The 57,671-nt window shown below is 66.4% G+C and carries 49 protein-coding genes, 1 tRNA gene and 3 pseudogenes (1 of these 53 running past the window's edge); 28 read left to right on the plus strand and 25 right to left on the minus strand.

Features of this window, described 5'->3' with window-relative positions:
- Positions 1-2,440: the 3' portion of an excinuclease ABC subunit UvrA gene (gene uvrA, locus KZ491_RS05530; RefSeq protein ID WP_222564891.1), read on the plus strand. Its footprint begins 506 nt before the window's first position; only the last 2,440 of its 2,946 coding nucleotides appear in the window; its start codon lies beyond the left edge, outside the window; it ends in the stop codon at positions 2,438-2,440.
- A gap of 401 nt (positions 2,441-2,841) precedes the next feature.
- A complete protein-coding gene (locus KZ491_RS05535) occupies positions 2,842-3,216 on the plus strand; it encodes an acyl-CoA thioesterase (protein WP_043957505.1) in 375 nt (124 codons plus the stop codon).
- Here KZ491_RS05535 and KZ491_RS05540 read toward each other — a convergent pair whose 3' ends face one another.
- From KZ491_RS05540 to KZ491_RS05560, 5 genes are all read right to left on the minus strand, one after another.
- On the minus strand, positions 3,217-4,317 hold the full coding sequence (locus KZ491_RS05540; protein ID WP_222564892.1) for an ABC transporter permease: 1,101 nt from the start codon (positions 4,315-4,317) through the stop codon (positions 3,217-3,219).
- On the minus strand, positions 4,314-5,474 hold the full coding sequence (locus tag KZ491_RS05545; protein ID WP_222564893.1) for an ABC transporter permease: 1,161 nt from the start codon (positions 5,472-5,474) through the stop codon (positions 4,314-4,316). Before KZ491_RS05545 ends, KZ491_RS05540 begins: the two co-directional genes overlap by 4 nt.
- Before the next feature lie 26 nt (positions 5,475-5,500).
- Positions 5,501-6,526 (minus strand): HlyD family secretion protein, encoded by a 1,026-nt coding sequence (locus tag KZ491_RS05550; protein ID WP_222564894.1) that lies wholly within the window; start codon positions 6,524-6,526, stop codon positions 5,501-5,503.
- Positions 6,523-7,914, minus strand: coding sequence for a TolC family protein (locus KZ491_RS05555; protein ID WP_222564895.1), 1,392 nt, complete (start codon positions 7,912-7,914; stop codon positions 6,523-6,525). The genes KZ491_RS05550 and KZ491_RS05555 overlap by 4 nt, the downstream gene beginning before the upstream one ends.
- Before the next feature lie 99 nt (positions 7,915-8,013).
- Positions 8,014-8,463 (minus strand): copper chaperone PCu(A)C, encoded by a 450-nt coding sequence (locus KZ491_RS05560; RefSeq protein WP_222564896.1) that lies wholly within the window; start codon positions 8,461-8,463, stop codon positions 8,014-8,016.
- A gap of 38 nt (positions 8,464-8,501) precedes the next feature.
- On the opposite strand from KZ491_RS05560, the gene KZ491_RS05565 reads away from it, so the two are divergent.
- Positions 8,502-10,067: a DUF4139 domain-containing protein gene (locus tag KZ491_RS05565; RefSeq protein WP_222564897.1), complete on the plus strand. Its 1,566-nt coding sequence runs from the start codon at positions 8,502-8,504 to the stop codon at positions 10,065-10,067.
- On the plus strand, positions 10,064-10,843 hold the full coding sequence (locus tag KZ491_RS05570) for an enoyl-CoA hydratase/isomerase family protein (RefSeq protein ID WP_222564898.1): 780 nt from the start codon (positions 10,064-10,066) through the stop codon (positions 10,841-10,843). The genes KZ491_RS05565 and KZ491_RS05570 overlap by 4 nt, the downstream gene beginning before the upstream one ends.
- Positions 10,844-11,028: 185 nt before the next feature.
- On the opposite strand, the gene KZ491_RS05575 is transcribed toward KZ491_RS05570, so the two are convergent.
- From KZ491_RS05575 to KZ491_RS05585, 3 genes and pseudogenes are all read right to left on the minus strand, one after another.
- On the minus strand, positions 11,029-11,919 hold the full coding sequence (locus tag KZ491_RS05575; protein ID WP_222564899.1) for a sulfurtransferase: 891 nt from the start codon (positions 11,917-11,919) through the stop codon (positions 11,029-11,031).
- Positions 11,916-12,712: pseudogene (locus KZ491_RS05580) on the minus strand (CoA pyrophosphatase). Before KZ491_RS05580 ends, KZ491_RS05575 begins: the two are co-directional and overlap by 4 nt.
- A gap of 128 nt (positions 12,713-12,840) precedes the next feature.
- Positions 12,841-13,530, minus strand: a complete 690-nt coding sequence (locus KZ491_RS05585; protein ID WP_222564900.1) for an FKBP-type peptidyl-prolyl cis-trans isomerase N-terminal domain-containing protein — start codon at positions 13,528-13,530, stop codon at positions 12,841-12,843.
- Between the two features lie 194 nt (positions 13,531-13,724).
- Between KZ491_RS05585 and KZ491_RS05590 the strand changes: the two genes are divergently transcribed.
- The 12 genes from KZ491_RS05590 to rnt all read left to right on the plus strand — a co-directional run bounded on the left by KZ491_RS05590 (position 13,725) and on the right by rnt (position 25,206).
- Positions 13,725-14,519, plus strand: a complete 795-nt coding sequence (locus tag KZ491_RS05590) for an enoyl-CoA hydratase/isomerase family protein (RefSeq protein WP_222564901.1) — start codon at positions 13,725-13,727, stop codon at positions 14,517-14,519.
- A gap of 17 nt (positions 14,520-14,536) precedes the next feature.
- Positions 14,537-15,052: a hypothetical protein gene (locus tag KZ491_RS05595; protein ID WP_425493095.1), complete on the plus strand. Its 516-nt coding sequence runs from the start codon at positions 14,537-14,539 to the stop codon at positions 15,050-15,052.
- Positions 15,049-15,774 carry an endonuclease III gene (nth, locus tag KZ491_RS05600; RefSeq protein ID WP_246606585.1) on the plus strand — a complete coding sequence of 242 codons (726 nt, stop codon included), beginning with the start codon at positions 15,049-15,051 and terminating at the stop codon, positions 15,772-15,774. Before KZ491_RS05595 ends, nth begins: the two co-directional genes overlap by 4 nt.
- 116 nt (positions 15,775-15,890) lie before the next feature.
- Positions 15,891-17,042: an OprO/OprP family phosphate-selective porin gene (locus KZ491_RS05605; protein WP_222564902.1), complete on the plus strand. Its 1,152-nt coding sequence runs from the start codon at positions 15,891-15,893 to the stop codon at positions 17,040-17,042.
- A gap of 66 nt (positions 17,043-17,108) precedes the next feature.
- On the plus strand, positions 17,109-18,134 hold the full coding sequence (pstS, locus tag KZ491_RS05610; RefSeq protein WP_343225563.1) for a phosphate ABC transporter substrate-binding protein PstS: 1,026 nt from the start codon (positions 17,109-17,111) through the stop codon (positions 18,132-18,134).
- A 176-nt stretch (positions 18,135-18,310) separates the two neighbouring features.
- Positions 18,311-19,636 (plus strand): Yip1 family protein, encoded by a 1,326-nt coding sequence (locus KZ491_RS05615; RefSeq protein ID WP_222564903.1) that lies wholly within the window; start codon positions 18,311-18,313, stop codon positions 19,634-19,636.
- A 194-nt stretch (positions 19,637-19,830) separates the two neighbouring features.
- Positions 19,831-20,913, plus strand: coding sequence for a phosphate ABC transporter substrate-binding protein PstS (gene pstS / locus KZ491_RS05620; RefSeq protein WP_222564904.1), 1,083 nt, complete (start codon positions 19,831-19,833; stop codon positions 20,911-20,913).
- A 13-nt stretch (positions 20,914-20,926) separates the two neighbouring features.
- Positions 20,927-21,895 carry a phosphate ABC transporter permease subunit PstC gene (gene pstC, locus KZ491_RS05625; protein ID WP_222564905.1) on the plus strand — a complete coding sequence of 323 codons (969 nt, stop codon included), beginning with the start codon at positions 20,927-20,929 and terminating at the stop codon, positions 21,893-21,895.
- Positions 21,895-22,773: a phosphate ABC transporter permease PstA gene (gene pstA, locus KZ491_RS05630; RefSeq protein WP_425493096.1), complete on the plus strand. Its 879-nt coding sequence runs from the start codon at positions 21,895-21,897 to the stop codon at positions 22,771-22,773. The genes pstC and pstA overlap by 1 nt, the downstream gene beginning before the upstream one ends.
- A 133-nt stretch (positions 22,774-22,906) precedes the next feature.
- Positions 22,907-23,689, plus strand: coding sequence for a phosphate ABC transporter ATP-binding protein PstB (gene pstB, locus KZ491_RS05635; protein ID WP_222565488.1), 783 nt, complete (start codon positions 22,907-22,909; stop codon positions 23,687-23,689).
- Positions 23,690-23,694: 5 nt separating this feature from the next.
- A complete protein-coding gene (gene phoU / locus KZ491_RS05640) occupies positions 23,695-24,429 on the plus strand; it encodes a phosphate signaling complex protein PhoU (protein ID WP_246606586.1) in 735 nt (244 codons plus the stop codon).
- An 84-nt stretch (positions 24,430-24,513) separates the two neighbouring features.
- Positions 24,514-25,206, plus strand: a complete 693-nt coding sequence (rnt, locus tag KZ491_RS05645; protein WP_222564906.1) for a ribonuclease T — start codon at positions 24,514-24,516, stop codon at positions 25,204-25,206.
- A gap of 33 nt (positions 25,207-25,239) precedes the next feature.
- Here rnt and sugE read toward each other — a convergent pair whose 3' ends face one another.
- A complete protein-coding gene (gene sugE / locus KZ491_RS05650; protein ID WP_222564907.1) occupies positions 25,240-25,557 on the minus strand; it encodes a quaternary ammonium compound efflux SMR transporter SugE in 318 nt (105 codons plus the stop codon).
- Here sugE and KZ491_RS05655 point away from each other — a divergent pair.
- Positions 25,544-25,762: a hypothetical protein gene (locus KZ491_RS05655; RefSeq protein ID WP_222564908.1), complete on the plus strand. Its 219-nt coding sequence runs from the start codon at positions 25,544-25,546 to the stop codon at positions 25,760-25,762. The two genes, sugE and KZ491_RS05655, sit on opposite strands and share 14 nt — an antisense overlap.
- Here KZ491_RS05655 and rlmB read toward each other — a convergent pair.
- Entirely contained in the window at positions 25,752-26,513 is a 762-nt protein-coding gene (gene rlmB / locus KZ491_RS05660) for a 23S rRNA (guanosine(2251)-2'-O)-methyltransferase RlmB (protein ID WP_222564909.1), read from the minus strand. The genes KZ491_RS05655 and rlmB overlap by 11 nt on opposite strands.
- Positions 26,514-26,596: 83 nt before the next feature.
- Here rlmB and KZ491_RS05665 point away from each other — a divergent pair, with 83 nt between their 5' ends.
- Positions 26,597-27,334: a DNA-formamidopyrimidine glycosylase family protein gene (locus KZ491_RS05665; protein WP_222564910.1), complete on the plus strand. Its 738-nt coding sequence runs from the start codon at positions 26,597-26,599 to the stop codon at positions 27,332-27,334.
- 31 nt (positions 27,335-27,365) lie between these two features.
- The gene (locus tag KZ491_RS05670) at positions 27,366-28,505 is read left to right on the plus strand and encodes a DmpA family aminopeptidase (RefSeq protein WP_222564911.1); all 1,140 of its coding nucleotides are present in this window, start codon (positions 27,366-27,368) and stop codon (positions 28,503-28,505) included.
- Between the two features lie 33 nt (positions 28,506-28,538).
- Here KZ491_RS05670 and KZ491_RS05675 read toward each other — a convergent pair whose 3' ends face one another.
- The 7 genes and pseudogenes from KZ491_RS05675 to KZ491_RS05705 all read right to left on the minus strand — a co-directional run.
- Positions 28,539-29,054: a hypothetical protein gene (locus KZ491_RS05675; protein ID WP_222564912.1), complete on the minus strand. Its 516-nt coding sequence runs from the start codon at positions 29,052-29,054 to the stop codon at positions 28,539-28,541.
- Positions 29,055-29,172: 118 nt separating this feature from the next.
- Positions 29,173-29,457 (minus strand): hypothetical protein, encoded by a 285-nt coding sequence (locus KZ491_RS05680; RefSeq protein ID WP_222564913.1) that lies wholly within the window; start codon positions 29,455-29,457, stop codon positions 29,173-29,175.
- A gap of 46 nt (positions 29,458-29,503) precedes the next feature.
- Complete coding sequence (locus KZ491_RS05685; RefSeq protein ID WP_222564914.1) at positions 29,504-29,899, minus strand: YchJ family protein; 396 nt, start codon at positions 29,897-29,899, stop codon at positions 29,504-29,506.
- A gap of 146 nt (positions 29,900-30,045) precedes the next feature.
- Positions 30,046-30,228, minus strand: a complete 183-nt coding sequence (locus tag KZ491_RS05690) for a hypothetical protein (RefSeq protein ID WP_222564915.1) — start codon at positions 30,226-30,228, stop codon at positions 30,046-30,048.
- 71 nt (positions 30,229-30,299) lie between these two features.
- Positions 30,300-32,747 carry a ribonuclease R gene (gene rnr / locus KZ491_RS05695; RefSeq protein ID WP_222564916.1) on the minus strand — a complete coding sequence of 816 codons (2,448 nt, stop codon included), beginning with the start codon at positions 32,745-32,747 and terminating at the stop codon, positions 30,300-30,302.
- Positions 32,748-32,813: 66 nt separating this feature from the next.
- A complete protein-coding gene (locus KZ491_RS05700; protein ID WP_222564917.1) occupies positions 32,814-33,098 on the minus strand; it encodes a lipid-A-disaccharide synthase N-terminal domain-containing protein in 285 nt (94 codons plus the stop codon).
- Positions 33,099-33,181: 83 nt separating this feature from the next.
- Positions 33,182-33,937: pseudogene (locus tag KZ491_RS05705) on the minus strand (glycosyltransferase family 2 protein); the annotation flags it as partial.
- Positions 33,938-34,052: 115 nt separating this feature from the next.
- Between KZ491_RS05705 and KZ491_RS05710 the strand changes: the two are divergent.
- Positions 34,053-35,768, plus strand: coding sequence for an ArnT family glycosyltransferase (locus KZ491_RS05710; RefSeq protein WP_425493097.1), 1,716 nt, complete (start codon positions 34,053-34,055; stop codon positions 35,766-35,768).
- A 363-nt stretch (positions 35,769-36,131) separates the two neighbouring features.
- Here the strand turns inward: KZ491_RS05710 and KZ491_RS05715 are convergent.
- Positions 36,132-36,218 (minus strand) — tRNA-Leu (locus KZ491_RS05715).
- Between the two features lie 261 nt (positions 36,219-36,479).
- On the opposite strand from KZ491_RS05715, the gene rnk reads away from it, so the two are divergent.
- The 3 genes and pseudogenes from rnk (at position 36,480) to KZ491_RS05730 (ending at position 39,998) form a co-directional block, all read left to right on the plus strand.
- On the plus strand, positions 36,480-36,896 hold the full coding sequence (gene rnk / locus KZ491_RS05720) for a nucleoside diphosphate kinase regulator (protein ID WP_222564919.1): 417 nt from the start codon (positions 36,480-36,482) through the stop codon (positions 36,894-36,896).
- A 190-nt stretch (positions 36,897-37,086) separates the two neighbouring features.
- Entirely contained in the window at positions 37,087-39,330 is a 2,244-nt protein-coding gene (gene parC / locus KZ491_RS05725) for a DNA topoisomerase IV subunit A (RefSeq protein WP_222564920.1), read from the plus strand.
- A gap of 11 nt (positions 39,331-39,341) precedes the next feature.
- A pseudogene (locus KZ491_RS05730) lies at positions 39,342-39,998 on the plus strand (thiopurine S-methyltransferase).
- Between the two features lie 38 nt (positions 39,999-40,036).
- Here the strand turns inward: KZ491_RS05730 and asnB are convergent.
- Positions 40,037-41,731, minus strand: coding sequence for an asparagine synthase B (gene asnB, locus KZ491_RS05735; RefSeq protein WP_222564921.1), 1,695 nt, complete (start codon positions 41,729-41,731; stop codon positions 40,037-40,039).
- A gap of 401 nt (positions 41,732-42,132) precedes the next feature.
- On the opposite strand from asnB, the gene KZ491_RS05740 reads away from it, so the two are divergent.
- The 3 genes from KZ491_RS05740 to KZ491_RS05750 all read left to right on the plus strand — a co-directional run bounded on the left by KZ491_RS05740 (position 42,133) and on the right by KZ491_RS05750 (position 46,096).
- Complete coding sequence (locus KZ491_RS05740) at positions 42,133-42,999, plus strand: pirin family protein (protein WP_222564922.1); 867 nt, start codon at positions 42,133-42,135, stop codon at positions 42,997-42,999.
- A 33-nt stretch (positions 43,000-43,032) separates the two neighbouring features.
- Positions 43,033-43,626, plus strand: a complete 594-nt coding sequence (locus tag KZ491_RS05745; RefSeq protein ID WP_222564923.1) for an NADPH-dependent FMN reductase — start codon at positions 43,033-43,035, stop codon at positions 43,624-43,626.
- Positions 43,627-43,777: 151 nt separating this feature from the next.
- The gene (locus KZ491_RS05750; protein WP_222564924.1) at positions 43,778-46,096 is read left to right on the plus strand and encodes a M28 family peptidase; all 2,319 of its coding nucleotides are present in this window, start codon (positions 43,778-43,780) and stop codon (positions 46,094-46,096) included.
- Positions 46,097-46,195: 99 nt separating this feature from the next.
- Here the strand turns inward: KZ491_RS05750 and dapE are convergent, their stop codons facing one another.
- Genes dapE through map form a run of 5 tightly spaced genes read right to left on the minus strand, consistent with a single transcriptional unit; the run spans position 46,196 to position 52,001 of the window.
- A complete protein-coding gene (dapE, locus tag KZ491_RS05755) occupies positions 46,196-47,341 on the minus strand; it encodes a succinyl-diaminopimelate desuccinylase (RefSeq protein ID WP_222564925.1) in 1,146 nt (381 codons plus the stop codon).
- Positions 47,338-47,694 (minus strand): Spx/MgsR family RNA polymerase-binding regulatory protein, encoded by a 357-nt coding sequence (locus KZ491_RS05760; protein WP_043958913.1) that lies wholly within the window; start codon positions 47,692-47,694, stop codon positions 47,338-47,340. Before KZ491_RS05760 ends, dapE begins: the two co-directional genes overlap by 4 nt.
- A 10-nt stretch (positions 47,695-47,704) precedes the next feature.
- On the minus strand, positions 47,705-48,571 hold the full coding sequence (gene dapD, locus KZ491_RS05765; protein WP_222564926.1) for a 2,3,4,5-tetrahydropyridine-2,6-dicarboxylate N-succinyltransferase: 867 nt from the start codon (positions 48,569-48,571) through the stop codon (positions 47,705-47,707).
- Positions 48,568-51,228 (minus strand): [protein-PII] uridylyltransferase, encoded by a 2,661-nt coding sequence (gene glnD / locus KZ491_RS05770; RefSeq protein ID WP_246606587.1) that lies wholly within the window; start codon positions 51,226-51,228, stop codon positions 48,568-48,570. Before glnD ends, dapD begins: the two co-directional genes overlap by 4 nt.
- Positions 51,225-52,001 carry a type I methionyl aminopeptidase gene (gene map, locus KZ491_RS05775; RefSeq protein WP_222564927.1) on the minus strand — a complete coding sequence of 259 codons (777 nt, stop codon included), beginning with the start codon at positions 51,999-52,001 and terminating at the stop codon, positions 51,225-51,227. Before map ends, glnD begins: the two co-directional genes overlap by 4 nt.
- 342 nt (positions 52,002-52,343) lie before the next feature.
- Between map and rpsB the strand changes: the two genes are divergently transcribed.
- Together rpsB and tsf are read left to right on the plus strand one after the other, a co-directional pair.
- A complete protein-coding gene (rpsB, locus tag KZ491_RS05780; protein ID WP_222564928.1) occupies positions 52,344-53,192 on the plus strand; it encodes a 30S ribosomal protein S2 in 849 nt (282 codons plus the stop codon).
- Positions 53,193-53,330: 138 nt separating this feature from the next.
- Complete coding sequence (tsf, locus tag KZ491_RS05785; protein ID WP_222564929.1) at positions 53,331-54,200, plus strand: translation elongation factor Ts; 870 nt, start codon at positions 53,331-53,333, stop codon at positions 54,198-54,200.
- Between the two features lie 150 nt (positions 54,201-54,350).
- Here the strand turns inward: tsf and KZ491_RS05790 are convergent, their stop codons facing one another.
- Positions 54,351-57,443: a TonB-dependent receptor gene (locus KZ491_RS05790; protein WP_222564930.1), complete on the minus strand. Its 3,093-nt coding sequence runs from the start codon at positions 57,441-57,443 to the stop codon at positions 54,351-54,353.
- Positions 57,444-57,671 lie beyond the last annotated feature (228 nt).

The raw sequence follows: 57,671 nt of genomic DNA on the forward strand, positions 1-57,671 counted from the left end.
TGCGCAGGTGTTCGACCAGTTGCGCGCGCAGGGTTACGTGCGCGTGCGCGTCGATGGCGAACTGCACGAGATCGACGCCGTGCCGCCGCTGGCGCTGCGCTCCAAGCACACCATCGAGGCGGTGATCGACCGCTTCCGTCCGCGTGAGGATCTCAAGCAACGCCTGGCCGAATCCTTCGAGACCGCGCTCAAGCTCGGCGACGGCATGGCCCAGGTACTGTCGCTGGACGACCCGGCCGCCGCGCCGATGCTGTTCTCGTCCAAATACAGCTGCCCGGTCTGCGACTACTCGTTGCAGGAACTGGAGCCGCGTCTGTTTTCGTTCAACTCGCCGGTGGGCGCCTGCCCGACCTGCGATGGCCTGGGCATGGCCGAGTACTTCGATCCCGCGCGCGTGGTCGTGCATCCCGAGCTGGGGCTGGCAGCCGGCGCGGTGCGGGGCTGGGACCGGCGCAACGCTTACTACTTCCAGTTGATCCAGTCGCTGTCCAAGCACTACGGCTTCGACGTCAACACGCCGTGGAACCAGTTGCCCGAGGACGTCCGCCAGGCGGTGCTGTTTGGCAGCGGCACCGACCAGATTTCCTTCACCTACCTCACCGAGGGCGGCACGCGACACCAGCGCAAGCACCGCTTCGAAGGCATCGTGCCGAACCTGGAACGGCGCTACAAGGAGACCGAGTCGGCCGCGGTGCGCGACGAGCTGACCAAGTACATCAGCGAGCGGTCCTGCATCGATTGCGGCGGCCAGCGGCTGAACCGCGCCGCGCGCAACGTATTCGTCGGCGACCATCCGCTGCCGGACATCGTCGTGCTGCCGATTGACGAGGCACTGACCTTCTTCAAGCAACTGCATCTGGCCGGCTGGCGCGGCGAGATCGCCGAGCGCATCGTCAAGGAGATCAGTGACCGCCTGCGCTTCCTGGTGGACGTCGGCCTGGATTACCTGACCCTGGAGCGCAAGGCCGACTCGCTGTCCGGCGGTGAGGCGCAGCGCATCCGACTGGCCTCGCAGATCGGCGCCGGGCTGGTGGGCGTGATGTACGTGCTCGATGAGCCCTCCATCGGCCTGCACCAGCGCGACAACGAGCGCCTGCTGGGCACCCTCACCCGCCTGCGCGACCTGGGCAACACGGTGATCGTGGTCGAGCATGACGAGGACGCGATCCGCCTGGCCGACCACATCATCGACATTGGTCCGCGCGCGGGCGTGCACGGCGGCGAGGTCGTGGCCCAGGGATCGTTCGAGGACATCCTGGCGGCGCCGCGGTCGCTGACCGGCGATTACCTCAGTGGCCGCAAGCGCATCGAGGTGCCGGGCAAGCGGCACAAGCCCAATCCCGACCAGATCCTGCATCTGCGCGGGGCGACCGGCAACAACCTCAAGGACGTCGACCTGGCGATCCCGGCCGGCCTGCTGACCTGCATCACCGGCGTGTCAGGTTCGGGCAAGTCGACCCTGATCAACGCGACGCTGTACGAGCTGGCGGCGAACGAGCTCAACGGTGCGGCGCGCGCGGTTGCGCCGTATCGCTCGGTCGAGGGGATGGACCTGTTCGACAAGGTCGTCGACATCAACCAGTCGCCGATCGGACGCACTCCGCGCAGCAACCCGGCCACCTACACCGGCCTGTTCACTCCGTTGCGCGAGCTGTTTGCGCAGGTGCCCGAATCGCGCGCGCGCGGCTATGCGCCGGGACGCTTCAGCTTCAACGTGCGCGGCGGCCGTTGCGAAGCATGCCAGGGCGACGGCCTGATCAAGGTCGAGATGCACTTCCTGCCGGACGTGTACGTGCCGTGCGATGTCTGCGGCGGCAAGCGCTACAACCGCGAGACCCTGCAGATCCTCTACAAGGGCTACAGCATCAGCGACGTGCTGGACATGACTGTGGAGGACGCGCTCAAACTGTTCGATGCGATTCCGTCCATCTCGCGCAAGCTGGAAACGCTGGTCGACGTTGGCCTCAGCTACGTCAAGCTCGGCCAATCGGCGACCACGCTGTCGGGCGGCGAAGCGCAGCGGGTCAAGCTGTCCAAGGAACTCTCACGCCGCGACACCGGGCGCACGCTGTACATCCTGGACGAGCCAACCACCGGCCTGCACTTCCACGATATCGAGGCGCTGCTGGCGGTCCTGCACCGCCTGCGCGACGACGGCAATACGGTGGTGGTGATCGAGCACAACCTGGACGTGATCAAGACCGCCGACTGGATCGTCGATCTGGGCCCCGAAGGCGGGCACCGCGGGGGTAACATCCTTGCCAGTGGAACGCCGGAACACATCGCCGGGCTGAAGCACTCGCACACCGGGCATTTCCTCGCCCCGGTGCTGGCCCGCGCGGCTGCCGGTGATGAAGCGCGGCAAGCCACGCCCCACGACGCCACGCCCCGCGCGAGCAAGACGCCGCGCAAGACTGCCAGGAAGACGACCAAAGCATGAGCGACAAGCCCTCACCCGCTGATCCGGGCAACCCCGGCGCCACACCGCCCGCAGCAACGGCGAAGAAGACGTCAGCCAAAAAGGCTGCGGCCACCAAGGCGGCGGCGGAAAAGCCCGCGGTGAGAAAGCCAGCCGCGCGCAAGTCCACCGCGAAGAAGGCCGCGGCAGGACAACGCCCTGCCAAGCAGCCGGATGCGACCCACGCGGACGCTGGCAGTCACAACAAGGGGAAGCAGGCGCAGCCACCGGCAGTGGCCAAGCCAGCAGCGGAAGTGCGGGAGCGTGCACCGGGCTCGCAGAAGTCCGCCGATGCCGCACCGACGCCATCGCCATCGCCATCGCCATCGCCATCGCAGAAGGATGCCGTTGCCGCGCCCAGCGCGGACCTGATCCGGGTGCCGATGGCGGTTCGCTGGCGTGATCTGGACGCGTTCAACCACGTCAACAACTCCAAGTACCTGAGCTATCTGGAAGAGGCGCGACTGCACTGGATGATGGGCGTGCCAGGCCAGGGCTTGGACGATCACGTGGCGCCGGTGGTGGCCGCGGCGCAGCTCAATTACCGCCGGCCGATCACCTGGCCGGCCGAGGTCGTGGTCGAGTTGTTCGTGGAGCGGCTGGGCAATACCAGCCTGAGCATCGGCCACCGCATCGTGGATGACGAGGACCGCTCGATCGTCTATTGCGATGGCAACGTGGTCATGGTGTGGATCGACCGCGACAGCGGGCGCGCGGCCGAGCTGCCGAAAAACGTGCGCGAAGCCTGCTCGCGCTGATCAGCCTGGCCGATAGCGCCACATCGCCAGCGCGCCGTAAACCAGCGCCAGCAGGGCCAGATTAACGAGTTCACCCGAGACCTCGGCCACGCTCGCTCCCATCTGGTTGACCTTGACCAACGCGTTGATCCCCGGCGTGCTCGGCAGCAACTGGGCCAGCCGCACCAGCAATGCTGGCGTGGCCTCCGCCGGCCACGACAGGTTGGACAGGAAGAACAGCGGCAGCGATGTGACCGTGATCAGCTGGAAGGCGCGCTCGCGGGTCTGGAAAAAACTGCCGAAAAACAGCGCAAACCCGACTACCGCCGCGATGAACATCGCTCCGGCCACCAGCAGACCGGGCAGGTTGCCGGCGCGCGGATAGTCCTGGAACCAGTACACGAAGCCGCTGAAATACAGCAGGCTGAGCATCCCCATCATCGCGAAGGCCGCCGCAATGCCACCGAGGGCCGGCCGCGACAGCCGCAGCTTTCCGTGCCGCTCACGCCGGGTAGCGGCCATGACCGCCACCCCGATCAGCAGGGTCTGCTGAACAATCAGGGCGGCAACGCCGGGAACAATGCTGCTGCCATAGCCTTCGGCGGTATTGAACAGCGGACGCTCGATCAGCTGCAGCGACGGACCTGCCGGAACCCCGGCAAACTGCGCCTGGCTGACCGCCACCTGCTGGCCGAAAGCCGTGATTGCCGTCGCCGCTCCCTGCAGCACCACGCTCGCCCGACCCAGCAACGTGCCATTGCCGAACAACGCCAAGCGGCCCTGGCCGCCGCGCAGGATGTCGCGCTCGAAATCCGCCGGCACCAGCAGTATCGCTTCGGCGTCGCCGCGCTCCACCACGGCGCGCGCGTCGTCCATCGATCCCAGCACGCCGACGACGTGCAGCGCACGCACCGCATCGAGCTTGCGCAGCAGGTCGCGGCTCATCGGACTGTGATCCTGATCGACCACCACCATCGGCAGGTGCACCGCGACCTGGTGGCGATACGCGGTGGGGTAGAAGAATGAGTACAGCAGCACCGCACCGACCAGGATCAGCATCGCCACCCGATCAGCGGCAATCGCTCGCAGCGTCTCGCCAAAGGCGAACGCAAACCGGTTCATCGCCGGCCCCATGCCGCGGGGTCGCGCGAGGCCCGGCCCAGCAGCGGGATGCCGATGATGCCGGGAACCAGCACGAACAGCAGCAAAGCAGTCAGTGGCCACGCCGAAACCGCCAGGGACGAGCCCATGTCCAGTTGCTGCGCCTGCACCTTGAGGTAGGCGGTGAACGGCAGCAGAGCGCTCCACAGGCGGGTAAACCAGGACGCCCCCTGCAACGGGAAGGTCGCCGCCGAGAACGCCAGCGAAGTACCCGCATACAAGCCGGCCGCCGACAGCGCCGAGGCCATGTTGCGACTGACGGCCACGAACAGCAGCGCGATAACGGCATAGGCCAGGTACATCAACGCCTGCGCCAGCATCAACCAGGCAAAACCGCCCGCGAGCCCGCCGCCACGGATGGCGCCCAGCCACAACAGGCTGACGGCGCCGTACACGGTGAACAACACGAAGTAAGGGGCGATCTTGCCCAGCACCGCGGGCACCAGACGGTCATGGCTTTCGCGTAGCCAGGTCTGGATGGTTGCGTCGCGCAGCTCACGGCCGAAGGCACCGACCACGGCCACGCACATCGCCAGATGGAGGATGGCCGGAAACAGCAGGCCGAGCAGGAACTGCTCATAACTTCGCGCCGAATTGAACAGCACACCCGTCTGCACCGCGATAGGCGCGGCGCGCACGCTCGCCGGCCCGCGGGTCAGGGCAATCTCCGTCACTGCCAACTGCGCGGACACCGCCTGCACGGCGCTGTCGATGTCGCGCGCCGCCGCTTGCCCGGCCACCTGATAGCTGGCGTTGAAATAGCTCAGAACCGTCGCGCTGCCGTCGCGCTGGATGTCGCGACCGGTACCGGCCGGGATGTGCACAACGGCATACACCTTCAACGCACGGGCCAGGGAAAACGCCTGCTCCAGCGTTGCGGGCTGCTCGGACACGGTCAGCCCCGGCGATGCCTGCAGGTGGCGAATCAGCTCACGGCTGGTCGTGCTGCGGTCCAGATCGACCACGGCGACCGGCAACTCGCGCGGCACCCCGCTGCTGAACATCCAGGCCACGATCAGCAAAATCAGGCAAGGGATCCACGTGGCCAGCGCCAGATCCCAAGGACTTGCACGCAAGAACCGGCACTCGCGACGTGCCGACGCCAACAGCGCCTGCATCGGCGTTGTCCTGTCCGCTGCCTCGGCTAGTCCGCCGGCGGCCATGCAAACAGAACGCTCATGCCCGGCCGGAAGCCGTCCACCTTCTGCACCGGACGTACCCGAACCTCGAAACTCTTCACGTCGTAACCGCTGGACTGGCGGGTCGAGCGCCAGGTCGCGAAATCGCCAGCGGGACTGATGAAATACACCTCGAACGCTACGTCCTCGATCTCCAGAGCAGGAATGTCACCACGCAACCGGGTTCCCACCCGGATGCCGCCGAACTGGTCCTCTCTCAGGTTCAACGAGACCCACATGCGATCGATATCGACCAGGGCGAACACCGGGTATCCGGCGGGCACCAGTTCGCCGACGTCCACCAGACGCTTGCCGACCTCGCCCGTGATCGGCGCGCGTCCCTCGATTTCCGCCTTTGCGGCGCTCACCTCGGCCACCGCGCCTTCGGCCTGTCGCACCTGGGCCTGCGCGGCGGCCTTGTCCTCGCCGCGCGCACCGGCCAGGGCCATGTCGTACTGCGCGCGCGCGGCGGCCTCCAGCTCATTGGAACTGCGCTGCTGGGCCAGGGCCTCGTCGCGCTTCTGCCGGGTCATCACGCCTTCGCGGTAGAGATTCTCCACCCGCTGGTAGGTGGCGCGGGCGAGCTCGGCACCGGCTCGCGCGCGGCGCCAGTTGGCTTCAGCAGCGCGGATGTCCTCCGAGCGTGCGCCCTCCTCGGCCTTGCTTGCCTGCGCGCGCGCCGCGTCCAGCACCGCGTCCGCCTGCTCCTGCTTGGCGGCGACCTCGGGACTGTCGAGCTCGAACAACACCTGACCGGCCTCGACCCGGTCACCCTCGTGCACGAGCAGTTTCGAGACGCGCGCACTGATTTTTGGTGATACGTTGATGCTGTCCGCGTCTGCCATGCCCTGCACGACATCCGCGGGGGCGCGGAACGCCAGCCACAGACCGGCCACGACGAACGCCACCACGACCACGATTGCGCCAACCCCCAGCCACCGGCGCGGGTGGGCCGGCTGCGCTGCGTTACCGGCGCTCTCGTTCTCGCTCATTGCTCCAGCACCTTGTCGGCCTTGCGGAAATAGTCGTGGTACTCGTCGAGCCGGCCGCTGATTTCCAGCAGGCGCGCCAGCGCCACGTCGTAGTCGTAGGCCGCCTGCGCGCGCTCGACCATCGCGCCACCCAGCTGCAGGCGGGCATCGATGACGTCGAGCGAGGTCACCTGGCCTTCGCGAAACGACAGCTCCTGCAAGCGCAGGTTCTCCCGGGACAATTCGATCGAGCTGTCCAGCAACAGGTACTGCTGGCGTGCCGATTCCAGCTCGTTGTAGGCCTTGCTTACGCCCGAAGTGATCTGGTTACGCGCCTCCCGCAGCCCGGCCTCGGCCGCGAACTCCTGCTCGCGGGCGGCAGCAATCTGGGCGGGCCGGTTGCTGCCCGACAGGAACGTGTATTTCACGCCGATGCCGAATGCCCAGTCGGGATCCGTGATAAGCGCATCCTCGCGATGCAGGTCGTACTGGCCGAAGGCATACACCTGCGGCTTCAACTTGGCCTGCTGCACCTTCACGCCCTCGCTCGCCTGCTCACCGAGCGCCTGCAGGCGCCGGATCTGCGGGTGCTGGGAAAGCGCCTGATCGCGGTACATCTGCATCGGCTCCGTCGCGCTGCTGATCACGAACAACGGGGTCGTGGTGGCGATGGGTCGCTCGCTGCGCAACAGGTTGGCCAGCGACTCACTGATGGTGTCCAGATCGTTGATCGCGCGCTGGTAGTCGCGCTCGGCCTGATCGCGCGCCACGGTCGCCTGCAGTCGTTGCGCCCGGGTCGCAAAGCCTTCGCGTTCGAGCTTTTCGGCATTCTCCACATGGCGCTGCAAGCCGTCGCGCACATCGCGGCGAACCTCCAGCGCCTGTCGCGCCAGTTGCTGACCGAAATACCGCTGCACCAGTTGCAGCACCTGCGATTGCGACTCAAGGTCCCGCTCCGCCGTTGCCTGGCGCACCGCGGCAGCAGCGGCCGCCTGCGCCGCCGGAATCTGCCCGCCGCTGTAGATCGGCACCACGGTGCTCAACACCGGGCGCAACCGCCAGTCGCGTTCGCGGAATTGCAGCGGGCTGGGAATACCGAACGCCCCGGCGACCGGCGCCAATGAGCCCAGCGGCAGGGACAGTGTTTTCTGGAACTGCATCTCCCGCACGTCGATCGACACCTCGGGAACCCGGAGCGAGCGGGTGGCCTGGGCCAGGTCGAGCTTGCCCCGCACGCTCGCGTCAGCAGCGGCCAGTGCGTCGGATGACTGCTCCAGCGTCCATCGGGCTTCTTCGAAGCTCAGGGCCTGCGCGGCCGGCTCCTGCGACCACGCGGCGCCGAACAGCGATATACCGAGAAGGCAGAACAGTGCGCCGGAAGATTTGCGTGGATGGCGATTTCCCGGCATTCCAATCATTCCCCGACCTCATCGCGAAACCGCCTGATCAAACCACGATGCCTGGATGAAACCCGCATCAAACAGCCGCCCGCGACAGCGATGGGTGAACTACTTGCGGATCTCAAAATCGCCGGAAACAGTCCTGCCATCGTCAAGTTTGAAATCGATCCGGATCACATCGCCGGCCACGGGCGTGCGTTTGGGCTTCATCAGCATCATATGCAGGCCACCGGGTTTGAGCGTGACGCTCTCGCCGGCCGGCACCGTGAGCTTGGGAATCGCGCGCATCTTCGCCATGCCATCCTCGAAGCGGGTCTCGTGGATGGACACCTCATCAAAGCCCGGACTGCTGCCCGACACCACGGTCACCCCAGTGTCGCAGGGGTTGGCGATGGCACCGAAGCCCGCCAGGACCGGGATGGCGGCGGGTGGCACGCGGATCCAGCCATCGTTGATTTTCAGCAGGCATTCGGCATCGGCCGCGGCGGCCACTGGCGAGACCAGACTGAATGCGACAGCGACGAGGGAACCCAGCAGGGAAACGCGGAGGGTGTTCATGCCCTTATGATACCGACAGGTCGAGACTGGAGTCCGAGATGCGCCGAACGCTGCCCTTCCTTGCCGTCGCTATAGTGCTAGCCGCGTGTTCGGGCAAGCCTGAATCCGACCCCGAGGCCCCGCCTCCAGCCGCTAAACCCACTCCGCCGCCGGCGAGCACGGCGGCCAATCCGGAAAGTGGCACCACCCGCCTCACCATCTACAGCGGCGATTACGAGTCCTTGTCGAATGACACCCTCGCCCGCGCCGGCATGCCGGGGTTCGCCCTGGTCGAACGCCCGCTGCATTACAGCCTCAAGTCCGGCATCAACGCCGTGTCGGCCAATGGCATGCCGCGCTCGATGGACGTCGAGGCCGCCCAGCTGCAACCGCGCTCGGACGGCATCACCCTGCTGTCTCAGCGTTTCGTCGCGCCCCTGTCGGGCACCGATGAGGTCATCGCGCAGGTGATCGGCCAGCGGATCGTGGTCGAGCACACCGCCGGCACCGCCAAACAGAGCGACAACGGCGTGTTGCTGGCCGCCAATGACGGACTGACCTTGGCGCTGGGCGATGGCCGCATCAAGGTCATCCGCGACTACGACAACTTCAGCGTGGTCGAAGGCAGCAAGCTGGTGCCGCAGCAGGCAGAGCTGCGCTGGACCGTGCAGGCCGACAACGCCGGCGACGCCAACTTCCTGCTCAGTTACCCGATGGGTGGCATGGCGTGGCGCGCCGAGTACCGCGCCACGCTGGCCAATGCGGACGCCGAAGCCAAGGAATGCAAGCTGGCGTTGGACGGCGCTGCGCTGCTGGTCAACCGCTCGGGCGTCGGCTTCGGCAATGCCCGGATCACGCTCGTCGCCGGCGAGCCCGCGCGGGCCAGCGGCCGTCCGGAGATGGCCATGCGCGGCAGCTATGACGCTGTTTCCGCTGCGGCGCCCAAGATGATGGACATGCCGTCGGTGCGTCAGTCGGGCGAGTACCACGCCTACGAACTGCCCAACAGCATCACCGTCGCCAACGGCGTGGTGGAGCGGGTTCCGCTGTTTGCCCAGTTGCCCGAGGTCGCCTGCGAGCGCGCATACACGGTCGGCCAGAGCGGCGACACCTGGATCCCGCCGCGGCCGCTGATCGAACCGGTCCAGCGCGGCCAGACCGGCAAACTGCCCGTCACGGCCACCGTATCGGTACGCAACGCCAAAGAGGCGGGACTGGGCCAGCCACTGCCGGCCGGCCGTGTGCGCGTGTTCGACGGCAGCGACTTCCTGGGCGAATCGATGCTGGCGCATACCGCCGAGGGCGCGGACATCACCCTGCAAGTGGGCCAGCCGTTCGACCTGCGCGCCGAGCGCGAAGCCACCGACTTCCGCCTGGACCGGGCGGGCCGCACGATCACCGAGTCATTCGCGATCACCCTGGGCAACGCAAAGGACAAGGACGCAACCATCCAGGTACTGGAAAACCTGCCGCGCTGGAGCGACTGGGAAATCATCGCCTCAAGCGTTCCGGCAACCAAGAAGGGTGCGAACCAGGTGGAGTTCGACGTCCCGGTACCTGCCAAGGGCGAGACCGTGCTGACCTACACCGTCCGCTATCGCTGGACCGAGGGCGACAAGCCGTGAGCCAGGTCAAGGCCACGATCCATGGCGACGTGGTCGAGTTGCAACTGGCACGTGCGCCGGTCAACGCGCTGGACCCGGCCCTGTGCCGGGAGTTGCACCACGCGGTGGCTTCGGCGATCGGCGAGGGCGCGCGCGGCATTGTGCTGACCGGCTCGCCGCGGATCTTTTCCGCCGGCCTGGACGTTCCCCACCTGCTGTCACTGGGTAATGACCGCAAGGCCATCACCGAAGCCTGGCAGGCGTTTTTTGGCGCGGCACGCGCGCTCGCGGCAAGTCCGATCCCGGTGGTCGCCGCGCTCACCGGCCACGCCCCTGCCGGCGGTTGCGTGTACGCGCTGTGCTGCGATTACCGGATCATGGCTGCCGGAGATTTCCGCATCGGGCTGAATGAGACCCGGGTGGGCCTGATCGCCCCCGAGGGCATCCAGCGCCTGATGCGCCGTGTGGTCGGGCCGCATCGCGCCGAGCGCTTGCTGGTGTCCGGAGAGATGGTCGATGCGGCCACTGCGCTGCGGATCGGGCTGGTCGATGAACTGGTCGACATGGGCCCGGAGCACGACACCAGCGGCCTCGTCGGGCGCGCGCATGAGTGGCTGCAAGCGCTGTTGGCCCTGCCGCACGACGCCATGCGCCACACCCGTGATATTGCCCGCGCCGAGGTGGTCGAAGCCCTGCAGCCCGAGCACGTGGATCTGGAGCGCTTCGTCGATGCGTGGCTCGAACCCGGCACCCAGAGCGCACTGAAGGCGCTGGTGGCACAGCTGGGCAAAAAATAGGTCTTCGGGTGGACCGTGTATAACCGGGCACCGGGGGTGAATGCCCTTGGGTGCGAATGTCCCCCGGCACCGATGGAGCCTGTGCCTCCTCCTTTATTTCACACCCAAGGGCATTCGCCCCCGCCGTTTCAGCATGACGGTGGTTGTAGAAGTAAAAGCCCAGCAGGTCACAGCCTGCGCGCTGGTTAGGCGCCGGTCGCGACCGGGCGCGTTGGGTCTTCGATCCAACCACTCCAGGAACCGGTGAACAACTTCGCGCCGGGCAGTCCGGCGTGCTCCATCGCGAGCAGGTGATGGCAGGCGGTCACGCCGGAGCCGCACATCACTACGACATCGTGCGGGTCACGCCCGCCCAGCAGTTGTTCGAACTCGCGCTTGAGTTCGGGCGCCGGTTTGAAGCCGCCTTCGGACAAATTTTCCGCATAGGGCCGGTTGATCGCGCCTGGAACATGTCCGGCGACGGTGTCCATTGGCTCGACCTCACCGCGGAAACGCTCGCTGGCGCGCGCATCCAGCAGCATCCCGCCGGCGGCCAGGTGCGCCTGGACCTGCGGCGCATCGAACAGGAGCGCCCGGTCGAAGTCGGCGTGGTAGGCCGCCGGCGTCGACGAGACGGGCGTACCGACCTCCACCAGGCATCCCTGCGCGGTCCAGCGTTTCCAGCCCCCATCCAGTACGGCGACGTCGCGGTGGCCGAGCGCACGCAGCAGGAACCACGCGCGTGCGGCTGAAAGCCCGCCGTCGCCGGCGTCGTAGACCACCACCTGGTGATCCGGGGTGATGCCCCACTCGCCCAGCCTGGCGGTAAAGTCCTCAGCCGATGGCCAGGGATGGCGGCCGCCGGGACGCGAATGGTCCGACAGATCGCGATCCAGGTCGGCGAAGTACGCCCCGGGGACATGGGACTGGCGATACGCGCGCTCGCATGCGGCCGGGTCGGCGAGCGACGACCGCGCATCAAGCACCACCACATCCGGACGACCCAGCGCCCTGGCCAGCTCCTCCACCGATAGCAGGGTTTGCCACCTCGACTCGGAAACAGGATTTGAACCAGGATTGGAAACCTGATCAGTCATGACACGTGCTCCAGTCGCTGCCGCAGGTTCATCAGGATAGAGGCGGTGACGCCCCAGATGCGTTGGGCGGGATAGCGATACTCCCAGACTTCGCGTGTACGGCCGCGATAATCGACGCGCTGGCCGACCAGGTTGGCCGGGTCAAGCAGGAACTCCAGCGGCACCTCGAACACCTCGGCGACCTCGCCGGGATCGGCATGGATGCGGTGTGCCGGGTCGATCATCGCGACCACCGGAATCACCCGGAAGCCGGTGACAGTAAGCAGCGGATCCAGCAGGCCCAAGGGGGTGACCTGCCTCGGGGACACGCCGATTTCCTCGTCGGTCTCGCGCAGGGCAGCGGCGACGGCATCGGCGTCGAACGGCTCCACCCGGCCGCCGGGAAACGCCACCTGCCCGCCGTGATGGCGCAATGCATCGGTACGTCGGGTCAGGATGACCTGGGTCGCGTCCGGCCGCGGCACGAGGCCGACCAGGACCGCGGCATCCAACTGGGTGTCACCCGGCAACAGAAGATCATCCAGCTCGGCCAGGTTCCAGGCCGGACCGGTGGGCGGCGTCCGCAGCGGATGCAGTGCACGCCGGAGCCGGCCGCTGGCGTCCAGGCGCGCAACCAGCGCCGGGTCGCTCACCCGCGCCCTGCCTCGCGATCGGGCAATACGACGTCCATCAGGTGCGCACGCTCGCGGTCGTCCATCTGCGACCAGCGGGCAATCTCGTCGCCGGTGCGGTGGCAGCCGTCGCACCGGCCGCGCTCATCCAGGCAACACACGCCGGTGCAGGGAGTGAGCATGGGCGGCAAGGGCTGGTACACGGCGAGACTCCTGAAAGCAATATTCCATATCCCAGAAACGCGTTGCGCCGGACAGGGCCGGCGCAACGTTTGGGACGGGTCGCGGACCAGGCCGCGGGTACACCTTATTACTTGACGCTGACCAGCTTGATCTCGAACTGCACCGCCATGTTGGGCGGAATGCCGGTACGCGGATCGGCACCATAGGCCTTGTCAGCCGGCAAGGTGACTTCCCACTTGGAACCGGCGGGCATCATCTGCAGTGCTTCGCGCATTGCCGGCATTTCGACTTCGGTGAGCTTGATGTCGGGCATCGGACGAGCCTGCGACGCTTCGCCTTCCTGACGCTGGCCCCACGGGAACGGACCGGCCACTTCCAGCGAAACGGTGCTCGCTGCGGTCGGCTTGGCACCCTTGCCCGCTTCGATCACGCGGTACTGGACGCCGCTGGGCAGCGCCTGCACGCCAGCCTTGGACTTGTTCTGGGCGATGAAGGCGTCGCTGCGGGTCTTGTTTTCAGCCGCCGCCGAATCCCATGCTGCCTTGGCCTTGGCCTGCTGGCGCTTCTGCATGTTCTCCACAGCACTGCGGAGCTGGTCGACCGGCACGGCCGGATCCTTCTTCGCGTAGCCGTCCTGCAGGCCCTTGCTGATGGTGCCGACGTCGAGCGCTTCGCCGCTTTCGCTGGCATTCCGTCCCAGATCATAACCAAGCGCGTAGCTCAGCTTGCCTTTCTCGGTTGAGGTGTCCTGGGCGAAGGCTTGGCCTGCGGTCAGGGTCAAGGCCGCAACGGCGACCGCAATCAAACGCAACTTCATTCGGTAAAACCTCCGGAGGTGACGCGAAGCGGACGCACCGCCCCGATTGGGATGCCACGCCGGTCAACAGCCCCGGGCGGACACGATAGGATAACGACGCGAGGGCTTAACCGCCACTGACGACTCAAGTCCGACCACTCCGTGGCCGGCAAGTTCCGCAATCCACCCGTTTATTCTTTTCCGGACCCGATCTGATGCCCGAAACCGCTGCTTCCACCATCGTCACCGTCGCCGACCACGCTGCCGTCCGCGTGATCACCGTCAACCGCCCGGACAAGTTGAACGCCCTGAATGCCGCCACGCTTGACGCGCTATTCGCGGCGTTTGAGGCGGCCGACAGCGACCCAGGCGTTCGCTGTGTGGTCCTCACCGGTGCCGGTGAGAAAGCCTTCGTCGCCGGGGCGGACATCAGCGAAATGAACACGCTGACCCCGGTCCAGGGCCGCGATTTCTCGCTGCGCGGCCAGCGCTTGATGCGACGCATCGAGAAACTCGGCAAGCCGGTGATCGCCATGGTCAACGGCTTCGCGCTGGGCGGAGGGCTGGAGCTGGCCATGTGCTGCCACCTGCGAATCGCTTCCGACCGGGCCAAGGTCGGCCAGCCTGAGGTGAACCTGGGGCTGATCCCGGGCTTTGGCGGCACCCAGCGTCTGCTGCGGCTGGCCGGACGTGCCGCGACACTGGAGCTGTGCCTGGTCGGCGCACCCGTGGACGCTGCACGAGCGCTGGAGCTGGGCATCGTCAATCGGGTCGTTGCCGCCGCTGAGCTGCACGACGAGACCATGAAGCTGGCCAACCAGCTGGCGGCGTCCGCCCCGCTGGCCCTGCGCGGCGTGCTCGACTGCGTCAACGTGGGCGGCGAGTGCGGTATCGAGGAGGGCCTGGAGTACGAGACCGCGCAGTTCGGCCTGATGTTCTCCACCGACGACATGCGTGAAGGAACCACCGCGTTCCTTGAGCGCCGCAAGCCGGCCTTCCAGGGCAGCTGAACGAGGTGGTTCCGCAGATGGCTTGCGCTGCGACGCCATCGTCAGCGCCGGCCTGTGCCTGCGGCTGCGCGGATCCGCGCGGCAGCGCCGCCCATCCGGTAGGCAACGCACTGGCGATGGGCGATCTGGACCGTGCCTTCGCGTTGGGGCTGATGGACGCCATCCCCTGCCCCGCCTGCAGCGCGGACTGCGTGGCGCGGTTGGATCGCGTGCAGGGCCAGCGCCAGCAGGCGCTGGCCGCGCGGGAGCGGTATCGCCAGCGCGAAGCAAGGCTGGCGCGTCGGCGATTGGAGCGCGAGCAGCGCAAGGCCGCACTCGTCGGAGCCGTTGACGCTCAACACCCGGTGGCTGCGGGCGCGGCAGAAACGGCGCGGCCGTTCGAGGCGCCACGCGTGGTGAGCCCGGCCCTTCCGCCTGCCGCGGCCGCGGCACTGGCGCGGGCGCAGGCAAAGGCGGCGGCGCGGACGCAGGGAACGACGTCGCCAGGATCAGCAGCACCGAAGCCGCCCGCGCAGGGAGAACACGAGCGTTGAGTATCCCCGCACGTCGCAAGACCCGACCGCGCTCCAAGTTGCGCAAAGCCGAGATCGAGGAGATGTTCGCCCGGCTGCGCCAGCTCAATCCGCAACCCACCACCGAGCTCGAATTTGCCAACCCCTACGAGCTGCTGGTCGCGGTGACGCTGTCGGCGCAGTCCACCGACGTGGGCGTCAACAAGGCGACCCGGAAACTGTTTCCGATCGCCAATACCCCGGCGGCCATTGCGGCGCTCGGCGTGGAAGGTTTGAAGCCGTACATCGCCACCATCGGCCTGTACAACACCAAAGCGGCCAATGTCGTGGCGATGGCCGAGCTGCTCCTGCAGCGGCACGACGGCCAGGTGCCCAACGACCGCGCCGCACTGGAAGCACTGCCCGGCGTGGGCCAGAAGACCGCCAACGTGGTCCTGAACACCGCCTTCGGCGAGCCGACCATGGCGGTCGACACCCACATCTTCCGGGTGTCCAACCGCACCGGCCTTGCGCCGGGCAAGAACGTGCGCGAGGTGGAAGACCTGCTGGTGCGGGTGATCCCCGAGGAGTACCTGCGCGACGCGCACCACTGGCTGATCCTGCACGGGCGCTACGTGTGCAAGGCGCGCACGCCGGACTGTCCGCATTGCGTGATCCGCGATATCTGTCGTTACCGGGACAAGACTCCCGGCGAGCCGGAGGCGCCACCAAGCGCCGCGCGCGCGCTCCAAAGTCAGGGCTGAATCGGGCGCACACGCGGGCGCCGCCCCATTGCCTGCGTCCCCGTGCTGCCTTTGTCATATCGCTGCAATGTTGCCTCGCCACACTGCGGGCACTTTCCCGATATGACCTTCCGCCGATGCCCATTGCCCGCAACCGCCTCGCCTTTGCCCTGCTGCTGGCAGGCGCCGTACCGCTCGCCCATGCCGAAATCGCCATCGATGTGATCGGTGGCTCGGAGATCAGCTTCGAAGGCCTGGTGCAGGCCGATTACAACCACTTCGGCAGCGACGTCGCCGACCTCAATGGGGATGCGCTGGACGGCCGCAATGCCGACCAGGAACTGCGCCGCGCCGAGCTGGTGCTCAAGGGCAAGGGCCCGGGCAACATCGACTGGGTGATGGGCTATGACGCCAAGGCCGACAAGTGGCTCGACGTCAATGCGAAGTACAAGCTCGGCGGCAACAAGCAGCACTACCTGCAGATGGGCCAGTTCAAGCAGCCCAACAGCCTGGAGGAGCTGTCGTCGACCAAGAACAACGACTTCATCTCCAAGGCCACCATCACCAACAGCTTCGCCACCGGTCGTCGCCTGGGCGCGGCCTACTCCTATGGCAGCGGCCCGTTCGCCATCACCGCCAGCTACTTCGGCAGGGAACTGACCCGCAACAAGGCCGCCGGGGACGGTTACGGCGTGCGCGGCACCTTCGCGCCGATCAACCAGGACGGCACCATCCTCCACTTCGGCCTGTCGTACGTGAACCGCGATGTCGATGGCGACGAGATCAAGTTGTCGGCCAAGCCCAATGCCGACCTGACCAAGGCCAGCCTGGTCAGCACCGGCACCCTGGCCAACGCGGATCGCATGTCGACGATCGGGCTGGAGAGCTTCTGGGCACGCGGGCCGGTCAAGCTGCAGGCCGAATACATGCAGGTCGACGTCGACCGCTACGGCGCCGGTGCGGCCGACTTCCGCGGCAGCGGCGGGTACCTGAGTGCCCTATGGAACGTCACCGGCGAGGGCTGGAAGTACAAGGACGGCGTCCCCGGCACCGAAGCCCCCAGCGACCCGGCCGCCGGCATGTGGCAGCTCGGGATGCGCTACGACACCATCGATCTGGACGACGGCACCGTGCAGGGCGGCCAGATGGACGCGATCACCGCCGGGGTGAACTACTACTGGCGCTCCAACTTCAAGCTCGCGCTGAACTACGTGAAGGTCAACAGCCAGCGCGCCGGCATCGACGACAACCCCGACATCACTGAAGCCCGCCTGCAGTTCTTCTGGTAAGCGACTGCCATTCCTGCCGCCGGCTTGACCCCTCCCTTCCTCCTACCCACCTTCCCGGAGCCCTCCGTGTCCCAGTTCCGTACCTTCCGTTTCACCGCGCTGGCCCTGGCCGCCGCGCTCTGTGCCAGTGCGACCGCCTCCGCCGCCGAGATCACCGGTGCCGGCGCGTCCTTCATCTACCCGGTCATGACCCAGTGGTCGGCCGACTACGCCAAGGCAACCGGCAACCGCGTCAACTACCAGTCGATCGGCTCGGGCGGCGGCATCGCCCAGATCAAGGCCGCCACGGTCGACTTCGGTTCCTCGGATGCCCCCCTGAAGCCCGAAGAACTTTCCAAGCATGGTCTGGCGCAGTTTCCGTCGGTGATCGGCGGAGTGGTGCCGGTGCTGAACGTGCCGGGCATTGCCGCCGGCGCGCTGAAGCTTGACGGCGACGTGCTGGCGGACATCTTCCTGGGCAAGATCGCCAAGTGGAACGACCCGCGCATCGTCGCCACCAACTCGGGACTGAAGCTGCCGGACCTGAAGATCACCGTCGTCCACCGCTCCGACGGCTCGGGCACGACCTTCAACTTCGTCAACTACCTGTCCAAGGTCAGCCCGGCGTGGAAGTCCCAGGTCGGTGAAGGCACCTCGGTGAAGTGGCCCGGCGGCATCGGCGGCAAGGGCAACGAGGGTGTCGCGGCCTACGTCAAGCAGATCAAGGGCGGTATCGGCTACGTCGAGATGTCCTACGCACTGCAGAACAAGATGACCTACTCGCGGCTGAAGAATGCCGCCGGCAACTACATCGTCCCGAGCGACAAGACGTTCTCGGCGGCTGCCGCCAGCGCCGAATGGGGTTCGGCCGATGACTTCTACCTGGTGATGACCAATGCCCCGGGCCAGGACGCCTGGCCGATCACCGCCACAAACTTCATCCTGATGTACAAGCAGCCCAAGGATGCCGCCGGCGCGCGTGCGGCGAAGGAGTTCTTCCGCTGGGTCTATGCCAACGGCGACGCCCAGGCCAGCAAGCTCGACTACGTGCCGCTGCCGGATGCGCTGGTCCGGCAGATCGAGACCTACTGGTCGAAGGAAATGACGTACTGAGTGGCATCTGAGCATGTGTGGTGCACCACGGGCCTTCGGGCCCGTTGTGCTGCCTGTGCGGTGGAATTGCGCGACACCCGGCGCGGTAATGTCCGGATGAGCCGCCATCCGCCGTAGTTGGCATGGTGAATACGGCGCAGTCCCGCTGAACAACCGCACGCTCGGAGCAAGCACACATGAATCACGAAGGTCTCATCTCCCGGGTCAAGTCCATCCTGTTCGACCCGCGGCGCACCTGGCCGCTGATCGGCGAGGAACCGGCAACCGTCGCCGGCCTCTACACCCGATACATCATGATCCTGGCCGCGTTGCCGGCCATTTTCACCTTCATCAAGACCAGCCTGATCGGCTACGGCATGTTCGGCGTGACCGTGCGCACCGGGATCGTGGCCGGCCTCTTCGGCGCGGTGTTGACCTACGCGCTCAGCCTGGTGCTGGTGTACGTGGTGGCGTTGATCATCAACGCGCTGGCGCCGAGCTTCCGCGGCCAGAAGAACCAGGTGCAGGCGCTGAAGGTGATCGCCTACGCCTACACCGCGGCCTGGGTGGCCGGCATTGGCGTCATCATCCCGTGGCTGGGTGGCGTGATCGGCGTGGTCGGCGGGATCTACTCGATCTACCTGCTCTACCTGGGCCTGTCCCACACGATGAAGAACCCGCCCGAAAAGTCGCTGGGTTACACCGTGGTGATCGTGCTGATCACGCTGGTGCTGAGCCTCCTGATCGGCGTGCTGGTGGCCGGTGTGACCGGCATTGGCGCCTTGGGCGCGGGCGCGATGGGCGCCGGAGCGGCGGGCAAGAGCTCCAACAGCTCCACCGTGGTGTTCGACAAGGACAGCAAGCTGGGCCAGCTGGCCGCGTTTGGCGAGCAGATGAAAGCCGCCGGCGAGCGGATGGAGGCGGCCGAGTCCCGCAGTCGCAGCGCGGACCGCGGCGGTTCGAGGGACTCCGGCTCATCCGCCGGCTCGCGCGACGCCGACGTGGCGTCCGCGGAAGCGGCGATGGCCGCGCTGTTCGGCGGCAAGGATGGCAAGCCGCTGGAGGCTTTGGAGCCGGAGAAGCTCAAGAGTCTGTTGCCGGCCTCGATCGCCGGGATGCCGCGCACCGGGACCAGTGCCAACCGCGAGAGCGGCATGGGCATGCAGATCAGCAACGCGTCGGCGGACTACGCCAGCGAGGATGGCAAACAGCGCATCAGCCTCAGCGTGTCGGACGCACCGATGATGGCAAAGATGGGCGCGTTCCGCGGATTGATGAGCTCGGAGTCCTCATCGGAAACGCAGGATGGTTTCGAGAAGACCTACACCCGCAACGGACGCCACATCGAGGAGAAGTGGAACGGCCGCAGCGGCCGGGGCACCTACGGGGTCATGGTCGGCAGCCGCTTCACGGTGAAGGCCGAGGGCACCGCTGAGAGCTTCCAGCAGATCCAGTCCGCGGTGGAAAGCATCGACCTGGCCAAGCTGGAGGCCGTCGCCAAGGCAGGGGCCGAGCAGCACTAGCCCGCCGGCAAGGCACCTTACCGACGGGTCATGCCCGCGGTGCGACATCAAAAAGGGCGCGCTCCTGCAGGAGGCGCCCTTTTTCATTGTTCGGCCCGCTTCGTTCAGCCAGCCGCCATCGCTGTCATATGCCGGTAACACAAACGTCCTTTCATGGTGCCAACGCCGGCGACCCCGGCCCTGACGAGCAGCCCATGAAACCCCATCGCATCGCCGCCCTGTCCTTCGTCTTCGCTCTTGCCGCCGGTGTCATCGGCTGCACGGCGCCCACCGACGGCAGCACGTCCGACGCCAACACCGGTGCCCCGCCTGCCGCGCAGATCACCGGCGCGGGTGCGACCTTCATCTTCCCGCTGGTGTCGCGCTGGTCGGCCGACTACCACGCTGCGACCGGAAACCAGGTCAACTACCAATCCATCGGCTCAGGCGGCGGGATCGCCCAGATCACCGCCGCCACGGTCGACTTCGGCTCCTCCGACGCCCCCCTGTCCAGCACGGAGCTTGCCGAAGCCGGGCTGGGCCAATTCCCCTCGGCGATCGGCGGCGTGGTGCCGGTGGTCAACCTCGCAGGTATCGAGCCGGGCCAGCTGCGCCTGACCGGACCGCTGCTGGCGGACATCTACCTGGGCAAGCTGACGCGCTGGAACGACCCGGCGATCACCGCACTCAACCCCGACCTGGCGCTGCCGGCGACCGCCATCAGCCTGGTGCAGCGCTCCGACGGCTCGGGCACGACCTTCAACTTCACCAACTATCTGTCCAAGGTCAGCACCGCATGGCGGGACGCGGTTGGCGAAGGCAAGTCGGTGCAGTGGCCGGCCGGCGTGGGCGGCAAGGGCAACGAGGGCGTGGCCTCCTACGTGCAGCAGATCGACGGCGCCATCGGCTACGTCGAGCTGGCCTACGCGATCCAGAACTCGATGTCCCATGCCTTGCTTCAGAACGCGGCCGGCAACTTCGTCGCGCCCAATGCCGACACCTTCCAGGCCGCGGCGGCAACGGCCGACTGGGCCAGCGCCAGTGACTTCGATCTGGTCATCACCAACGCGCCCGGCGAGCAGGCGTGGCCGATCACTGCAACCAACTTCATCCTGATGCACAAGCAGCCGGCCGACGTAGAGCGCAGCCGAAATGCGCTGGCGTTCTTCCAGTGGTCACTGCACAACGGCCAGGCGCAGGCGGACGCGCTGCACTACGTGCCGCTGCCGGCGCCGCTGGTGGCACAGGTGGAGCGCTACTGGGCCAGCGAGTTCGGCTTTACCACCGGCGCGCAGTGAGCTGCAGGCAGCCATGAGCACAAGCGTCCTGACCAACCCCGGCACCCTTGCGGGCGACAACGTCGACGCCCGCAACGACCGCTGGTTCCGCTACGCGCTGGCCGCGGCCGTCGCGCTGGTGCTGTTGCTGCTGGCCGGCGCCGCCCTGTCCATGCTCTGGGGCGGCCGCGCGGTGTTGCAGGCGAGCGGCCTGGACTTCTTCTTCTCCGCCGACTGGAATCCGGTCCAGGGCCGTTACGGGGCGCTGGTCCCGATATTCGGCACGCTGGTCACCGCCGCCATCGCGATGCTGCTGGCGGTGCCGCTCAGCTTCGGTATCGCCTTCCACCTCACCGAAGTCGCGCCGCGCTGGTTGCGCGGCCCGGTAGGCACCGCGATCGAGCTGCTGGCCGGCATCCCTTCCATCATCTACGGCATGTGGGGATTGTTCGTACTGGTGCCGGTGATGACCCGCCATGTCACGCCGTGGGCCAACGACCACCTCGGCCCGCTGCCGGTGATCGGTCCGTTGTTCCAGGGGCCGCCGATCGGCATCGGCATGCTCACCGCCGGAATCGTGCTGGCGATCATGGTGGTGCCCTTCATCAGCTCGGTGATGCGCGAGGTCTTCCTGACCGTGCCGACGCGGCTGAAGGAATCGGCCTACGCGCTGGGTTCGACCAAGTGGGAAGTCAGCTGGAACATCGTGCTGCCCTACACCCGTTCGGCGGTGATCGGCGGCATCTTCCTGGGCCTGGGCCGGGCGTTGGGCGAGACCATGGCGGTGGCGTTCGTCATCGGCAACTCGACCCGCTTCACCGCGTCCCTGCTGGAGCCGGGCACCACCATTGCGGCGCTGATCGCCAATGATTTCGGCGAGGCCACGGGCGAGTACCGCTCCGCGCTGTTGCTGCTGGGCTTCGTGCTGTTCATCGTCACCTTTGTCGTGCTGGCGCTGGCGCGCGTGATGCTCGCGCGCCTGGCCCGCCGGGAGGGGAGCTGATGACCACCCTGCGTAACGACGCCGTCGCTGAGGGGCTGTATCGCCGCCGCCGGATCGGCAACGCGCTGGCGCTGGTGCTGTCCAACGTAGCGACCGTGATCGGCCTGCTGTGCCTGGGCTGGATCCTGTGGACGCTGCTGGCCAAGGGCATTGGCGGCATCGAGGTCGCACTGTTCACCCGCGACACGCCGCCGCCGATGACCGCGGGCGGTCTGCGCAACGCGTTCTTCGGCAGCGCCATGATGTGCCTGATGGCCATCGCGATCGGCACCCCGCTGGGCATCGCCGCCGGCACCTGGCTGGCCGAATACGGCCGCGGCACCCGGATCGGCACGGTCGTGCGGTTCGTCAACGACATCCTGCTCTCCGCACCGTCGATCGTGCTGGGCCTGTTCGTCTACACGCTGGTGGTGATGCGCACCGGCGGCAATTTCTCCGCCATCGCCGGCGCCATCGCCCTGGCTTTCATCGTCGTGCCGGTGGTGCTGCGGACCACCGACGAGATGCTGCGGCTGGTCCCGGGCCAGATGCGCGAGGCCGCCCTGTCACTGGGCGTACCGCACTGGAAGGTGGTGCTGCAGGTGATGTTCCGCTCGGCACTGCCCGGCGTCATGACCGGCATCCTGCTGGCACTGGCCCGCATCTCCGGTGAGACCGCGCCGCTGCTGTTCACCGCGTTCGGCAACCAGTACTGGAGCGCCGACCTGACCGGTCCGATGGCCAGCGTTCCGGTGGTCATGTACCAGTACGCCAGCAGCCCGTACCAGTCCTGGCAGGACCTCGCCTGGGCCGGCGCGCTGGTCCTGACCACCTTCGTCCTGCTGACCAGTTTGGTCGCCCGCGCCATCGTCGCCCGTCACCGGGTGCCGCATGACTGACGCCCCTTCCTTCCCGTTACCACCCGAGGCACCACCGATGAACGCCACCGCCGTGCTCGACCTGCCCCGCTCTCCCGCCGTGCGTGCGCACGTGGCGCCCGGTGCGCCCATCGACGAGCGGGCAACCCGGTCAATGCCGCTCGTTGCCGATGCCGTGCAGGCCCCGCCCAAACTCGCGGTTCGCGGGCTGGACTTCCACTACGACCGGTTCCACGCGCTCAAGGACATCAACCTGTCGATCCCGGAGAAACAGGTCACCGCCCTCATCGGCCCGTCGGGCTGCGGCAAATCCACGCTGCTGCGCGTGTTCAACCGGATCTACGCCCTGTATCCCAAGATGCGCGCCACCGGCCAGGTGCTGCTGGACGGGGCCGACATCCTGGATCCGCGCTACCCACTGAACCGCCTGCGCAGCCGTGTCGGCATGGTCTTCCAGAAACCGGTGCCGTTCCCCATGACGATCTTCGAGAACGTCGCCTACGCCATCCGCCACCACGAGAAGCTCTCCAAGGCGGAGATGGCCGTGCGCGTGGAGCAGGCCCTCCACCAGGCGGCCCTGTGGGACGAGGTCAAGGACAAGCTGGGCGCCAGCGCCCTGGGCCTGTCGGGCGGGCAGCAGCAGCGCCTCTGCATCGCGCGGGCGGTCGCCCTGCGGCCGGACGTGTTGCTGCTGGACGAGCCGACCTCGGCGCTGGACCCGATCTCCACCAGCCGCATCGAGCAGCTGATCGCCGGCCTCAAGAGCGAGTTCACCATCGTCATGGTCACCCACAACATGCAGCAGGCGGCGCGCGTGTCGGACTACACCGCTTTCATGTATCTGGGCGATCTGATCGAACACGATGCGACCGAGACGATCTTCTCCAACCCCTCGCAGCGCCAGACCGAGGACTACATCACCGGCCGGTTCGGATGAGCACCATGACCCTGAATGACCCCCGTTACGACGGCCCGCAGATGGCCGATGAGGAACAGCAGCGGTTGCTGGACGAAACGGTGCGGATGGGCGAACTGGCCGCGACCCAGCTTGAGGCCGCCCTTGGCCTGCTCGGAAGCGACGACCCGGCGGCGGCGCAGCGCATCATCGCCGGCGATGGGGCCATCGACGCGCTCGAGCAGCAGATCAGCCACGACGTGATGCGGCTCGCCCTGCACGGCCCGATGGCGCGCGACCTGCGCGGCATCCTCGCCGCGATCCGGATCACCTCCGACATCGAGCGCATCGGTGACTTCGCGGCCAACATCGCCAAGCGCTCGACCGTGCTGGGGATCACCCCGCCCCTGCTGCGCATCACCGCGCTGCACGCCATCGGCACCCTGGCGGTGGATCAACTGCGGCAGGTGCTGGCTGCCTATCGCGACCACGACGCGGCGTCGGCGCTGCGTGTGCGTGAACGCGACGTGGCCATCGACACCGCCTACACGAGGGTGTTCGGCGACCTGCTCGAGGACATGAGGACGGACCCCTACGCGGTTCCGGCGTGCACCCATCTGCTGTTCATCGCCAAGAACCTGGAGCGGATCGGCGACCACGCCACCAACATCGCCGAGAACGTCTGGTTCCTGGTACATGGCGACGACCCGCTACCCCCGCGGGAGAAGCGCGACCACAGCAGCACGCTTGGAGCAGGCAGCGCCGGCAACCTGGCGGGTTGAACTTCCACTTGCCTCACCGCATCGGGTGGCGTCGGGACCCTGCGCGAACCGGGGCGTTCGCCCGCCTCTGCTACGCTTTCGGCCATGACCGACGCCGCGCCCCCCGCCTCCACGCCAGGCTCCCCCGACACGCCCACGATCTCGCCGCTGGCCACGCGCTTCCGCGGCTTCCTGCCGGTGGTGGTGGACGTGGAGACCGGCGGTTTTGACTGGAACCGCCACGCGCTGCTGGAAATCGCGGTCGTGCCGGTGGATATCGACGAGAACGGGCTGCTGATTCCCGGCAAGACGGCGAGCGCGCATGTCATCCCGGCGCCCGGCCTGGACATCGATCCCAAGTCGCTGGAGATCACCGGCATCGTGCTGGACCACCCGTTCCGCTTCGCCAAGGAAGAGCGCGCCGCGCTAGATCACGTGTTCGCGCCGGTGCGCGAGGCCTGCAAAAAGCACGGCTGCCAGCGGGCGATCCTGGTCGGCCACAACGCGCATTTCGACCTGAACTTCCTCAACGCCGCGGTGGCCCGGACCGGCCACAAGCGCAATCCGTTCCACCCCTTCAGCGTGTTCGACACGGTCACCCTGGCGGGGGTCGCCTACGGACAGACGGTGCTGGCGCGCGCCGCGGCGGCGGCGGGCATCGAGTGGGACGCCAATGAGGCGCATTCGGCCGTGTATGACACCGAACGCACGGCCGAGCTGTTCTGCCAGATCGTCAATGCGTGGCCGACGCCGATGCCCGGCGTGGCGCCACTGACGCGGGCACCCGCGCCGCGCTGAGCCGGCGTCGGTCCGCGGATTGCCGCGGCGGTTTTACGGGGTGGCGAGTTTCAGGCCGATCATGCCGGCGATGATCAGGGCGACGCTGCCGATGCGCAGAGCGTTGACGGGTTCGTCAAACAGGACCACGCCAAGGATCACGGTGCCGACGGCGCCCACGCCGACCCAGATGGCGTAGGCGGTGCCGACAGGCAGGTTTTTCATCGCGATACCGAGCATCCAGACGCTGATGGCCATCGCCACGAGGGTGCCGACGGTGGGCCACAGGCGGGTGAAGCCTTCGGAGTACTTGAGGCCGATGGCCCAGGCGATTTCGAACAGGCCGGCGGTGAGGAGGATGATCCAGTTCATGTTGGGCGACTCGTGGGGCGGGCTTCAGGCGTGGTTGGCGCTGGCCGGTGGCGCGCTCGGCGCCTGCCGGCTACGCGAGGAGGCGTCCGCCGGGTATCCCGATCAGTCGCTCCACGATATTCGCTTGGTGATCGGGACACCCGGCAGACGCCAACGGGAGGACGTGGTGGGTGGGGCGGAAAGCAAAAGCCGCGTCAGCCGGTGACGCGCTGGCGGACGGCTTCGAAGAGGGTGACGCCGGCGGCGACGGAGACGTTCAGGCTTTCCACGCCGGCACCGCCATCGGCGCCGGGCATGGGGATGTTGACCAGCTGGTCGCAGTTTTCGCGGGTCAGGCGGCGCAGGCCGTCGCCTTCGCCGCCGAGTACCAGGCCGACGTTGCCGCGCAGGTCGACGTTGTAAAGGCTGCCTTTTGCTTCGCCGGCGAGTCCGTACAGCCAGACGCCCTGCTTCTGCAGGTCGCGCATGGTGCGGGCCAGGTTGGTGACGGGGATCACCGCGACGCTGTCGGCGGCGCCGGCGGAGGTCTTGCGCACGGTGGCGTTGACCTGCACGGCCTTGTCCTTGGGGAATATCACCGCGGTCACGCCGGCGGCCGCCGCGCTGCGCAGGCAGGCGCCGAGGTTGTGGGGGTCCTGCACGCCGTCGAGGATCAGCAGCAGGGCGCGGCCTTCGGCGGCGGTGACGAGGTCTTCCAGTTCGTTCTCGTCCCAGGTCTTGGCCGCTTCGTAGCGCGCGACGACGCCCTGGTGGCGCAGGCTGCCGGCGACGCCGGAAAGCGCCTGCTGGTTGACCCGGCGCACGTCGATCCCGAAGCGGCGGGCGGAGCCTTCAATTTCGGTCAGGCGCGGGTTCTTCCCGCCCGCCTCGATCAGCACCTCGCGCACGTTGTCGGCGTCGTGCTCGATCGCGGCGGCCACGGCGTTGATGCCGGCGATCCATTGTTTCTGGCTCATGGGGGTCGGGAGCGAGTGTGGGGGCGGCCATTGTAGGCGGGCGCGTTGACGCCTGCCTCATCGCACCTTCCTATAGTCCGCCAATGCCCGAGGGTCCTTCGATCGTCATCCTGCGCGAGGCCGCCGCGAAGTTCGCGGGACGCAGGGTGCTGAGCGTGTCCGGCAACAGCACCCAGGACATCCAGCGCATGCGCAACCTGACGGTGGTCGCGGTGCGCAGCTGGGGCAAGCATTTCCTGCTGCAATTTCCGCGCTTCAGCCTTCGCATCCACATGCTGCTGTTCGGCAGCTACCGCATCGACGAGGACAAGGGCACGCCGCCGCGGCTGTCACTGGGCTTCAGCAAGGGCGAGGAGCTGAACTTCTATGCCTGTTCGGTGCGCTTCCTGGAGGGAGACCTGGACGATCATTACGACTGGAGCGGCGATGTGATGAGCGACGACTGGGACCCGGCAGCCGCGCGTCGCAAGCTGAGGGCCCGGCCGGAGGCGCTGGCGGCCGACGCGCTGCTCGATCAGAACGTGTTCGCCGGCGTGGGCAACATCATCAAGAACGAAGTGCTGCACCGCGTCCGCGTGCACCCCGAGAGCACCGTGGGCGCCCTGCCCGCGCGTAAGCTGGGCCAGCTGGTCACCCAGGCGCGCGACTACAGCTTCGACTTCTACCACTGGAAAAAGGCGTTCCAGCTGAAGAAGCACTATCAGGTCCACACGAAAACGATCTGCCCGCGCGACGGAACGCGCCTGAGCTACTGCAAGCACCTGGGTGCGGCGCGACGCCGTGCGTTCTGGTGCGAAACCTGCCAGCGGTTTTACGGTTAGGGTTGCGGTCGGACCGCTGGAGGGAATCAACATGGTTGTTCGCCTGCTCGTCGTCGCCCTGCTGTGGGCCGCCTGCACGCCTGCACAGGCCCAGCAGAAAAACCTGCGCGACCATGGCATCGCCATCGGGGTGCTGACGCCCGGCCCGTGGAACGCGATCACCGATGTGCCTGGGGTCGCGGTCGGCCACACGACGCTGGTGCGCGGGACGGACGTGCGCACCGGGGTCACGGCGGTGCTGCCGCATGCCGGCAATATCTTCCAGGACAAGGTTCCGGCCGCGGTGTACGTGGGCAACGGCTTCGGCAAGCTGGCCGGATCGACCCAGGTCGCCGAGCTCGGCACGCTGGAGACGCCGATCATCCTGACCAACACCCTCGGCGTGCCGGTCGCGGCTGACGCGCTGATCGACCACGTCTTCTCGTTTGCCGACAACGCCGACGTCGGCTCGGTCAACCCGGTGGTCGGGGAAACCAACGATGGCTATCTCAACGACATCCGCGGCCGCCATGTGGCCAAGAGCGATGTTCTGGCGGCGATCAAGTCGGCAAAGGACGGCAGCGTCGCCCAAGGCAATGTCGGCGCCGGCACCGGCACGGTCGCGTTCGGCTTCAAGGGCGGCATTGGCACCTCCTCGCGCAAGCTGCCCGGCAACCTGGGCGGCCATACCGTGGGCGTGGTGGTGCAGACCAACTTCGGCGGTGTGCTGAGCGTGGGCGGCGTGCCGATCGGCAAGGTGCTGGGCAAGCACTACCTGAGCGATGCGCTCAACGACTCGCCCGACGGCTCGTGCATGATCATCGTGGCGACCGACGCGCCGCTGGACGCCCGCAACCTGGAGCGGCTGGCCAAGCGCGCCATGCTCGGGCTGGCCCGGACCGGTGGCATCGCCTCCAACGGCAGCGGCGACTACGTGATCGCGTTCTCGGCCAACAAGGCCGTGCGCGTTCCTCACGCATCTGACAGCCCAACGCAGCAAGTGACCGTGCTGCGCAACGACGCCATGTCGCCGTTGTTCATGGCCGCCATCGAGGCGACGGAAGAAGCCATCCTCAACTCGCTGTTCCAGGCCGAAACCACGGTCGGCCGTGACGGCCACGAGGTCCGCGCGCTGCCGGTCGATGAGGTGCTGGGGATCATGGAGGCGCGGGGGTATCGGGTTTTGCGTTGACCGGACCGGGCCCCCACACACTCAACAGGGAGCTCAGCAGCGAATGTTTCCGACGCTTATCGCCGGTTGGCTGCCCCGGTGCTCTTGCACACGAAGTAATTGCCCATCCAGAGAACTTCCCAGCATCACCTCGGACTGGCGGCAAATCGTCAAGGTCGACTCTGCGAGTCCGGCATTGCCCAAGCGGACAATGGCCACTGGCCCTGCACGGTTCGGGCTGACGCCCACCACCCGTACATTGGCGATACGCGCGCTCCTCTCAGATTCCTTTCTTTGCGCCGTGTTGGCTGCGCGCTTCTGTCGCGATTGCCGTGCTGCCACATCCAGCTCGCGGCCAATGGAATCGGCCGCCTTCTGGAAGCTGCGCGACAGCAACTGCGCATTGACCCAGTACGAGTACCAGGGATAGGCCAGCGCCACCATCAGGAAGACCAACAGCCCAATCCAGAAACGGGAGTCGGCGCTGTCGTCGAGTGAACCTTCGGAGCTACGGCTATTTCGGCGGAATCGAACGTTGCCCCATTCACGTCCTTTTGTTGGTTCGTCCACGACTTCTCCCCAAGTCAATCGCACCTAATTCAGCAGGGGCCGAACGCCGATCTCGCGCCCTGTGCTCTCGAACCAACTTTGCCCTCTTCACCTTGCCGACCGCGACGCTGCCGACAGGTCACACCTCCCCCGTTCGGTTGGAGTCGGGGAGCCTCGGCGCCATTGCAGTCCGGGTCGCGACCAGTTCCGCAGCAATACGGGCAAGCTCGGCGTTGGTCTTCTTCGACTCGGCGATGATCTCGGCCAGCTTGTCCTTGGTCCCGAAAATCGCGAACGGCAGGAAGAACCACAGCACCGCGAGCACGAACGCGAAAATTGTAAATACGAGGCCCAGGCCTCCGCTCATAATTCCCATCTCAATCCCCTTGTAGAAGTCAAAAAATCCCCAGGGCGAGTAGACCACGGATAACCGTGCGAGGCACACGAGTGCGGTCGATGAGGGGCTGTCTCTAGCGAGCCTTGCCGGGAAATTCCCCGTCGACATACAACCAGATTCCGTCACGGCATTCGAAACGGCTTATCTCATGCATCCGCACAGCCGGGGCGCCGCCCACCTTGTAGCGGGCGACGAACTCCACCAGCGCGGTGCCATCACCGGCGTCGACGTGGCGCTTCACATCCAGTCCAAGCCACCTCGTGTCCGGGCTGTCGTCCATGTCCAACGCGGCCGGACAGGTGTCGGGGTGCCATGTCGCCAGCAGGTAATCGCGCAGACCGAGGACGTAAGCGCTGTAACGCGAACGCATCAACGCCTCGGCGCTGCCCGCCGGGGTGCGGCCTTCGTGCAGCGGCTGGCAGCAGGCCGCGTACGCGGCGGAGGGATTGCAGGGGCAAGCGTGCGGCATGGCGGGAACACGGCAACTCGGGCCGGGGAGCTTAACGCTCAGCGCTGCAAGGGTGGACAAATTTTCACCATCGCCCGCCTATTCCACTCCGGTGTTGAAGCAAAAAGCCCCGGAACCGGGGCTTTTTGGGAAACGCGTTGCGCTGTTTACTCGGCGACTGCGGCTTCCGGCTCGGCGCTCCGTGATCGGCGGCTAACGCGCGTGGACAAGGCCTCGCTCAAGGCTTCCAGGCCCTGCTTGCGGCCGCCCTGCCACTTGCTGACGAAGGCGTCCGCATCGGCGTCGGTGTTGACGGAGATGGAACTGCGCTGTTGTGCGTCATCGGCCACGATTCGAGTCCCCTGCCTGCGGTGTGTGATGCCGCAGGCAGGATACGCGATGGCCGGATGGCCTCAGGCGGTCAGCCTTTCTTCTTGTGGCCCTTGGGCGCGGGTTTCTTGGCGGGCGCGTCGCCCTGCGCTTGCGCCTCTTCGCCGGGCTTGCGCGGCTTGCCGTCGCCGGCCAGGCGGAAGTCGATCTTGCGCTCCTCCAGGCTGGCCTTCATCACGATGATGCTGACGCGGTCGCCCAGGCGGTATTCGCGCCCGGTCTTCTCGCCGGTCAGCATCTTGCGGATCGGATCGAAGCGGTAGTAGTCGTTGGGCAGCTGGGTCACGTGGACCAGGCCGTTGACCTTGGACTGGTCCAGCTCCACAAACAGGCCGAAGCTGGTGACGCCACTGATCACGCCGTCGAACTCGCTGCCCACGTGCTGCTCCATCCACGCCGCGCGGTAGCGGTCATCGACCTCGCGCGAGGCTTCGTCGGCACGGCGGCCGCGCTCGGAGCTCTGCAGGGACAGCTGGGCCATGTCGCTGGGCGAATAGCGGTATTTCTCCGGCGCCGCGCCGCTCAGTGCGTGCTTGATCGCGCGGTGCACCAGCAGGTCGGGGTAGCGGCGGATCGGCGAGGTGAAGTGGGCGTACGCCTCCAGCGCCAGGCCGAAGTGGCCGATGTTTTCCGGCTGGTACACGGCCAGGCTCTGGCTGCGCAGCAGGACGGATTCGATCAGCGGCGCCTCGGCGCGCTCGCGGGTGTTGCGCAGCAGCTGGGTGTAGTCGCGCGGCTGCACCTTCGACCACGCCGGCATGCGCAGCTGGAACTCCTTGAGGAACTCGAGCAGGTCTTCGTACTTCTGCTCCGGCGGGCGGTCGTGGGTGCGGTACGGGGCCACCACTTCGGCGTCGATCAGGAACTTCGCCGCCTCCACGTTGGCCGCGATCATGCATTCCTCGATCAGCTTGTGGGCGTCGTTGCGCACCAGCATGCCGGCCTGCACGACTTCGCCGCGCTCGCCGAGAACGAAGCGCACTTCGCTGGATTCAAACTCGATCGCGCCGCGCTTGGAGCGCGCCTTGGCCAGCACCTGGTAGAGCTGGTGCAGGCGCTGCAGGTTGGGCAGCAGCTCGCCGACCTGCTGCTGGGCTTCCTCGCGCGCTTCGTCGTCGATGCCGTCGCCGATGGCGTTCCAGACCTGGTTGTAGGTCAGTCGCGCGTGCGAGCGCATCACCGCTTCGTAGAACTTCGACTCTGTGACCTGGCCCATGCGGTCCACCTGCATGTCGCAGACGAAGCACAGGCGGTCGACCTTGGGCTTGAGCGAGCAGATGCCGTTGGACAGCACCTCGGGCAGCATCGGCACCACGAAACCGGGGAAGTAGACCGAGGTGGCGCGGTTCTGCGCTTCCTCGTCCAGCGGCCGGCCCGGGCGCACGTAATGGGAGACGTCGGCGATGGCGACGATCAGCCGGAAGCCGTCGCGGTTGGGTTCGCACCACACCGCGTCATCGAAATCCTTGGCGTCCTCGCCGTCGATGGTGACCAGCGGGAACGCGCGCAGGTCAACGCGGTGCGTGGTTTCGGCGGCCTGCACCTCGACCGGGATCGCGCCTGCCTCGTCCAGTACCTCGGGCGCGAACTCGTGCGGGATGTTGTGGCCGTGGATGGCGGCCTGCACCGCCAGCGACGCGGTCAGCTTCTCGCCCAGCACGGTGAGGATGCGGCCCATCGGCGGGCGCCGCGCATCGGGCGCGCGGGTCAGCTCGCACACCACCAGATTGCCCGGCTGCGCGTCGCCGCGGCCCTCGGGCGGAATCAGGATGTTGCGCTGGATGCGGCGGTCGTCGGGCTCGACGTAGCAGATGCCGTCATCGACGATGAAGCGGCCGATCATCCGGCTCATGCGGCGCTCGAGCACTTCCAGGATCGTGCCTTCCTGGCGGCCGCGGTTGTCCAAGCCGGTGAGGCCGGCCAGCACGCGGTCGCCATGCATGACCTTCCGCATCTCGTAGGGCGGCAGGAACATGTCATCGCCGCCGGCATCCGGACGCAGGAAGCCGTAGCCATCCGGGTTGGCGATCACGGTGCCCGGCACGAGGTCGAGCTGCTGGGCGGGGACGAAACCGCCGCGGCGGTTCTGCAACACCTGGCCGTCGCGCACCATCGCCCGCAGGCGGGCGGTCATGGCATCGAAGCGATCGGGCTCGGTCAGGGCTAGCTTGGTCGCCAGCGCCTCGGCGTCCATCGGACCGTCGGCCGCCGCCAGCAGCTGCAGGATCATCTCGCGGCTGGCGATGGGCTGCTCGTAGCGGGCGGCCTCTCGCGCGGCAAACGGATCAGCCAGCTTGCCGCCGTCGGCATGCAGTGGCGCCAGGGGTGGCTTGGGACCGCCTCGCGGTGCATCCGGCATCCAGCCGGGCTTTTTCGCCTTCGACTTGCCGCCTGCGGCACCTGCCGCGGATTTCGGGGTTCCGGCCTTGCCGGTCGATTTGGACGGCTTGCGGCCGCGCTTGCTGGGGGGCTTATTCATGGAAGGGCATGTTACAGCCAGCCCACGTCAACGGCAGGGGCTGGCAGGCAGGCAGGGCCCGCGTGGTCAGGCGTCGCCGGTGTCCGCGCTCAACTTGCCGCGCCGGATCAGGTGCAGGTTGCGCAGGTAGATGAACAGCCCGGTGGACTGGCCGACGATGAACACCGGGTCGGCGCGGTGAATGGCGTACGCCAACAGGACGGTGCTCCCGCCCAGGCTGAGATACCAGAACGCGGTCGGCACCACGCTGCGCTGGGCCCGTTCGGAGGCCAGCCATTGAATGATGAAACGCGACGCGAACAGCGCCTGGCCGACAAACCCCACGATCAGCCACGCGGAGATGTTGTTCATGCCCTACTCCTGTCCAGTTCGATGACGTCCCCGCCCTCCTTGGTCTGCAACTCGCCTTCGCTGGGAAGCAACTTCGCCACGTGGCTGCGGCGGACAAGCCACGCCACGCCCCACAGGTCGGACAATCCGACCAGGGCGCGGCCGATGTTGGTGTAGTGCGACGCGCCGGCGCCGCGCGCACGGTGGTTTACCGGGACGCTGATCGTGCGCCAGCCGGCGCGCTGCATGAGCGCCGGCAGGTAACGGTGCATGTGGTCGAAGTACGGCAGGTCAAGAAAGGCCTCGCGTTCGAACAGCTTGATGCCGCAACCCGTGTCCGGGGTCGCGTCGTGCAGCAAGGACTGGCGCACGGCGTTGGCAATGCGCGAGGCGACGCGCTTGTCCCAGCGATCACGGCGTTTGGTCCGCCAGCCGGCGATCAGACGGACGTCGTCGCCGGCCGCGTCACGCGCCGAGAGCAGGCGCGGCAGGTCGGCGGGATCGTTCTGCCCGTCACCGTCGAGGGTGGCGATCCAACGGCCGCGCGCGGCCTTGACCCCGACGCGGATCGCCGTGCTCTGGCCGGACTGCCTGGCAAGCGGCAGCACGCGCAGCTCTGGCATGTCGGCAGCGGACCGGCGCAGTTCCTCAAGCGTGTTGTCGGGGCTGGCGTCGTCCACGCAGAGCACCTCGAAGCGGACCACGCCGCGCAGGGCGTTGCCGACTTCCGCCAGCAACGCACCGATGTTTCCCGCCTCGTTATGCACTGGAATCACGACCGAAAGCTCGGGAACATCCTCGCCTGCGGACACGCGCAACGGACGCTCAAAACGCACTGACTGGACGCGATCAACGCGCATTGGTGGAATCTCCGAATCGGGTGAGAATGATAACGATCGGTCCGTGGAAGCGTTGTTAGATTTCCCTCAACGCCACCCGCGCTGGCGGGCCGCCCCAACTGACCGAGACCTGAGAATGCCCCTTCCGCGATTAAACCCTAACCACTCCGTCTGGTGGATGTTGTTGTTGGCGGCGATAGCACTGGGGGCCGGCCTGGGCCTTCGCGACCCCTCGCCGCCCGACGAGCCGCGGTTCGTCCTCGCCGCCCAGACCATGGTCGAGAGCGGGCAGTGGGCGATCCCGTATCGCGGCATCGAACCCTACGCGCACAAGCCTGCGCCCTTCATGTGGCTGCAGGCGCTGGCCTACACCGTGGTCGGCAACTGGCGCATCGCTTTCCTGCTGCCCTCGCTGCTCGCCGCGCTCGGAACGCTGTGGCTGACCACCAACCTGGCGACGCGCCTCTGGGACCGCCGCGCGGGTCTGTATGCCGGCCTTGCCCTCCTCGCCTGCCTCCAGTTCGGACTGCAGGCCAAACGTGGCCAGATCGACATGGTGCTGGTGTTCTGGACCACGTTGTCGCTTTGGGCGCTGTCGCGCCATCTGCTGCGCGGACCGGATTGGCGCGCGCTGGCGCTGGGCGGACTCGCCGCCGGCATCGGGACGGTGACCAAGGGCGTCGGCTTTCTGCCGCTGCTGATCCTGCTGCCATGGTGGCTGGCGCGTCGCCGCGGCATGCAGCTGCCGATGGACGGCTACCGCGACCGGCGCTGGTGGTGGCTCCCGGTCGGATTCCTGGTCGGCGTCGGGCTCTGGCTGGTACCAATGCTGTGGACAGTGGCCCGCAGCACCGACCCGGCACTGCACGCCTATGCCGCCGAGATACTGCTGAAACAGACCGGGACCCGCTACGCCAACGCGTGGCACCACGTAAAGCCGGCCTGGTACTACCTTCAGGTCATTGCGACGTTGTGGCTGCCGGGCGCCCTGTTGCTGCCCTGGCTCGCGCCGCAATGGTGGCGCCGGATCCGCGTGGGCGATGCGCGCGTGTTCCTGCTGGTCGGCTGGGCGGTCTTGGTGCTGCTGTTCTTCACCGCCAGCCCGGGCAAGCGCGAGGTGTACCTGTTCCCCGCCCTGCCGGCGCTGTGCATTGCCGCTGCGTCGCTGTTACCCGGTTTGCTTGAACGGGCATGGGTGCGGCGGGTGCTGTTGGGCTACGTGGTCGCGCTGTCCTCCGCCGCACTGCTGCTGGCGGTCGGCGGACTGGCCGGGACGGGTTGGCTGGATGGCGTTGCCAACGAGCGCGCACTGGATGCCGCCACGGTCCGCTCGCTGCTGCTCTGGGCAGGCGCGCTGGGGCTGGGAGGGTTAGCGCTGGCCGTCTGGGGGCGCACCGCGCGCGCCGGATGGGTCGCAGTCGCGTTCAACCTGGTGTTGTGGACGGTGTACGGCCTGGGCCTGGCGCCGGCACTGGATGCCAGCAGTTCGGCGCGGGAGATGATGCAACAGGTTCGAGCGCAGGTCGGACCGCAGGCGACCGTCGGGCTGGTCGGGTGGCGCGAGCAGCACCTTCTCCAGGCCACCGGCCCGTTCACCGAATTCGGCTTCTCGCGTGATGAGCGCCTGCAGTGGCGTGATGGTGTGGCGTGGCTGGCGGCCAACCCGGCCCACCACTGGTTGTTTGCACTGAAAGATGCGGCGGACAGCTGCGTCGATCCCGCGAAGTTGATCGAGCTGGGGCGTTCCAGCCGCCGCGACTGGGTGCTGATACCCGGCGACGCGTACGTCACGGGCTGCGTGCCGCCGCTGCCGGCGGACCTACACGTTTCAGCGGCCGCCGCTCCGGACTGAGAGACGTGTGCTGGGGTACGCGGCGTGCCCTGCAGGCCTTTCACGTGGCCGGGGGCGCCGAGCGCGGATGCCCTTGGGCGTGAATGTCCCCCGGCACCGATGAAGCCGGTGCCTCCTCCCTTATTTCACACCCAAGGGCATCCGCACCCGTCCATCAAGCCTCGTGGCGGTTGTTGAAGCGCAAACCCGGCTGACGGGACCTGCAGGCCTTCGGGGCGAAATAAAGGAGGAGGCATCCGCCCGGAAGGTCTGAAGGTCGCGCTGTGCGCTCCAAACACTCCGGAGTCAGAATGCGAGGCAACAAAAAACCCCGCCGAGGCGGGGTCTTCTGTTGTGTCCGACCTGGTAGTGGTCGAACGATGTTGGTGCCCGGGAGAGGACTCGAACCTCCACGGAGTTGCCCCCGCTAGCACCTGAAGCTAGTGCGTCTACCAATTCCGCCACCCGGGCAAACCGCAAAGCGTTTGTTGCTGTGCGGGCCGCGTATGTTGCGTCGAGGTGAACCGCTTGTCAACGCCAAAAGATGATCCGGACAGAAAAGGTGGGACAATACGGCCACTTCCGGGGGGCCTTTAATGAAATGGCGCGCCCCCGTGCCACACCTGTCATTGCTACACCCCTGATCCGGGTCTACTTTGGACCCACCGCAGAGACCCGTTGGCGATGCGCAACTCAGACGCACCGCCCGTATAGCTATTGGAGCCACGAAGCATGCACGCTACCTCTGTCCCGCCGCTGTTGGTCTCCCGCCTTGATTGCGAGCGACTGGAGTCGCTGCTTGAGCAGCCGCTGGCCAAGGGCCTCAACACCGAGCCGCTGCGCCGCGAGCTGGATCGGGCCGAGTTGCTCGAGCCAAAGGAAATGCCGGACGACGTCATCACGATGAACTCCACCGCCCGCTTCCGCGACGTCAACAGCGGCGCCGAGCGCGAGCTGACGCTGGTCTACCCCAAGGACGCCGACGGCAGCCCGGAGAAGGTGTCGATCCTGGCGCCGGTCGGAAGCGCACTGCTGGGCCTGCACGTGGGCGCGGTGATCGACTGGCCGGTGCCCGGTGGCCGCACGATCACCCTGGAAGTGCTGTCCATCCGTTACCAGCCCGAGTCCGCGGGCGAACTGCACCGCTGAGCCCTCGCCATTGCAAGCCCGCTGCGCGCATCGCGGCGACACAGAGCCACACCGGCCGGACGCGCCCGCAGCGCTTCCGGCCTTTTGTTTGGTCGCTGACGGACGTCGGTCCGGCGTCCAGCGTGGCCTTTGATCGGGCGGTTAGAATCGTCTCCCTCCACCGTTCTGCTGCACGAGTCCACGGCACCCCATGACCGATTCCGTACGCGCCGCCTTCCACGGTTACGAACAGCTCCCCCTGCGTGAATATGCCGAACGCGCCTACCTCGACTACTCGATGTATGTCGTGCTCGACCGGGCGCTGCCATTCCTCGGTGACGGCCTGAAGCCGGTGCAGCGGCGGATCATTTTCTCGATGAGCGAGCTCGGACTGACCTCCGGTTCCAAGCCGAAGAAATCCGCGCGAACGATCGGCGATGTGATCGGCAAATACCACCCGCACGGCGACAGTGCCTGCTACGAGGCAATGGTGCTGATGGCACAGCCGTTCTCGTACCGCTATCCGCTGGTGGAAGGTCAAGGCAACTTCGGCTCCAGCGACGATCCCAAGTCGTTCGCCGCGATGCGCTACACCGAGTCCAAGCTGACCCCGATTTCCGAGGTCCTGCTGGGCGAGCTGGCGCACGGCACGGTGGACTGGAATCCCAACTTCGACGGCACCCTGGAGGAGCCGACCTGGATGCCGGCGCGGCTGCCGCATCTGCTGCTCAACGGCACCACCGGCATTGCGGTGGGCATGGCGACCGACGTCCCGCCGCACAACCTGGGCGAAGTGGTCAGCGCCTGCATCCGCCTGCTGGATGATCCCGACGCGACCACCGCCGACCTGTGCGAGCACGTGCGCGGCCCGGATTATCCGACCAGCGCGGAGATCATCACCGCGCGCAGCGACCTGCTGCAGATGTACGAGACCGGCCTGGGCAGTGTGCGCGCCCGCGCTGTCTATGAGCGCGAAGGCAACTCCATCGTCATCACGGGCCTGCCGCACCAGGTATCGCCGGGCAAGGTGATCGAGCAGATCGCCACTCAGATGCGGGCCAAGAAACTGCCCTGGCTGGAGGACATCCGCGACGAGTCCGACCACGCCAACCCGACCCGGATCGTGCTGTTTCCGCGCAGCAACCGGGTCGATGTCGAGCAGCTGATGGGCCACCTGTTTGCCACCACGGATCTGGAAAAGAGCTTCCGGGTCAACATGAACGTGATCGGCCTGGACGGGCGCCCGCAGGTCAAGGGGCTGCGTGCATTCCTGACCGAGTGGTTGACCTTCCGCACCGACACGGTGACCCGCCGCCTGAAGCACCGGCTGGAGAAGGTCGAGCAGCGCCTGCACCTGTTGGAAGGTCTGCTGGTCGCATTCCTCAATCTGGACGAAGTGATCCGCATCATCCGCAGCGAGGATGAGCCGCGCCCGGTGCTGATGGAACGCTTCAACCTCAGCGAGGCGCAGACCGACTACATCCTGGAAACCCGCCTGCGCCAGCTGGCCCGCCTGGAGGAAATGAAGATCCGTGGCGAGCAGGACGCGCTGGCCAAGGAGCGTGACCAACTGGTGGCCCTGCTGGGCAGCAAGGCGAAACTGAAGAAGCTGGTCAAGGACGAGCTGCTGGCCGATGCGAAGAAGTTCGGCGACGCCCGCCGCTCGCCTCTGGTGGAGCGCGGCGCGGCCCAGGCGCTGTCGGAAACCGACCTGGCGCCCAGCGAACCGATGACCGTGGTGCTCAGCGAGAAGGGCTGGGTGCGCGCGGCCAAGGGCCATGACGTGGACGCCGCCGCGATGAACTACCGCGAGGGCGACAGCCTGCTGGCCTTCACTCGCGCACGCAGCAACCACCAGGTCGCTTTCCTCGACTCGGCCGGCCGCAGTTACTCCACCGTGGTCCACGGCCTTCCGTCGGCCCGCGGCAACGGCGACCCGCTCACGGCGCGTTTCTCGCCAGCGGGAAAATCCTCGTTCCAGGCCCTGGCCAGCGGCGACAACGACCAGCGTTTCGTCCTCGCCAGCACCCACGGCTACGGCTTCGTGACCCGCTTCGAGAACCTGACCAGCCGCAACAAGGCGGGCAAGGCGATGCTGTCGCTGACCCCGAACGCGAGCGTGCTGCAGCCGGCCCCGGTAGGGAATCCGGCACAGGATCGCGTGGTGGTGGCCACCAGCGCGGGCCACCTGCTCGCGTTCCCGGTCGCAGAGCTGCCGGAACTCGACAAGGGCAAGGGCAACAAGCTGATCGACATCCCGCGCGCGAAACTGGGCACCGAGCGGGTGATCGCCGTCGCAGTGGTCGCCGAAGGCGGCTCGTTGCTGGTCAAGTCCGGCGCGCGCACCATGACGCTCACGTGGAAGGATCTGGATGCCTACACCGGCGCCCGCGCCGCCCGCGGCGGCCTGCTGCCGCGCGGTTGGCAGAAGGTCGACGGCCTGCAGTCCGAATAGGAGCCGCACCGATGGAACCCGACTTCTGGCAACAGCGCTGGCAGGAAGGCCGCATCGGCTTCCACCAGGACCGTGAAACTCCCTTGATGCTCAAGCACTAGCCGTCGCTGCAGGTGCCGGCAGGCAGCCGGGTGTTCGTACCCCTGGCGGGGAAGACGCTGGACATGCTGTGGTTTGCCGATCAGGGCTACCGCGTGCTGGGTATTGAACTGGCGACGACGGCGATCCAACAATTCCTCGCCGAACACGATCTGCAGGCGGAAATCACCGACGCCCCCGACGGCCGCCATTACCGGGCCGGTGATATCGAGTTGATCAACGGCGATGTGTTTGCGCAGGATCCTTCTGCACTTGCCGGTTGCGACGCCGTTTACGACCGCGCCGCCCTGATCGCCCTGCCCCCGGCCCTGCGCCAGCGCTACGTGCGCGAGGTGTACGGCCGGTTGCCCAGCGGCTGCCGTGGCCTGCTGATCACCCTGGAATACCCGCAGGCCGAGAAAGCCGGCCCGCCCTTCAGCGTCGAGGAAGACGAGGTGCGGGCGTTGTTCAGCCCCCAGTGGGAGGTCGGCGTCCTCGAGCGTCGCGAGATCCTCGCCCAGCAGGCGAACTTCAGCGCAGAAGGCGTAAGCGCCCTGCACACCGTAGTTTACGAACTGCGCCGGCGATAGGTCTCTGCCGATCCCTGATCGCCGGGCAGGAGATCACCTTACGCGTTGGCCGCCTGGTGGACGCCGCGCATCGCCCGTCCCGACGGGTCCGCCGCATTGGCAAACGATGCATCCCACGCCAGCGCCGTTTCGGTCGAGCAGGCGATCGACTTGCCACCGGGCACCGTGCGGGCGCAGGCATCGCCGGGAAAATGCTGCTCGAACAGCTCGCGATACCAGTAACCCTCCTTGGTCACGGGGGTGTTGATGGGAAATCGGGTTGCCGCATCCGCCAGCTGCGCGTCACTGACCATCGCTTCTGCGTGATCCTTGAGGCCGTCGATCCAGCCGTAGCCGACGCCGTCGCTGAACTGCTCCTTCTGCCGCCACAGGATCGAGTCGGGCAGGTAACCCTCGAACGCTTCGCGCAGCACCGCCTTCTCGATGCGGACCGTTCCGTCCGCGCGCATACCGACCATCTTGGCGCTGGCATCCATCTTCATGGCGACCTCCAGGAAGGCAACGTCGAGGAACGGTACCCGCGGCTCCACGCCCCAGGCCATCATCGACTTGTTGGCACGCAGGCAGTCGTAGTTGTGCAGCGCGTCGATCTTGCGCACCAGCTCCTCGTGGAACTCGCGCGCGTTGGGCGCCTTGTGGAAGTACAGGTAGCCGCCGAAGATCTCGTCGCTGCCCTCGCCCGAGAGGACCATCTTCACGCCCATCGCCTTGATCCGCCGCGCGAGCAGGAACATCGGCGTGGAGGCGCGGATGGTGGTGACGTCATAGGTCTCGATATGCCGGATCACCTCGGGAATGGCGTCAATGCCCTCCTCCTGGGTGTAGGTGAAACCGTGGTGGACGGTGCCCAGCGCCTCGGCGGCGATCTCGGCAGCCGCCAGATCGGGGGAGCCTTCCAGCCCGATGGCGAACGAATGCAGTCGCGGCCACCACGCCTCGGCCTGGTCGTCCTCCTCGATGCGCTTGCGTGCGAACCGCGCGGCGCAGGCGGCGACCAGTGAGGAATCCAGCCCACCTGACAACAGCACGCCGTACGGCACATCGCACATCAGCTGGCGATGCACGGCCGCCTCGAAGGCTTCGCGAAGCTCGGCCGGATCGACCCGAACGCCGACGGTGGCGGCGTGGTCACGCCACGGCCGCTGGTAGTAACGGACCAGTTCGCCGTGTGCGCTGTCGTAGAAGTGCCCGGGCGGAAACTGGCCGACGTCATCACAGATGTCGGCCAGCGCTTTCATCTCCGAGGCCACGCACAGGCGTCCGGCGGCATCGTGGCCCCAATACAGCGGCACCACGCCGATCGGATCGCGCGCGATCAGCACCCGCTGCGCGGCCCGATCCCACAGCGCGAAGGCAAAGATACCGTTGAGGCGGTTCAACCAGCCGCCGATGTCGGCGTCCTCGCGGAACAGCGCGCTGATGACCTCGCAGTCCGACTCGGTCTGGAAGTCGTAGGGCTGGCGCAGCGACGCTTTCAGCTCGCGGTGGTTGTAGATCTCGCCGTTGACCGCCAGCACCAGGTCGCCGTCGGCGGAGCGCATCGGCTGGGCACCACCGGCCGGATCGACGATGGCCAGGCGCTCATGAACCAGGATCGCCGCCTGATCGACGTACACACCGCTCCAGTCCGGGCCGCGGTGGCGTTGACGCCGGGAATGCTCAAGCGCGAGGGGGCGCAGCGGTTGCAGATCGTCACCGGGTTGCTGGCGGAAGATGCCGAGGATCGAACACATGGGGGGGGAACTCCTGAAGGGAAAAAACTACGGAAAAAAAAGGCCCGCACTTCGCAGTGCAGGCCTTGGATTCGATTCGTGCGTTTTGTCGTACGCGCTAGTCGTCGGCCTGCGGGAGGCGGACGTTGTTATTCCAGTTGAGCTGCGCCGCACAATGCGTCGCACACGGCGTGGAACCGGTGGCGAAGGACGCGAGGAAAATCTGGGCGGAAGCTGGACGCATTGACCGAGCATCCACCATCGGGGAGCAAGGCGCAAGCAATGATCTTGAAATTCTCTAGAGTCGTTCTATAGATAGAACGATCCAGATGTAAAACAAGAACCACCAACACACACATCAACAAACTAAACTATTGCGCATGGGCCTGGAGCCCATCAGACCCGCGATCAAGAGAAGAACCATGAAGAAGGTCCTCGGCATCTACAGCGCGCCCAAGCCGCATTGGGTGGGCGACGGCTTCCCGGTCCGCTCACTGTTTTCCTATCACGGCCTCGGCCAGAAGCTGAGTCCGTTCCTGCTGCTGGACTATGCCGGACCGATGCGGTTCGAGCCGGCCGCGCTGCCGCGTGGCGTTAGTCAGCACCCGCACCGTGGCTTTGAGACCGTCACCATCGTGTATGAAGGCGAGTTGGAGCATCGCGATTCCACCGGCGCCGGCGGCAGGATCGGCCCGGGCGATGTGCAGTGGATGACCGCTGCCTCGGGGATCCTGCACGAGGAGTTCCACTCACCAGCGTTCACCCGCACCGGCGGCACGCTGGAGATGGTGCAGCTGTGGGTCAACCTGCCGGCGAAGGACAAGATGGCGGCACCGGGTTACCAGACCCTGGTCGACGCCGATATTCCGTCGGTCGTCCTGCCCGGCGACGCGGGCTCGGTCCGCGTGATTGCCGGTGAGTACGCCGGTCATGCCGGTCCGGCGCGCACCTTTACCGCGATTAACGTGTGGGACGTTCGCCTTGACCAAGGCCGTTCCGGCGAATTCGAACTGCCCGAAGGTCATACTGCGGCGCTGGTCGTCCTGCATGGCACCGTGCAGGTCAACGCCACCCAGATCGCCCGCGAGGCCCAGATGGTGATGCTCGACCGCGCCGGCAGCGAGGTGCTGTTGGAAGCCAGCAGCGACGCGACGGTACTTCTGCTCAGCGGCGAGCCGATCGATGAGCCCATCGTCGGCCACGGCCCGTTCGTGATGAACAGCCAGGCCGAGATCCAACAGGCGATTGCTGACTTCAACGCTGGACGCTTCGGCCGCATGCCGCACTGACTGCGTCCATCCAGACATCCAAAGGAGCTCCACTTGAAACCCAAACTTCATGTCGTCATTGCCAGCACGCGCCCGGGGCGCGTTGGTCCCGCCGTCGCCCGCTGGTTCAGTGACTTCGCTGCGCAGCACAGCGCCTTCGACGTCAGGCTGGTGGATCTGGCGGACTTCAATCTGCCGATCTACGACGAGCCCAGGCACCCGGCGATGCAGCAGTACGAGCACGCCCACACCAAGGCCTGGGCGGCCAGCGTGTCGGCCGCCGACGCGTTCGTGTTCGTGACTCCCGAGTACAACTTCAACCCGCCGCCGGCACTCGTGAATGCGTTGAACTACGTCTATCGCGAGTGGAACTACAAGGCATGCGGGTTTGTCAGCTATGGCGGCGTGTCGGGTGGGATGCGCGCGGTGCAGATGGCCAAGCAGATCGTGACGACGCTGAAGATGATGCCGATGGTCGAAGGCGTGGCCGTGCCGATGGTCGGCCAGTCACTGGACGGGCAAGGCGCATTTGTCTCCAACGAGCTGATCGATCATTCCGCGCAGCAGATGCTGGACGAGCTAACCAAGTGGACCGGTGCGCTGGCGAGCCTGCGTCCGCAGGAGGCCAAGGCGGCTTCACCCGCATGACCACGCCACGCTTGCCTATGCCCGCCTGACGTCCACAGCCCGTGCGCAGACGTGCCGTTGGTCCACGGCGTCTGACCGGGCGCTACTGAACCTCACCCATGTCGGCGCCGTTATGATCGGCAGACCGTTCCGGCCCGGCCTGGGGAAGAAGATGCCGCACAAGAGACGATCCGCCGGCGCGCGTTCGCGCTCACTCGGCGAGCAGCCGGGAGGAGCGCACTGGGGCGCGCTGATCGCGATCGCGGTATTCGTGTTGTCCGCTGCTTTGTCGCTGCGAGGCGGCCAGCCTCCCACGGCTCTGGGGCTCGATGCGCCGACGAGCGTCTTCTCCGCGGCGCGCGCCGCCGCAGTGCTGGCGCGGGTGCTAGGCGACGAGCAGCCCCACCCGACCGGCAGCACTGCCAACGAGCTCGTACGCGATCGCATCGTCGCCGAGCTGGCCCGGATCGGGCTGCAGGCACAGGTACAGCGAAGGTTTTCCTGCGGCGGCAGCGCGTGCGCGACGGTGGAGAATATCGTCGCCCGGATTCCGGGCGCGAATGCGGACCAGGCCGTCCTGCTGGCGGCCCACTACGACTCTGTGGGCGCAGGACCGGGGGCCTCCGACGATGGCGCCGGCGTTGCCACCCTGATTGAATCGGCGCGGGCCCTGCTCGCCGGCCCGCCACTGGCCCGCGACGTCTGGCTTCTGGCCAGCGACGGCGAGGAGCTCGGCCTGATTGGTGCGGAAGCCTTCGTGCGCGAGCCCGAGTTCGCCCGCATCGCGACGGTGATCAACCTGGAGGCCCGCGGCACGCGGGGTGCGAGCCTGTTGATCGAAACCCAGCCCGGCAACGCGCAGATCATCGCGGCACTGCGCCGCGCGCTGCCTCGCGCCAGCGGCTCATCGCTGGACTACGAAATCTACCGCAGCCTGCCCAACGACACCGACTTCACGGTGTTCCGCCGCGAGGGGCGCGAGGGCCTGAACTTTGCCTGGGCGAAGGGCGCGGCGCGCTACCACACCCCACTGGACAACCTCGCCCATCTGGACCGTCGCTCGCTGCAGCACCACGGCGACAACGCGCTGGCGATGACGAGGGACCTGACAGACCGACCGCCTGCTCCCGCGGCCGATGTGGCGGGCGACGCCGCTCATGACGCGGTGTTTTTCAACTTGTTTGGCGCGACCGTTGCCGCGTGGCCGGTGACGCTTAATCCGTTCCTGCTCGCCCTTGGACTGGCGCTGTGGCTCGCACTTGGCGTGCGCCTGGTCCGACGCGGCTCGCGTACCGCAGCGTTGGCCACCGCGTGCATTGCGGTGTTGGCACTGCTGGCGTTGCTGGCCGCACTTGGGTGGGGCGCCCACGCTCTGCTGCAGACTCTGGGCGCAATGCCGGCGATGTGGACCGCGCAGAGCGCGCTGCTGGTCGCAACATTTGTGGCTCTGGCGTTGCCGGCGACGTTGCTGGCTGGATACACGGTGCAACGGTGGTGCGGCGAGCCGGCCCTGGCGCTGGCGACCTTGCTGCCGTTTGCGATCGCCGCCGCGGCGGCGGTTGCCGCGATGCCGGGAGCGAGCTACCTCGGGCTGCTGCCGCTGTTGGCGGGGAGCATCTGCGCGCAGCTTGTGCCGAATCGACCCGTACTCTGGTCAGCTGTCGCCGCTGTCGCGGCGGCCGGCCTGTGGTTTCCGTACGCGATCGACGCCTATCCGGCCATTGGGCATACGGGACTGCCTGCGACCACGCTGTTGAGTGGCCTGATCGTGCTGCCCTTGTTACCTGCGCTGCTGGCCCTCCGCCGCGCGGCGGGGGCACTCGCGGTCGCAGCTCTGGCGGTGACGTTCGCATGCGCGCTGCTCGCCCTCGTCCGGCCCGCGTTCGATGCGGACTTTCCGCGCCCGGCGAACCTGTTGTATGCGGGTGACAGCGACGCCGCACGGCTGTACCTGAAACCACTTGCGACGATGCCGGTGGGCTTCATGCGCCAGGCAGGCTTCGCGGACGTCTCCCGGCCGGTCAACGCCTGGTCGGGATGGGGGTATCCGAGCGCGAACGGGCCGACACTGCCGGCGCCTTCCCTGCAGGTCGAGTCCGACGGCATCCGCCATGGCCGACGCCACATCGCCATTCGCGTGACGTCCACCCGAAATGCCAAGGAAGGAGGATTGGTGCTGCCGGGCGACATCGACGTGGCCTCCATCCGGGTCCAGGGGCACGCGTTGGCGCCGTCGCGCTGGCACGCCGAGCCAACACGCTGGCGCCGTATCGCGCTGGTCGGACTGCCCCTTGAAGGCGCGGTGTTCGAGTTCGAAACAGCGCCCGGACGGAATCTGGAGGTGTACGGCTATGACCGCTCGGCCGGCCTCCCGCCGGCGATGGAGCCCGCGGCCAGGGCACGCGATGCGGTGGCGATGCCGATCCACGGCGGCGATTCGACGATCGCGTGGCAACGCATCGAGGTAGCCGCGACACCGCAGTCGCAATGACGGCGTATGCGGTGGGGCGAAGCGAGGCCCGGGCCCGTTAGACGGCGTCGCCGACCGTCGGGTCGGATCAGGCGCGGAAAGCGCTTCGCTCCGGCGAACTCACGCGACCGTTGGCACCAGCAGCTTCTCGACCAACGCCTGATACAGGTCGGGTAGCGCTTCCAGATCGGCTACAGCCACGTTCTCGTCCACCTGGTGGATGCTGGCATTCACCGGGCCGACCTCGATGCACTGGGTTCCCAGCGTCGCGATGAAGCGCGCATCAGACGTGCCACCGCCGGTACTTTCCTCCGGTGGCTCGCCGCCATAGGCGGTCAGCACCTCGCGCGCGGCCTGCCGCAGAGGACCCTCCGGGGTAAAGAACGGCTCACCACTGCGATGCCAATGAATCGCGTAATCCAGCCCGTGCGCGCGCAGCACCTCCTCGCACTCCTGCTCCAGGGCGGTAGCGTTCCAGGTCGGGTTGTAGCGCAGGTTGAATACCACTTGCAGGGCACCGGGAATCACGTTGCTAGCACCGGTGCCCGCTCGGATGTTGCTGATCTGCAGGCTGGTGGGCGGAAAGGTTTCGAAGCCCTCGTCCCAGCGTCGCGCGGCCAGCTCTGCCAGTGCCGGCAGCGCCTGGTGAACCGGGTTGCGCGCCTTGTCCGGGTAGGCGACATGGCCCTGGATACCGTGCACGTCGAGGGTCGCAGTGAGGCTGCCACGCCGACCGACGCGCAGCAGATCGCCCAGCTTCGTGGTCGAGGACGGCTCGCCGGTGATGCACCAGTCGATGCGCTCACCGCGCTCACGGAACAGCTCGGTCACCCGGCGCACGCCGTCGATCGCGTCGCCCTCCTCATCGGAGGTCAGCAACAGGGCCAGCCGGCCGGCGTGGCCGGGATGCGCAGCGACGAAGCGCTCGGCGGCGATGACGAACGCGGCAACGCTGCCCTTCATGTCCGCCGCGCCGCGGCCGTACAGCACACCGTCGCGGACCTCCGGCGCAAACGGGTCACTGGTCCAGTCCGCTACGGGTCCTGGGGGCACCACGTCGGTATGGCCCAGCAGAACCAGCGTTGGCCCGTCGCCCTGCCCGTGCGTCGCCCAAAGGTTGTCCACCGCGCCGAATCGCATGCGCTCGCAAACGAAACCGGCGCGTTGCAGGCGCTCGCTGATCAGCGCCTGGCAACCTGCATCGTCGGGTGTCACCGAGGCCCGGCTGATCAACTCACGGGTAAGCGCCAGAACGTCGCTGCTCATTGGCCGAAGCGCTGCTTGAAACCGTTGTCACTGAAGCGCTGGGAGATCTGGCCGTCGTCGGTGACCACGACCGGGCGCCGGATCAACTGCGGGTACTCCTTGAGCAGCAACTTCCACTCCGCGTCCGAGCCCGGATTTTTGCGCGACTCCGGCAGCTGCCGCCAGGTGGTTGAGGATTTGTTGATCATCGCCTCCCAGCCGCCCAGCTTTTCCTGCCATTCCACCAGCGTCTCCGGCGACTGCCGGTTGTCGCGGTAATCGATGAATTCGTGGGGAATCCCGAATCGGTCCAGCCACTTGCGCGCCTTGCGGCAGGTGTCGCAGTTTGCCAGGCCGTAGAGGGTGGTGGTCATGGCTGCCTCCTCAGTCGGCCAGCCCGCGCAGCAGGTCGTTGATGCTGGTCTTGGAGCGGGTCCGCTCATCCACCTGCTTGACGATCACCGCGCAGTACAGGGAGTGCGAGCCGTCCGCCGCCGGCAACTGCCCGGAGACCACGACGCTGTAGGGCGGCACGCTGCCGTAGCTGACCTCGCCGGTGGCGCGGTTGTAGACGCGGGTGCTCTGGCCAAGGAACACGCCCATGCCGATCACGCTGTGATGGCCGACCACGAAGCCCTCGACCACCTCCGATCGCGCGCCGATGAAGCAGTGGTCCTCGATGATCGTGGGCGTGGCCTGCAGCGGCTCCAGCACGCCGCCGATACCGGCGCCGCCGGACAGGTGGCAGTGCTTGCCGATCTGCGCGCAGGAACCGACGGTCGCCCAGGTGTCCACCATGGTCCCCTCGCCCACGTAGGCACCGATGTTGACGAAGCTGGGCATCAGCACCACGTCGCGGCCGATATGGGCGCCGCGACGGACGATCGCACCGGGCACAACGCGCGCACCAACCTCGCGGAACGCGGCCTCGTCGAAGTCGCCGAAACGCGCCGGGATCTTGTCCCAGAACGGTGCAGGCCGGCCATCGATGACGCCCATCTCCTGGGTGCGGAAGTACAGCAACACCGCCTTCTTGAGCCATTCATTGACCTTCCAGCCATCGCTGCCGTCCGGCTCGGCCACGCGCAGCTCGCCCGACTCGATGCCGGCAATGGCGCGCTCGACCATCGGCGTGACGGAGCCGGCAAGTTCTTCAGGGGCAAGGGTTTCGCGCCGCTCGAACGCGTCTTCGATCACGGCTTGAAGCTCGTCGGTGCTGGCGGGGTTCTGGGCAGTGTTGCTGGGGGTCACAACGGTTCTCCTTCAAGACAGGCAAGCAATGCGGTGCTCAGTGCCTGTTGGCGGTCCGCATCCAATGGCCGGCTGTGGCCGCTGGAATCGGTAGCGGTGATCTGGAAGACGTCCTCGGCGCGGGCGCCAAAGGTGGCGATCCGCGCGTCGTGGACGCGCATGTGCTGGTTGCGCAGGATCTGCGCGACATCGGCGAGCAAGCCGGGGCGATCGGTGCACACCAGGCTCAGGGTGGTCCGCCCCTCGCCGGCATCGTCGAAACCGATCTTGGGTGCGATGCGGAAGTGTCGCAGGTGCCGCGGCTGGGTGCGCTTGGCCGGGCGGATGTCGTCCAGCGGGCCGTCCAGCGCGAGCGACAGACGCTCTTCGACGTCGGCCGCAACCGGGGCGCGACGCGAATCACCGGGGATCACTTCAAAGGTGTCGAAAATGGTGCCATTGGGGCCGTCCAGCACCCGCGCCTGCTGGATCTCCAGGCCGCAGCGGTCGAGCACGGCAACGATCGCGGCGAACAGACCGTCGCGATCCAGCGAGTGCACGAACACTTCCAGCGCGCCGGTGTCGGCGGCGACCGGGCGCACGCGCACCGTGGTCCGTCCCGGCTCAAGCCCATGCAGCGCGGCCGCCTGCCAGGCGAGCTGGTAGGGCCGGCCGCGCTGGAACCCGGCCTCGGGCATGCGCAGGAACAGTTCGGCGATTGTCGCCTCATCCATGCCCTGGGCGGCCAGCAGGCCTTCCACCGCCTGCCGCGTCTCGGCGATGTGCTCGGCGACCGCGACCGGATTTTCCAGCCCGCGCCGCAGGGCCAGCCGCGTCGCGGTGTAGAGGTCGGCCATCAGCCGGTTCTTCCACGCGTTCCACAGCTTGGGCGAGGTGCCGGCGATGTCCGCGCAGGTCAGCAGATAGAGATGGTCCAGCCGTTCGCGATCCTCGACCAACGTGGCAAAACGGTGAATCACGTCCGGGTCGGCGATGTCCTGCTTCTGCGCGGTGATCGACATCAGCAGGTGTTTGCGCACCAGCCATTCCACCAGCGCCGTGTCCGCCTCACCCAGGCCGATGGTGATGCAGAACACGCGCGCATCCTCGGCGCCCAGCTCGGAGTGGTCCCCGCCGCGGCCCTTGCCGATGTCGTGGAACAGTCCGGCCAGCAACAGCAGCTCGGGTTTGCGCAGCCGCGGCCAGATCTCGTGGGCCAGCGCGAAACGCTCACTGGACTCACTGCGGGCGAAGGAGGCGATGTTCTTCAACACGGCCAGGGTGTGCTGGTCGACCGTGTAAACGTGGAACAGGTCGAACTGCATCCGCCCGGACACCTTCAGGAACGCCGGGATCCAGCGTCCGAGCACGCCCAGCCGCGCCATCCGGGTCAGCGTGCGCACCGGCTGCGGGCCACGCAGCAGGCGCAGGAACTGCTGGTGCAACTCCGGCGTCGCGCTGGCAAAGTCAGGCAGGCCCGGCAACGCTTCGGCGAGCGCGCGTGCGGTATGGGAATGCAGCCCGCTCAGTTCACCGCGCGCCGCCCAGGTCGAGAACAGGGCGAAGACCTCGCCGGGATCGCGCGGCCAGTCCGGATCGCGCGCGGCCAGATAGCCCCGGCGCAGCTCGAACAGTTCGTCCAGCGGTTCCGGTTCGGCCTCGCCTTCCAGCTGCTCCTCAAAGCGTTGCAGCAACCGCTCTCCGATGCGCAGCACCAGCGAGGCGTTGCGGTAAAAGCCCTGCATCATCTGCTCGACGGCCAGGGTTCCGCCGACGTCCTCGAAGCCAAGACGGGCGGCGAGCAGCTTCTGGTAATCGAATCGCAGTCGCTCTTCGCGCTTGCCGGCCACCAGATGCAGGCCATAGCGAAGCCGGGCCAGCGCACGGCGCTCACGCTCCAGCGTCGCCACCTCGTCGGCACCCATCTGACCGAATGCCACCAGCGACTCCATGTCCGCGGTACCGATGATGCGCAGCGCCATCCAGTTGAGGGTCTGCACGTCGCGCAAACCGCCCGGGCCTTCCTTCAGGTTGGGCTCGAGGTTGTCGGCGGTGTCGTCAAAGCGCGCATGCCGCTCACGCAGCTCCAGCCGCTTGGCCTCGAAGAACTGTTGCGGCGGCCACACCAGGCGCGGCGACACCGCGCCCTGCAATTCCCGCCGCTCGTGCTCGTTGGCCATCAACGGCCGCGCTTCCAGCAAGGCGGTCAGTACCGTGATGTCCTCGATGGATGCCTGGGTGCACTGCTCCAGCGAGCGCACCGCGTGGCCGACCGGCAGCCCGCAGTCCCACAACAGGGCGAACAGGCGCGCCAGGTCCTCGGCGTGGGCCTGCGATTCGGCCGGTTCGGCGAGCACCAGCAGGTCGATGTCCGATTGCGGATAGAGCTCGCCGCGCCCGTAGCCACCGACAGCAAACAGCGCCAGTTCGGCGCCCGCGGGAATGCAGCGTTGCCAGGCGGCCTGGACGACTGCGTCGACCTCCGCGGCGCGCTCGGCCAGCAGACGGTCGATCTCGGCATCCGAATCAAAGCGGCTGGCGAATGCCGCATCCGCACGGGCAAGATGCTCACGCGCGTGCGCCGCCCAGTCCGCATCCTGGCCGACTTCGGCCCGGTCCGGCCCGTCAGTCACTCCCGGGAACGATGCCCGGTTGTCCCCGGGACCAGGAGGCTTCATAGGTCGTTGTCGTCACCCGGCAGGCGGGTGAGGATCTCCACGCCGTCGTCGGTGACCACCACGGTGTGTTCCCACTGGGCCGACAGCGAGCGGTCCTTGGTGACCACCGTCCAGCCGTCCGGCAGCACGCGGGTGTGGCGCTTGCCGGCATTTATCATCGGCTCGATGGTGAACGTCATACCCGGTTTCAAGACCAGCCCTTCGCCGGCATTACCGTAGTGCAGGACCTGCGGTTCGTCGTGGTAGACCTTGCCGATGCCGTGGCCGCAGTACTCGCGCACCACGCTGAAGCGCTCGCTCTCGGCGTACTGCTGGATCGCGTGACCCACGTCGCCCAGTGTCGCGCCCGGGCGGACCGCGCGGATGCCGCGGAACATCGCCTCGCGGGTGACTTCCACCAGACGCTTGGCCAGTACCGACGGAGTGCCGACGTAGTACATGCGGCTGGTGTCGCCGTGCCAGCCGTCCTTGATCACGGTCACGTCGATGTTGACGATATCGCCGTCCTTGAGAACCTTCGACTCGGCCGGTATCCCGTGGCAGATGACATTGTTAACCGAGGTGCACACGGCCTTGGGGAAGCCCTTGTAACCGACGTTGGCCGGGATCGCGCCCTGCACCTTGACGATATGGTCATGACAGATCCGATCGAGCTCTTCAGTGGTCACACCCGGCTTCACGTGCGGGGCGACGATCTGGAGCACTTCGGCGGCCAGTCGGCCGGCGATACGCATCTTCTCGATTTCTGCGGGGGTTTTGAGGTTGATAGGCATCTATCCATTATCGCCGATTTGGCGTTGCCCTGAAGCCCCGCCATCCGCGAGGCAATGCACTCGCCGCCCGCTGACGTGGGAGTGCCTTGGATTGCGGCCCTGAAAAGGCTCGCGTACAATTGAGCGGCTGGGTGGATCAATCACCTGCGTCCACGCCGGACGACACCGGCGAATACACACCTGCTGCCAAAGCCCGTGCCGGGGTGCTTCAAGGCCACAAGCCGCGAAGTTCGGTCACGGAAGCAGCGGGGAAGCCTAACCCCGGAATCCTTGGCGCCGGCCTTGCCGGTGCAGTCGCCCCAACCCTTTGGCGGCCGGATTCCCCTATCGGAGTTGCACCCCATGCCTCAGATCACCATGCGCCAGATGCTGGAAGCCGGCGTCCATTTCGGCCACCAGACGCGTTACTGGAACCCCAAGATGGGTCCGTACATCTTCGGCGCGCGCGGCAAGATCCACATCATCAACCTGGAGAAGACCGTCCCGTTGTTCAACGACGCGATGAACTTCATCTCCAGCATTGCGCAGAAGCGCGGCATCGTCCTGTTCCTGGGCACCAAGCGCAGTGCGCGTGAGTCGATCAAGGAAGAAGCCGAGCGTTGCGGCATGCCCTACATGAACCAGCGTTGGCTGGGCGGCACGCTGACCAACTTCGCCACGGTGAAGAAGTCGGTCGGCCGTCTGAAGGAGCTGGAAGCTGCCGAAACCGATGGCACCTTCGAGAAGCTGGTCAAGCACGAAGTGCTTAACCTGCAGCGCGAGCGCGACAAGAAGATGGCCTCCCTGGGCGGCATCAAGGAAATGAACCGCCTCCCGGACGCGATCTTCGTGATCGACATCGGCCATGAGGACATCGCGATCAAGGAAGCCAAGAAGCTCGGCATTCCGGTCATCGCCGTGGTCGACACCAACTACGACCCGACCCTGGTTGATTACGCGATCCCGGGCAACGACGACGCGATCCGCGCCGTGCAGCTCTACGCCCGTGCCGCCGCCGACGCGGTGCTGGAAGGCAAGGCCGCTGCGCCGTCCGCCGCCAGCGTTCGCGAAGAGGACTTCGCCGAGGCCGATACCGGCAAGGCGCCGCGCCGCGCACCGGCCAAGAAGGCCGCCAAGGCTGACGAGACCGACGAGAATGTCACCGCCGAGCAAGTGAAGCCGGCTGCAGACACGGCAGCCAAGGCCGAGTAAGCACGAGCCGCGCCGCCGCCTTTGCGCAGCGGCGCGGCCCCTTTCAAGCACGATCGGCCCGGACGCACTGCTGGCTTTACGGCTGCAGCGTCAACCGCAAGCCCGCTCGTGCAACCCCCGAACACCCGAGGTAATCCCATGGCAGAAATAACCGCATCCCAGGTCAAGGAGCTGCGCGAGCGCACCGGCGCCGGCATGATGGAGTGCAAGAAGGCACTCGTGGCCAACGACGGTGACGTCCAGGCGGCCGCCGAATGGCTGCGCAAGCAGGGCCTGGCCAAGGCCGACAAGAAGGCCGACCGCATCGCCGCCGAAGGCCGCGTTGTCGCCGCCCAAGCTGACGGCAAGGCTGTATTGGTCGAGATCAACTCCGAGACCGACTTCGTCGCCAAAGACGACAACTTCCTCAACTTCACCGACGCCGTTGCCCAGGCTGCCCTTGATGCGGCCGACATCGAGGCGCTGAAGAGCACCAAGCTGGCCTCCGGCGACACGGTCGAAGAAGCCCGCGCCGCCATTGTCGCCAAGGTCGGCGAGAACTTGCAGGTGCGTCGCATGGCCCGCATCGACAGCGCCAACACCGTGGCCGCGTACGTCCACGGCGGCCGGATCGGCGTGCTGGTCGAGATCAAGGGCGGCGACGCCGACCTCGCGCGCGGCCTTGCGATGCACGTTGCCGCGATGAACCCTCCGCATATCTCCCCGGCGCATGTGCCTGCCGAGTTCATCGCCAAGGAGAAGGAAATCGCCCTGGCCCAGGTCAAGGACACCGGCAAGCCGGCCGAGATCCTGGAAAAGATGATCGCCGGCAAGCTGGCCAAGACCGTCAACGAGCTGTGCCTGACCGGCCAGCCGTATGTGCTTGACACCAACCAGAGCGTCGAGCAGGTGCTCAAGGCCGCTGGCGCCGAAGTCATCAGCTTTGCCCGCCTCGCTGTTGGCGAGGGCATCGAAAAGCAGGCCGACGACTTCGCGTCCGAAGTGATGAAGCAGGCCGGTCTGGCGTAACGCCAAACCTGCTGCAAGTGTAGAAAAAGCCGCGGAGTGATCCGCGGCTTTTTTGTTGCATTGCCAACTGTACCGCTGGATGGGAATCAACCGAGAACGGAAGACCGCCGACATAAATTTCCCGGCGGTCTTCCCAGCTCACGTTCTTACTTAGAAATCATACCGGGCAGTGAAACGGATCTGCCTGGGCGAGGTGAAATTGATCTCCTGACCGTAGAACTCGTCGCGGGTGTTGCGATCCCTTGCATACCGCGAGTAGTACGAAGTTGGAACTTGCTGGTTGAACACGTTCATCACGTCAGCCTGCAGTGTGAGCTTGTCGTTTGCCCATGCCGGCATGTACGCGACATTCAAGTTGAATGTATAGGTCCAAGGCGTCTTGCCATGCGATCCCCGCGGGGAGTAGGCGTAATCTGGTGACGGCGGAGTATAACCAGCCGTACCGGGTTCCGTACCGCTGCCAGGAAGACCGCAGTAGTAATAGTACGAACCGTTGTATAGCCCCGGATCAGCAGACGGATAGTAGCTGGTGCAGTTACGCGGACGCCCGGAGCTCACGATGCCCGTAACGCCCATGCGCCATTCCGGCGTGAACTGGTAGTAACCAAAGCCCTTCAGCTGGTGGGCGCGGTGGTTTGGCAGATAACCGTTCGCACCGACCATGAGCTGAGGCAGGTCCCAGTCCTGCGTCTGACCCACATCTTCCTGGCCACCGGAACCGGTGTCGAGGTCCGATGCAAGCTGACCCTCGGTGTTACCCCAGTTCTTGGAGAACGTGTATTCCAACTTTCCGTACCAGTTGTTGCTGAAGCGGTGCTCGCCGTAGAAGTCGATGGCGTAGTACTTACGCTTCAGGTCCGGGAAGCCAAGCTCTTCCTTGGAATAGTAGACATCCTTGAACGACCCGTCAGCCTGCTCTTCCTGGAACGTATTGCCAACGCCAGGGTTGAACAGGAAGCAGGAACCGCCCAGCGCGGGTGCACACGTGTCATCAATTGCGCTGCGCAATTCACGATAGGTACCCTTTACACCCCAGTTGTAGGTCGAGTTCAACTCGTGCTGCATGCCGAGGATGTATTCGTCCTGGTAATGGGACTTCATGTTCTTGGCCGCGACGGTGCGCGGATCGGGCGACTCTCCGCACTCGAGGTTCGAGGAGATGGCAGTGCCGCTTCCCGGACAGGTATAACCGAGGCTGGCATCGACAGGCACATTCACCAGGCCAGTTGGCGCGCCGGTACGCGGATCGGTGCCCGTGTAGGTGAAGTATTCCTGCGTGTAAAGCGATCCGGCCGCGCCGCGAACTGACACGTTATTTGGAAGCGCGAGGTGATAGCGGCCCGCGTTGGCGAACAGCTTCAGTGACGAGTCGCCGTTGACGTCCCAGCTCGCGCCGAACCGCGGGGCGAGCTGGTGCCGCTGACTCACGTAAGCAATGCCGTCGCCGTTGTAGTTGGTGAATTGCTCGTTGCGCAGTCCCAACGAGAGAAGTACGTTATCGCTCACCTGCCAGCGGTCTTCGATGTACTGGGCACTCTGCTTGACCTCCACATCAGCTAGTTGAGTGTAGTACTGCCTGCGGGCGAAATAGCCCTTGTTTGACCCGGGAACGCCGAGTCCAGAGCCACCGGCAGAAGCCGGGCTCCCAACACCGTGCGAGGGATCGATAGGCGCGTTCTTGTCGGCGGTCTGCTGGAACACCCAGACGAAACCTCCGGCGTACTCACTTCCCAGAACGGAATGAGCGGTACTGTCGTCGTAACCGACGCGCAGGGAGTGCGAGCCGAGCCGGTATTCAAGATCAAAACGGCCTCCCTTCGTCTCGTCAAATGCCCCGGCCAGATTGTTGTTTGCGGCAAACTGGCAAGTCCGGTTATAGATAATGCCAGGCATCTGATTGTTCGCCGAGGTGTTTCCGGACAAACGTGGGCAAGAGGCATCGTAGCCCCACGGGTTATCCGAATGCTCGATCTTCTGCTTGCCGTACATCAGACTGAGAGTCAAGGCATCAGTCAGATAGCCGGTGTACTTGCCGATGTAGAGATCGCTTTTATCGGATCTGTTAGAACCGCCTGCCTGGATGTCGTTGTGCCTGAAGTCGTCATAGCTGAAGCCGGTCAACTTGCTGTGGTAATCCTCCTGGTCGTGGACTGCGGTGAACTCGAGGATATGGTCGTCGTTGATATTCCAGTCAACCTTGCCCATCCAGCGCGGCATCCGATATTTGTAGTCGGAGTAACCGCTGGCGGAATTGGGGTTGGTAATGGCGGAACCGACACTGTTGCCCTGCTGCTTGTTCACTTCACCGGACGCATAGAAGAATAGCCGGTCCTGGACGATGGGACCGCCCACATAAGCACCCAGCGTCGACGTCCATAATTCGTTCTGGTCACGGTAGGCATACAACTTGCCGTCGGTGGCGGGGAAAGCACCCGTGTTGGGATACATCTGGTCGCGCGGCGAGGCGCGCAGCGACTTCGGCGCCCAGGTCATGATGCCACCGGCCCGCCATTCGTTGGTGCCGCGCTTGGTGGTCAGGTTGATCACGCCGCCAGTGGAGCGACCAAATTCCGCCCCGTATCCGCCGGTCAACACCTGCATCTGGTCAATGCCATCAAATGGCAGGGTAGTGAACCCAATGCTGGTCAACGGATTGGTGACAGCATAGCCGTTGATATAGTAAGCATTCTCAGAGGAAGCGCTTCCACCAAAACTCGGCGCACCGTAACTGGTATTGTTGACGACGCTGGGGGCGAGCAACGCAACTCCCGCGACGCTGCGCGGAACCGGAAGTTTCTCAAGATCCTCGGCAAAAAATACGCTGCGCGTATCGACGGAGGAGACGTCCAGCGCCGCGATGCTGGTAGCAGTTACCTTGACGCCTTCAAGTGTGGTTGCTTCGGCCGAAGGACCCGACGAGAAAGACACTTCCGTGCCTCCCGCGATACTCACCACGACGTTTTCGCGGGATGACACGGTCGCCCCGTTGTCGACCAATCTCACTTCGTAACGACCAGTCGGCAAAGAAGCGGCGCGATAGCGACCGTTGCTGTCAACGGTGATCGTTCGTTCGAAGCCCGTATCCACGTTGCGAACGACAACGGTGGCGCCAGGGGTTGCGGGAGCAACACCGAAGATCGCTCCAGTGACGTTGGATTGCGCTTGAACCCCGGAAACAAAGCACAGGCCGAGCGCAACCGTTAGCGCGCTGCGCCGCAAGGTACGGTGGATGGATGGATTCAACAATTGACTGCTCCCTAAGACAACGATGGTAGATGGCCCCCGTTGGGCGTCCCGACTATGGATCGGCTAAGGGTTCCTTAACAACATGTTAATGCATGGAGGCTTCGAAAATGTGACGCCCGTCACATGTGCGCTGGCGCGTTCGTATTTTCTCCTAGATTGCTCGGGATGCCATGTGGTCGGGCCGCCGCTCGATGCTCCGGAGGAAGCTGCCCCGTTCCCGTACAA

It is taken from the genome of Novilysobacter antarcticus (assembly GCF_019802285.1).
Classification (GTDB): domain Bacteria; phylum Pseudomonadota; class Gammaproteobacteria; order Xanthomonadales; family Xanthomonadaceae; genus Novilysobacter; species Novilysobacter antarcticus.

Excerpts from the sequence above, each read along its gene's own strand:
- KZ491_RS05535 (WP_043957505.1), top strand. The coding sequence starts at position 2,842 with ATGGCGGTTCGCTGGCGTGATCTGGACGCGTTCAACCACGTCAACAAC.
- KZ491_RS05540 (WP_222564892.1), bottom strand. The coding sequence starts at position 4,317 with ATGAACCGGTTTGCGTTCGCCTTTGGCGAGACGCTGCGAGCGATTGCC.
- KZ491_RS05545 (WP_222564893.1), bottom strand. The coding sequence starts at position 5,474 with ATGCAGGCGCTGTTGGCGTCGGCACGTCGCGAGTGCCGGTTCTTGCGT.
- KZ491_RS05550 (WP_222564894.1), bottom strand. The coding sequence starts at position 6,526 with ATGAGCGAGAACGAGAGCGCCGGTAACGCAGCGCAGCCGGCCCACCCG.
- KZ491_RS05555 (WP_222564895.1), bottom strand. The coding sequence starts at position 7,914 with ATGCCGGGAAATCGCCATCCACGCAAATCTTCCGGCGCACTGTTCTGC.
- KZ491_RS05560 (WP_222564896.1), bottom strand. The coding sequence starts at position 8,463 with ATGAACACCCTCCGCGTTTCCCTGCTGGGTTCCCTCGTCGCTGTCGCA.
- KZ491_RS05565 (WP_222564897.1), top strand. The coding sequence starts at position 8,502 with ATGCGCCGAACGCTGCCCTTCCTTGCCGTCGCTATAGTGCTAGCCGCG.
- KZ491_RS05575 (WP_222564899.1), bottom strand. The coding sequence starts at position 11,919 with ATGACTGATCAGGTTTCCAATCCTGGTTCAAATCCTGTTTCCGAGTCG.
- KZ491_RS05585 (WP_222564900.1), bottom strand. The coding sequence starts at position 13,530 with ATGAAGTTGCGTTTGATTGCGGTCGCCGTTGCGGCCTTGACCCTGACC.
- KZ491_RS05590 (WP_222564901.1), top strand. The coding sequence starts at position 13,725 with ATGCCCGAAACCGCTGCTTCCACCATCGTCACCGTCGCCGACCACGCT.
- KZ491_RS05595 (WP_425493095.1), top strand. The coding sequence starts at position 14,537 with ATGGCTTGCGCTGCGACGCCATCGTCAGCGCCGGCCTGTGCCTGCGGC.
- KZ491_RS05605 (WP_222564902.1), top strand. The coding sequence starts at position 15,891 with ATGCCCATTGCCCGCAACCGCCTCGCCTTTGCCCTGCTGCTGGCAGGC.
- KZ491_RS05615 (WP_222564903.1), top strand. The coding sequence starts at position 18,311 with ATGAATCACGAAGGTCTCATCTCCCGGGTCAAGTCCATCCTGTTCGAC.
- pstS (WP_222564904.1), top strand. The coding sequence starts at position 19,831 with ATGAAACCCCATCGCATCGCCGCCCTGTCCTTCGTCTTCGCTCTTGCC.
- pstC (WP_222564905.1), top strand. The coding sequence starts at position 20,927 with ATGAGCACAAGCGTCCTGACCAACCCCGGCACCCTTGCGGGCGACAAC.
- pstA (WP_425493096.1), top strand. The coding sequence starts at position 21,895 with ATGACCACCCTGCGTAACGACGCCGTCGCTGAGGGGCTGTATCGCCGC.
- pstB (WP_222565488.1), top strand. The coding sequence starts at position 22,907 with ATGCCGCTCGTTGCCGATGCCGTGCAGGCCCCGCCCAAACTCGCGGTT.
- phoU (WP_246606586.1), top strand. The coding sequence starts at position 23,695 with ATGACCCTGAATGACCCCCGTTACGACGGCCCGCAGATGGCCGATGAG.
- rnt (WP_222564906.1), top strand. The coding sequence starts at position 24,514 with ATGACCGACGCCGCGCCCCCCGCCTCCACGCCAGGCTCCCCCGACACG.
- KZ491_RS05655 (WP_222564908.1), top strand. The coding sequence starts at position 25,544 with ATGATCCAGTTCATGTTGGGCGACTCGTGGGGCGGGCTTCAGGCGTGG.
- sugE (WP_222564907.1), bottom strand. The coding sequence starts at position 25,557 with ATGAACTGGATCATCCTCCTCACCGCCGGCCTGTTCGAAATCGCCTGG.
- rlmB (WP_222564909.1), bottom strand. The coding sequence starts at position 26,513 with ATGAGCCAGAAACAATGGATCGCCGGCATCAACGCCGTGGCCGCCGCG.
- KZ491_RS05665 (WP_222564910.1), top strand. The coding sequence starts at position 26,597 with ATGCCCGAGGGTCCTTCGATCGTCATCCTGCGCGAGGCCGCCGCGAAG.
- KZ491_RS05670 (WP_222564911.1), top strand. The coding sequence starts at position 27,366 with ATGGTTGTTCGCCTGCTCGTCGTCGCCCTGCTGTGGGCCGCCTGCACG.
- KZ491_RS05685 (WP_222564914.1), bottom strand. The coding sequence starts at position 29,899 with ATGCCGCACGCTTGCCCCTGCAATCCCTCCGCCGCGTACGCGGCCTGC.
- rnr (WP_222564916.1), bottom strand. The coding sequence starts at position 32,747 with ATGAATAAGCCCCCCAGCAAGCGCGGCCGCAAGCCGTCCAAATCGACC.
- KZ491_RS05700 (WP_222564917.1), bottom strand. The coding sequence starts at position 33,098 with ATGAACAACATCTCCGCGTGGCTGATCGTGGGGTTTGTCGGCCAGGCG.
- KZ491_RS05710 (WP_425493097.1), top strand. The coding sequence starts at position 34,053 with ATGCCCCTTCCGCGATTAAACCCTAACCACTCCGTCTGGTGGATGTTG.
- rnk (WP_222564919.1), top strand. The coding sequence starts at position 36,480 with ATGCACGCTACCTCTGTCCCGCCGCTGTTGGTCTCCCGCCTTGATTGC.
- parC (WP_222564920.1), top strand. The coding sequence starts at position 37,087 with ATGACCGATTCCGTACGCGCCGCCTTCCACGGTTACGAACAGCTCCCC.
- asnB (WP_222564921.1), bottom strand. The coding sequence starts at position 41,731 with ATGTGTTCGATCCTCGGCATCTTCCGCCAGCAACCCGGTGACGATCTG.
- KZ491_RS05740 (WP_222564922.1), top strand. The coding sequence starts at position 42,133 with ATGAAGAAGGTCCTCGGCATCTACAGCGCGCCCAAGCCGCATTGGGTG.
- KZ491_RS05750 (WP_222564924.1), top strand. The coding sequence starts at position 43,778 with ATGCCGCACAAGAGACGATCCGCCGGCGCGCGTTCGCGCTCACTCGGC.
- dapE (WP_222564925.1), bottom strand. The coding sequence starts at position 47,341 with ATGAGCAGCGACGTTCTGGCGCTTACCCGTGAGTTGATCAGCCGGGCC.
- KZ491_RS05760 (WP_043958913.1), bottom strand. The coding sequence starts at position 47,694 with ATGACCACCACCCTCTACGGCCTGGCAAACTGCGACACCTGCCGCAAG.
- glnD (WP_246606587.1), bottom strand. The coding sequence starts at position 51,228 with ATGAAGCCTCCTGGTCCCGGGGACAACCGGGCATCGTTCCCGGGAGTG.
- map (WP_222564927.1), bottom strand. The coding sequence starts at position 52,001 with ATGCCTATCAACCTCAAAACCCCCGCAGAAATCGAGAAGATGCGTATC.
- rpsB (WP_222564928.1), top strand. The coding sequence starts at position 52,344 with ATGCCTCAGATCACCATGCGCCAGATGCTGGAAGCCGGCGTCCATTTC.
- tsf (WP_222564929.1), top strand. The coding sequence starts at position 53,331 with ATGGCAGAAATAACCGCATCCCAGGTCAAGGAGCTGCGCGAGCGCACC.